The 57,671-nt window shown below is 58.5% G+C and carries 37 protein-coding genes and 13 pseudogenes (1 of these 50 cut by a window edge); 27 read left to right on the forward strand and 23 right to left on the reverse strand.

The genetic code is table 11. The features are described from left to right. Both ACVIIW_RS16275 and ACVIIW_RS16280 read left to right on the forward strand, forming a co-directional pair. Positions 1 to 239, forward strand: the end of a protein-coding gene (locus ACVIIW_RS16275) for an SDR family NAD(P)-dependent oxidoreductase (RefSeq protein WP_456701655.1). 553 nt of this gene lie to the left of the window's left edge; only the last 239 of its 792 coding nucleotides appear in the window; the start codon falls outside the window, past its left edge; it ends in the stop codon at positions 237 to 239. Between the two features lie 911 nt (positions 240 to 1,150). Next, positions 1,151 to 2,011, forward strand: coding sequence for a Crp/Fnr family transcriptional regulator (locus ACVIIW_RS16280; RefSeq protein ID WP_456701656.1), 861 nt, complete (start codon positions 1,151 to 1,153; stop codon positions 2,009 to 2,011). A 557-nt stretch (positions 2,012 to 2,568) separates the two neighbouring features. Here ACVIIW_RS16280 and ACVIIW_RS16285 read toward each other — a convergent pair. The 3 genes and pseudogenes from ACVIIW_RS16285 to ACVIIW_RS16295 form a co-directional block, all read right to left on the reverse strand. Next, positions 2,569 to 2,736 (reverse strand): hypothetical protein, encoded by a 168-nt coding sequence (locus tag ACVIIW_RS16285; protein ID WP_456701657.1) that lies wholly within the window; start codon positions 2,734 to 2,736, stop codon positions 2,569 to 2,571. 67 nt (positions 2,737 to 2,803) lie between these two features. Next, positions 2,804 to 2,942, reverse strand: a pseudogene (locus ACVIIW_RS16290) (transposase domain-containing protein); the annotation flags it as partial. A 75-nt stretch (positions 2,943 to 3,017) separates the two neighbouring features. After that, positions 3,018 to 3,239 (reverse strand): annotated as a pseudogene (locus ACVIIW_RS16295) (transposase domain-containing protein); the annotation flags it as partial. Positions 3,240 to 3,295: 56 nt separating this feature from the next. On the opposite strand from ACVIIW_RS16295, the gene tnpA (ACVIIW_RS16300) reads away from it, so the two are divergent. From tnpA (ACVIIW_RS16300) to ACVIIW_RS16330, 7 genes and pseudogenes are all read left to right on the forward strand, one after another. Continuing rightward, positions 3,296 to 3,706, forward strand: coding sequence for an IS66-like element accessory protein TnpA (tnpA, locus tag ACVIIW_RS16300; protein ID WP_456701658.1), 411 nt, complete (start codon positions 3,296 to 3,298; stop codon positions 3,704 to 3,706). Further along, positions 3,703 to 4,050, forward strand: a complete 348-nt coding sequence (tnpB, locus tag ACVIIW_RS16305; RefSeq protein WP_456701659.1) for an IS66 family insertion sequence element accessory protein TnpB — start codon at positions 3,703 to 3,705, stop codon at positions 4,048 to 4,050. Before tnpA (ACVIIW_RS16300) ends, tnpB (ACVIIW_RS16305) begins: the two co-directional genes overlap by 4 nt. A 73-nt stretch (positions 4,051 to 4,123) precedes the next feature. After that, positions 4,124 to 5,695 carry an IS66 family transposase gene (gene tnpC / locus ACVIIW_RS16310; RefSeq protein WP_456701660.1) on the forward strand — a complete coding sequence of 524 codons (1,572 nt, stop codon included), beginning with the start codon at positions 4,124 to 4,126 and terminating at the stop codon, positions 5,693 to 5,695. A 316-nt stretch (positions 5,696 to 6,011) separates the two neighbouring features. Beyond that, positions 6,012 to 7,199: an IS110 family RNA-guided transposase gene (locus ACVIIW_RS16315; protein WP_456705172.1), complete on the forward strand. Its 1,188-nt coding sequence runs from the start codon at positions 6,012 to 6,014 to the stop codon at positions 7,197 to 7,199. 229 nt (positions 7,200 to 7,428) lie between these two features. After that, a pseudogene (gene istB / locus ACVIIW_RS16320) lies at positions 7,429 to 8,171 on the forward strand (IS21-like element helper ATPase IstB). Between the two features lie 1,222 nt (positions 8,172 to 9,393). Beyond that, positions 9,394 to 10,932 (forward strand): porin, encoded by a 1,539-nt coding sequence (locus ACVIIW_RS16325; protein ID WP_456701661.1) that lies wholly within the window; start codon positions 9,394 to 9,396, stop codon positions 10,930 to 10,932. 354 nt (positions 10,933 to 11,286) lie between these two features. Beyond that, the gene (locus ACVIIW_RS16330; protein ID WP_456701662.1) at positions 11,287 to 11,622 is read left to right on the forward strand and encodes a helix-turn-helix domain-containing protein; all 336 of its coding nucleotides are present in this window, start codon (positions 11,287 to 11,289) and stop codon (positions 11,620 to 11,622) included. A 149-nt stretch (positions 11,623 to 11,771) separates the two neighbouring features. Here ACVIIW_RS16330 and ACVIIW_RS16335 read toward each other — a convergent pair whose 3' ends face one another. Both ACVIIW_RS16335 and ACVIIW_RS16340 read right to left on the reverse strand, forming a co-directional pair. Continuing rightward, positions 11,772 to 12,014: a hypothetical protein gene (locus ACVIIW_RS16335; RefSeq protein ID WP_456701663.1), complete on the reverse strand. Its 243-nt coding sequence runs from the start codon at positions 12,012 to 12,014 to the stop codon at positions 11,772 to 11,774. A gap of 2 nt (positions 12,015 to 12,016) precedes the next feature. Then, positions 12,017 to 12,277: pseudogene (locus ACVIIW_RS16340) on the reverse strand (transposase domain-containing protein); the annotation flags it as partial. Positions 12,278 to 12,528: 251 nt separating this feature from the next. Between ACVIIW_RS16340 and ACVIIW_RS16345 the strand changes: the two are divergent. Further along, positions 12,529 to 13,709, forward strand: a pseudogene (locus ACVIIW_RS16345) (IS110 family RNA-guided transposase). Between the two features lie 4 nt (positions 13,710 to 13,713). On the opposite strand, the pseudogene tnpC (ACVIIW_RS16350) reads toward ACVIIW_RS16345, so the two are convergent. From tnpC (ACVIIW_RS16350) to tnpA (ACVIIW_RS16360), 3 genes and pseudogenes are all read right to left on the reverse strand, one after another. Beyond that, positions 13,714 to 15,132, reverse strand: a pseudogene (gene tnpC, locus ACVIIW_RS16350) (IS66 family transposase); the annotation flags it as partial. 42 nt (positions 15,133 to 15,174) lie between these two features. Then, on the reverse strand, positions 15,175 to 15,495 hold the full coding sequence (gene tnpB, locus ACVIIW_RS16355) for an IS66 family insertion sequence element accessory protein TnpB (protein ID WP_456701664.1): 321 nt from the start codon (positions 15,493 to 15,495) through the stop codon (positions 15,175 to 15,177). A gap of 23 nt (positions 15,496 to 15,518) precedes the next feature. Continuing rightward, entirely contained in the window at positions 15,519 to 15,926 is a 408-nt protein-coding gene (gene tnpA, locus ACVIIW_RS16360) for an IS66-like element accessory protein TnpA (protein ID WP_456701665.1), read from the reverse strand. A 62-nt stretch (positions 15,927 to 15,988) separates the two neighbouring features. On the opposite strand from tnpA (ACVIIW_RS16360), the pseudogene ACVIIW_RS16365 reads away from it, so the two are divergent. From ACVIIW_RS16365 to ACVIIW_RS16385, 5 genes and pseudogenes are all read left to right on the forward strand, one after another. Continuing rightward, positions 15,989 to 16,473: pseudogene (locus ACVIIW_RS16365) on the forward strand (IS630 family transposase); the annotation flags it as partial. Positions 16,474 to 17,220: 747 nt separating this feature from the next. Continuing rightward, on the forward strand, positions 17,221 to 17,364 hold the full coding sequence (locus ACVIIW_RS16370; protein ID WP_456701666.1) for a hypothetical protein: 144 nt from the start codon (positions 17,221 to 17,223) through the stop codon (positions 17,362 to 17,364). 35 nt (positions 17,365 to 17,399) lie between these two features. Next, the gene (locus tag ACVIIW_RS16375) at positions 17,400 to 19,052 is read left to right on the forward strand and encodes a class I adenylate-forming enzyme family protein (protein WP_456701667.1); all 1,653 of its coding nucleotides are present in this window, start codon (positions 17,400 to 17,402) and stop codon (positions 19,050 to 19,052) included. A gap of 174 nt (positions 19,053 to 19,226) precedes the next feature. After that, positions 19,227 to 20,207 (forward strand): annotated as a pseudogene (locus tag ACVIIW_RS16380) (IS110 family transposase); the annotation flags it as partial. Beyond that, positions 20,152 to 20,412 (forward strand): annotated as a pseudogene (locus tag ACVIIW_RS16385) (IS3 family transposase); the annotation flags it as partial. The pseudogenes ACVIIW_RS16380 and ACVIIW_RS16385, both read left to right, overlap by 56 nt. 68 nt (positions 20,413 to 20,480) lie before the next feature. Here the strand turns inward: ACVIIW_RS16385 and ACVIIW_RS16390 are convergent. From ACVIIW_RS16390 to ACVIIW_RS16410, 5 genes and pseudogenes are all read right to left on the reverse strand, one after another. Next, a pseudogene (locus tag ACVIIW_RS16390) lies at positions 20,481 to 20,693 on the reverse strand (transposase); the annotation flags it as partial. A gap of 582 nt (positions 20,694 to 21,275) precedes the next feature. Further along, complete coding sequence (locus ACVIIW_RS16395) at positions 21,276 to 22,817, reverse strand: lyase family protein (protein WP_456701668.1); 1,542 nt, start codon at positions 22,815 to 22,817, stop codon at positions 21,276 to 21,278. Further along, the gene (locus tag ACVIIW_RS16400) at positions 22,750 to 23,985 is read right to left on the reverse strand and encodes an ATP-grasp domain-containing protein (protein ID WP_456701669.1); all 1,236 of its coding nucleotides are present in this window, start codon (positions 23,983 to 23,985) and stop codon (positions 22,750 to 22,752) included. The genes ACVIIW_RS16395 and ACVIIW_RS16400 overlap by 68 nt, the downstream gene beginning before the upstream one ends. After that, on the reverse strand, positions 23,973 to 25,010 hold the full coding sequence (locus ACVIIW_RS16405; protein WP_456701670.1) for a pyridoxal-phosphate dependent enzyme: 1,038 nt from the start codon (positions 25,008 to 25,010) through the stop codon (positions 23,973 to 23,975). Before ACVIIW_RS16405 ends, ACVIIW_RS16400 begins: the two co-directional genes overlap by 13 nt. Positions 25,011 to 25,019: 9 nt before the next feature. Then, entirely contained in the window at positions 25,020 to 26,051 is a 1,032-nt protein-coding gene (locus ACVIIW_RS16410; RefSeq protein ID WP_456701671.1) for a GHMP family kinase ATP-binding protein, read from the reverse strand. A 1,037-nt stretch (positions 26,052 to 27,088) separates the two neighbouring features. Between ACVIIW_RS16410 and ACVIIW_RS16415 the strand changes: the two genes are divergently transcribed. From ACVIIW_RS16415 to ACVIIW_RS16425, 3 genes are all read left to right on the forward strand, one after another. Then, a complete protein-coding gene (locus ACVIIW_RS16415) occupies positions 27,089 to 28,285 on the forward strand; it encodes a KamA family radical SAM protein (RefSeq protein WP_456701672.1) in 1,197 nt (398 codons plus the stop codon). Between the two features lie 283 nt (positions 28,286 to 28,568). Beyond that, the gene (locus ACVIIW_RS16420) at positions 28,569 to 29,849 is read left to right on the forward strand and encodes an aminotransferase class III-fold pyridoxal phosphate-dependent enzyme (protein WP_456701673.1); all 1,281 of its coding nucleotides are present in this window, start codon (positions 28,569 to 28,571) and stop codon (positions 29,847 to 29,849) included. A gap of 605 nt (positions 29,850 to 30,454) precedes the next feature. Beyond that, positions 30,455 to 31,210, forward strand: coding sequence for a hypothetical protein (locus ACVIIW_RS16425; protein ID WP_456701674.1), 756 nt, complete (start codon positions 30,455 to 30,457; stop codon positions 31,208 to 31,210). Between the two features lie 490 nt (positions 31,211 to 31,700). Here ACVIIW_RS16425 and ACVIIW_RS16430 read toward each other — a convergent pair. Next, positions 31,701 to 33,214, reverse strand: a pseudogene (locus ACVIIW_RS16430) (ISNCY family transposase). A 785-nt stretch (positions 33,215 to 33,999) separates the two neighbouring features. Then, positions 34,000 to 34,799 (reverse strand): annotated as a pseudogene (locus ACVIIW_RS16435) (isocitrate lyase/phosphoenolpyruvate mutase family protein); the annotation flags it as partial. A gap of 555 nt (positions 34,800 to 35,354) precedes the next feature. Here ACVIIW_RS16435 and ACVIIW_RS16440 point away from each other — a divergent pair. Both ACVIIW_RS16440 and ACVIIW_RS16445 read left to right on the forward strand, forming a co-directional pair. Next, positions 35,355 to 35,603: a helix-turn-helix domain-containing protein gene (locus ACVIIW_RS16440; protein ID WP_456701675.1), complete on the forward strand. Its 249-nt coding sequence runs from the start codon at positions 35,355 to 35,357 to the stop codon at positions 35,601 to 35,603. 723 nt (positions 35,604 to 36,326) lie between these two features. Further along, positions 36,327 to 36,533, forward strand: a complete 207-nt coding sequence (locus ACVIIW_RS16445) for a cold-shock protein (RefSeq protein WP_456701676.1) — start codon at positions 36,327 to 36,329, stop codon at positions 36,531 to 36,533. A 1,142-nt stretch (positions 36,534 to 37,675) separates the two neighbouring features. Here ACVIIW_RS16445 and rpoN read toward each other — a convergent pair. The 7 genes and pseudogenes from rpoN to ACVIIW_RS16480 form a co-directional block, all read right to left on the reverse strand. After that, a complete protein-coding gene (gene rpoN, locus ACVIIW_RS16450; protein ID WP_456701677.1) occupies positions 37,676 to 39,127 on the reverse strand; it encodes an RNA polymerase factor sigma-54 in 1,452 nt (483 codons plus the stop codon). Positions 39,128 to 39,524: 397 nt separating this feature from the next. After that, positions 39,525 to 39,707, reverse strand: coding sequence for an aldehyde dehydrogenase family protein (locus ACVIIW_RS16455; RefSeq protein ID WP_456705173.1), 183 nt, complete (start codon positions 39,705 to 39,707; stop codon positions 39,525 to 39,527). Positions 39,708 to 39,730: 23 nt separating this feature from the next. After that, positions 39,731 to 40,426 (reverse strand): annotated as a pseudogene (locus ACVIIW_RS16460) (aldehyde dehydrogenase family protein). Beyond that, positions 40,314 to 40,862, reverse strand: a complete 549-nt coding sequence (locus tag ACVIIW_RS16465) for an aldehyde dehydrogenase family protein (RefSeq protein WP_456701678.1) — start codon at positions 40,860 to 40,862, stop codon at positions 40,314 to 40,316. The pseudogene ACVIIW_RS16460 and the gene ACVIIW_RS16465 overlap by 113 nt, the downstream one beginning before the upstream one ends. A 331-nt stretch (positions 40,863 to 41,193) precedes the next feature. Beyond that, positions 41,194 to 42,336: a phosphonopyruvate decarboxylase gene (aepY, locus tag ACVIIW_RS16470; RefSeq protein WP_456701679.1), complete on the reverse strand. Its 1,143-nt coding sequence runs from the start codon at positions 42,334 to 42,336 to the stop codon at positions 41,194 to 41,196. 65 nt (positions 42,337 to 42,401) lie between these two features. Next, complete coding sequence (locus tag ACVIIW_RS16475; RefSeq protein WP_456701680.1) at positions 42,402 to 42,617, reverse strand: hypothetical protein; 216 nt, start codon at positions 42,615 to 42,617, stop codon at positions 42,402 to 42,404. 35 nt (positions 42,618 to 42,652) lie between these two features. Then, entirely contained in the window at positions 42,653 to 43,021 is a 369-nt protein-coding gene (locus tag ACVIIW_RS16480; protein WP_456701681.1) for a methyltransferase, read from the reverse strand. Between the two features lie 1,374 nt (positions 43,022 to 44,395). Here ACVIIW_RS16480 and ACVIIW_RS16485 point away from each other — a divergent pair. Next, the gene (locus ACVIIW_RS16485) at positions 44,396 to 46,780 is read left to right on the forward strand and encodes a CoA transferase (protein WP_456701682.1); all 2,385 of its coding nucleotides are present in this window, start codon (positions 44,396 to 44,398) and stop codon (positions 46,778 to 46,780) included. 341 nt (positions 46,781 to 47,121) lie between these two features. Continuing rightward, entirely contained in the window at positions 47,122 to 48,588 is a 1,467-nt protein-coding gene (locus ACVIIW_RS16490) for an alkaline phosphatase family protein (RefSeq protein ID WP_456705174.1), read from the forward strand. 959 nt (positions 48,589 to 49,547) lie between these two features. Here the strand turns inward: ACVIIW_RS16490 and ACVIIW_RS16495 are convergent. Continuing rightward, positions 49,548 to 50,504 carry an IS481 family transposase gene (locus ACVIIW_RS16495; protein WP_456701683.1) on the reverse strand — a complete coding sequence of 319 codons (957 nt, stop codon included), beginning with the start codon at positions 50,502 to 50,504 and terminating at the stop codon, positions 49,548 to 49,550. 215 nt (positions 50,505 to 50,719) lie between these two features. Here ACVIIW_RS16495 and ACVIIW_RS16500 point away from each other — a divergent pair, with 215 nt between their 5' ends. From ACVIIW_RS16500 to ACVIIW_RS16520, 5 genes are read left to right on the forward strand one after another with little or no spacing between them, the layout of a single operon-like run. Beyond that, a complete protein-coding gene (locus ACVIIW_RS16500) occupies positions 50,720 to 52,135 on the forward strand; it encodes a Wadjet anti-phage system protein JetA family protein (RefSeq protein WP_456701684.1) in 1,416 nt (471 codons plus the stop codon). Further along, entirely contained in the window at positions 52,125 to 52,766 is a 642-nt protein-coding gene (locus ACVIIW_RS16505) for a DUF4194 domain-containing protein (RefSeq protein WP_456701685.1), read from the forward strand. Before ACVIIW_RS16500 ends, ACVIIW_RS16505 begins: the two co-directional genes overlap by 11 nt. Beyond that, positions 52,763 to 54,628: an ATP-binding protein gene (locus tag ACVIIW_RS16510; RefSeq protein ID WP_456701686.1), complete on the forward strand. Its 1,866-nt coding sequence runs from the start codon at positions 52,763 to 52,765 to the stop codon at positions 54,626 to 54,628. The genes ACVIIW_RS16505 and ACVIIW_RS16510 overlap by 4 nt, the downstream gene beginning before the upstream one ends. Further along, positions 54,567 to 56,264 (forward strand): SbcC/MukB-like Walker B domain-containing protein, encoded by a 1,698-nt coding sequence (locus ACVIIW_RS16515; protein ID WP_456701687.1) that lies wholly within the window; start codon positions 54,567 to 54,569, stop codon positions 56,262 to 56,264. The genes ACVIIW_RS16510 and ACVIIW_RS16515 overlap by 62 nt, the downstream gene beginning before the upstream one ends. Next, on the forward strand, positions 56,261 to 57,457 hold the full coding sequence (locus ACVIIW_RS16520) for a Wadjet anti-phage system protein JetD domain-containing protein (RefSeq protein ID WP_456701688.1): 1,197 nt from the start codon (positions 56,261 to 56,263) through the stop codon (positions 57,455 to 57,457). Before ACVIIW_RS16515 ends, ACVIIW_RS16520 begins: the two co-directional genes overlap by 4 nt. The last annotated feature ends 214 nt before the right edge of the window (positions 57,458 to 57,671 follow it).

Here is a 57,671-nt window from a genome sequence, read left to right on the forward strand (position 1 = left end):
ACACAATATGCCCCGGCTTCATGCAGACGCGCTGGCTTTTGGAGGGGCTGGGCGAGCCCGAGTACGAAAAGATGAAAGAGGTGATGGAGCAAACCACGCCCTTGCGCCAAGCTGGCACGCCCGAGCAGATGGCCGAAGCCGCGCTGTTCTTTCTCGTGAGCGCCTCCCACATCACCGGCGAGTTCTTGCTCGTTGATGCTGGCAGCCATCTTGGAACTTTGCCCATGAAAGGACGCTAGTGCATTCCACTTCTTCGGGGTACCGTTTTGCGAAAATGGTTAGACCATTTGCAATGTTGAAACGGTGTGACGAGATCAGGAAGTATCGCCAATTTCCGGCGAAGGTACGCTTCAACATGAAAGCGCCTAAAATCAGAGACAGCGTTCCGTCAGGATCTCATGCGGAGCTTCACGCAAGCTGGCCGCCGTAGGCGGCGCCCTTCCCTCGCGCCTGCATGTCCAATTGCTCGAAGATATTTGAAGCGCCGGTTGACAAGGAGTGTCCTCCCGGAGAGTGGTGCAACTGCTGTCTATTTTCCAGCATCGAGCGATGCTGCTGTCTCTCGGCCACGCGTTGCATTCAGTAAAGGCCCGTTGTCCTCCGAAGCAGGGCGACGATTGCCGGCCGCCAAAGGCTTTCTCCGTCGTTGTAGCTTTTGCTAAGTCGCGACCTGACTCCTGCTCGTCCGCTCTGGCAGAGCTCTTAGCATGCACGCCTATGACGGTTATGTTTGTGCGACGTACCGAGGAGAGGCACTTACAGCGCTTTCAGATGGAGCCACCTGGTTTCTCTCCCCGACTTGACGTGCAGGCATGTGCCCCGAGGACTTCGCGCTGCTCAGTTATAGACGGCAAATTCAGAGCTGGTGCGCAGAGTTGACTGGGCTTTCGATCTTGAAGTCGCGTATCGCTCGAACACGTGCGGGCTGCCGGCCACCGAGTTGGCCGGAGGCAGCAAACCTACAACTCAGATATGCGGAAAGACATCGTGCGCTGAAATACGTCATTTCAGCCAAGCTTATCGCAGAAATTGATCGCCACTCGGCGACTGATTGCACGAATTTCATGCGATCGCCTGCTAGATTTCCAATTGTGGTTTGGCAAAGGGTTGACCAGCAAAAATTTAACCCACTAAATAGATGGATCGCAGTATGAACGATCATCTTCTTTCCGCTGTCGGAGGGCGAGATAGCTCCGAAGCGACACGGGTAAATCAGTCATCGCATATAACACGAATACTTCAACGCCCCGAGGCGGCGCGTTCCGGCACGCGGACTTTTGTAAAAAATGGAATACTTGCGAGGATTTCTCTCCAAGAGCTCGCGGCAATAGGGAAGTACCTTGAGCCAGTCGTTCTAAAAGACCGCATGGTGCTGCAAGAACCTAAGAAGCAGCTTGAACACGTCTATTTCATAGAGTCTGGTCTCGTCTCGCTTAGGATCGTGGCGGCGGAAAGCGTGCTGGAAACAGCGGTGATCGGATATCAGGGTGCGGTGGGCGCTTCGCTATTGGCCGGAGGACATCTTGTCACGCGTCAATCTGTTGTACTTGTTCCTGGGAGTGCCCACAGAATTCTTGTCGAGGATTTGCGACGCGTCCTGTCCAAATGCGCCGAAGTCCGAGCGCATATCGCACGGCATGCCCAAGTGCTAAACTTGCATTGCGCTCAGAGCGGATTGTGCGGTGTTCGGCATGATCGGGAGAAGCGCCTTGCTTGCTGGCTTTGCTTGGCGCGCGACGCGCTCGATTCTGATGTGCTGCCAATTACACATGACTATCTCTCTTCGATGTTGGGATTACGCCGGCCCGGCGTGACGGAAACACTGATCCGCTTCGAACAGCAAGGATTGATACAAAAAACGCGTGGCGTATTGCAAGTTCGGGATCGACGCTGCCTTGAGCAGAAGGCTTGCAGTTGTTACAAGCTCATTGCAAGCGCTTATTTCGCGACCGAAACCGTTGATTCAGTCATCGATGTCGCGCACGGTAGCGTCGACTTTTACTTCAGCTAACTTTAGTGTCGGCTGTTCTACGGACCAGGCGAGGCGCGGCCGGGCGAGGGTGACGGCACTAGAGTAGACGCACACCACGGCTCGGGTAAGCATCATCATCTGGAGTGAGGTTCGGAGAATTGGACAAGCAGGGTCCGTGATGACGGCCGCAGCGAAGGGTTGTACGAGACACGCACGCTGATAGTGGCATCGTCATCGAACGGCGCGGGTCGCACCGAAACGCACCCGGGGAACCCACTCCGAGGTCCTGTACCCCCGCTTTGGACTAGTCCGTCTAGCGACGCGCAGCGTCCCATTGTCGGATCTTTCGGCGGGTAGCCATTGCACTTCGCGCTGAAGAGATTGGAAAAAGCGGCACCACTTCCCCCGGCGGGGGCAGCTATAGTTACTTTAAGAAAGCGTTAATTCGGGCATTGAGCACGTCAGCGTCCGATTTGTCGTTCCCCTCCTCACTTTTGTTAAGAAGTGCGTTGCTACTGCATTCTACTGTACCCCTTTCGGAGCGGCCTCCCTATCGGCCAAGGTAAGCATCAGGCGTCGGCCGCGGGCTGAGCAGATTATTCGGTCGACCAGCGTTTGAGCAACTTCGGATTGTCTTTGTAGACTTGGGTGAGCTCGATGAGGCGTTCGATGCCGAAGTCAGTGATCGCCTGAACGCCGTCTTCGCCGACGCCAAAGACCCAGACGGCTCCCTCCTCGATTCGTAACCTACGTCTCGCACCCAATCTTCGTCTTCGCCGAGGTCTCTCGCGACCTTGTGATGGTGGTGTGTGGCTTTATCTACGTGGGCGGTCATGCCGCTCGAGCGGAGATCGCTGACGCTGGCGTCCAATTCCAGAACTTAGTCCAGCCGATGAGCCGCAAGGGTGGCCATCCGGACAAGGACGTCCGCAAGCCACGCCTGCGGATCGATGCCGCTTATCTTTGCCGTACGCATACGACGAAGACCGCCTGATTGACGCATGCGCGCGGGCGCGGCGGGCTCTATGATGGCGTTGCGTGAAGGTCAGGCGGCCTGCTGACCGGCGGCCTGGCGCAGGAGCTTCCATCCCCAGGGCAGCAGTTCGTGCAGACGCGAAGCGGGAAGATCGGCGATACGGGCGGGGACGTCGGCAAGCCAGGCCTTGGGATCGACGTCGTTGAGGCGACAGGTCGTGATGCCGGCGAAGGTCCAGTTGCGCCTTCCCAAGGCGATGCCTCTCAATGCGCGCTCGGCACAATTGTTAGTATCCGTCCGGTGAAGGCCGCCTTGCCGAATGAGGCGTGTTGTTGAGTACTGTCCTTATGGACAGTGATAGGCGCAGTGCCCAAGTCGAACGGCTTGAGGTGGTGGACACGGGCCGGCGACGGCGCTGGTCCGAGGATGAGAAGCTCAAGATCGTCCTTGAGAGCTTACAGTCGCCGCGTCAGGTCGCGGCAACAGCGCGGCGGTATGGCGTTTCGCGCTCATTGCTGCTGCGATGGCGACGCTCGTTTCGGCCTGAGCCGAAGGATGCCGCCGATCCACCTGGCTTCGTACCTGCGATGGTGGTCGCGGAAGCAGGACCGACGCCCTGTCCAGTCGCGCCGGCCAGCAGCGGCGGGTCGATCGAGATCGAGTTTGCGGCCGGGGCTCGGATGCGGATCACGGGCGCGGTCGACGCGGCGACGCTGAAGGCCGCCGTGGCGGCACTGGCAGATGGACGGCCGCGGTGATCCCGATTGCGTCGAGCGTGCGGGTGTGGATTGCGACCGGCCACACCGATATGCGCCGCGGCATGAACTCGCTGGGCTTGCTGGTGCAGGAAGCCTTCAAGCGAGACCCGCACGGCGGCGACCTCTATGTGTTCCGTGGCAGGAGCGGCAAGCTAATCAAGATCCTTTGGCACGATGGACTGGGCATGTCGCTCTACGCCAAGCGGCTGGAGCGCGGCCGCTTCCTGTGGCCGTCGTCGGCTGATGGCGTGGTGACAATCACCCCAGCCCAGCTTGGCTACCTGCTGGAGGGCATCGACTGGCGGATGCCGCAACAGACCTGGCGACCACAGGCGGCTGGTTGATCGCTGGGATTTGAATCGGTGACAGGATCAGCGGTTCGGACAGAGATCGCGTCTTGTGATTCTCTGGTCGTCGATGAGTGCCGATGATTCTCTTCCCGACGATGTGACCACGCTGCAGGCGATGCTGCGCGCCGAGCGAGCGGCCCGGTTGGCCGCGCAAGCCGAAGCCCAGGCGGGAACATTGCTGATCGAGAAGCTCAAGCTCACGATCAAGAAGCTGCGGCACGAGCAGTTCGGACAGTCCTCCGAGCGAGGCGCATTGCTGGACCAGCTCGAGCTACAACTCGCCGACCTGGAGGAGAACGCGGCTCAAGCTGAGACCGCGGCGCAGATGGCAGCCGAGAAGATTGCGGTGCCATCGTTCGAGCGCCGCAAGCCAGCCCGCCGGCCGCTGCCGGAGCATTTGCCGCGGGAGCGCATTGTCTATCCCGTGCCGACCACCTGCCCATGCTGCGGCGACAGCCGATTGCGCAAGATTGGCGAGGACGTGACCGAGACGCTGGAGCTCGTTCCGCGACAGTGGAAGGTGATCCAGCACGTGCGCGAGAAGCTCGTCTGCCGGGCCTGCGAAGCGATCACCCAGCCGCCGGCTCCTTCGCATCCGATTGCGCGCGGGCGTGCAGGGCCAAAGCTGCTGGCCCATGTCCTGTTCGCCAAGTACGGCCTGCACCTACCGCTTCATCGTCAGAGCGACGTCTACAAGCGTGAAGGCATCGACCTTGACTTATCGACGCTCGCGGACTGGGTAGGTGCCTCCGCGGCAACCCTGATGCCTCTGGTCGATGCGATCCGGAGCCACGTCTTCGCAGCCGAGCGCATCCATGCGGATGACACCACGGTGCCGGTCCTGGCCAAGGGCAAGACCCGGACCGGCCGGCTATGGACCTACGTTCGCGACGACCGTCCGTTTGCCGGCCCAGATCCGCCGGCGGCCGTGTTCTTCTACTCGCCCGATCGTGGCGGTGCACATCCGGAGCAGCATCTGGCGGGCTATGCCGGACTGATGCAGGCTGACGCCTACGCCGGCTTTGGCAGGCTCTACGAGACCAATCGCAAGGGCGGCCCGATTATCGAGGCCGCGTGCTGGGCGCACGGCAGGCGCAAGTTCTTTGACCTCGCGCGGCTTACCAAGGCGCCGATCGCGGCCGAGGCGGTCAAGCGCATTGATGTTCTGTTCGCCATTGAACGCGAGATCAAGGGTCTTGCGCCGCAGGAGCGTTTGCGTGTGCGCCAGGAGCGTAGCCGCCCTCTGATCGTCGAGCTGGAGTCGTGGATGCGCGAGCAGCGCGTCAAGCTCTCCAGGAGCAACGACACGACCAAGGCGATCAATTACTGTCTCAGCCGCTGGGATGCATTTACCCGCTTCCTCGATGATGGCCGCCTGTGCATGTCCAACAACGCCGCCGAACGCGAACTGCGGGCGGTCGCCGTGGGACGAAAGAATTGGACCTTCGCCGGCTCCGATGAGGGCGGCCGGCGTGCGGCTGCCATCTACAGCCTTATCGCCACCGCCAAGCTCAATGATATCGACCCGCAGGCTTGGCTTGCCGACGTGCTGGCGCGCTTACCAGATCACCCTGCCAAGTACATCAATGCACTGCTGCCTTGGAACTGGCAGCCTCAAAGCGTCGCCCACGCCGCTTAAGCACCATCAGCCTTCCATCCAAGAACGGTCCTAGCCGGGGCCTTAGCCGGATGCGTACAATTGTTAAAGGGCATGATGTTTTCAGCGCTCAAACCCGGTGGAGAGGACCGGTCGTCCGGATTAGTCTGTCCAAGCCGGGATAGGGGCGCTGGAGCACGAAACGGTGGCAGGCCGCCATGACCATGAGCTGTGAGCTCGCTTTGTTACTTGGCCGCCCCTACGACTTGCCCGGCTGCGCTGCGAGCGCGGATCCGTAGATGTCGTGCAAGCCACTGGCTCCTGAGACAAAGGAGAAGCAAGCATGCAAATCGTCGGCATGGACATCCACCGATCCTTCGCCGAAGTGGCGATCCTGGAGGACGGAACAATAATCCGACAGCTCCGCGTTGATCTCGTCCACGATCGGCTTGTCGCCTTTGCCAAGACACTCAGCCTCGAGGATGAGGTGGTCATCGAGGTAACGGGCAACAGCGCGGCGGTCGAACGTATTCTGCGCCCGCACGTTAAGCGCGTCGCGGTCGCCAATCCGAGGCTCGTTCGGGCGATCGCCTATGCGCGAGTCAAAACGGACAAGGTCGATGCTGGGACCCTGGCAAAGTTGCATGCTGCTGGCTTCTTGCCGGAGGTCTGGGTGGCTGACGAGGACACCTACAGCCGCCGGCGCCAGATGGCCGAGCGCGCTGGCGTCTTGGCGCAGATCATCCGGATTAAAGGACGCATGAAAGCTATCCTGCATGCCAACCTCATCCCGCCCTACAAAGGCTATCTCTTCGGCAAGCACGGACAGCATTGGCTGGACAGTCTGCCTCTTCCATCGGAGGAGCGTGCGATGCTCCAGCGTCTTATCACGGAACTCGAACGCGTGACGAAGCAACTATCGGAAATCGACAAAGTCGTGGCCCAACAGGCTTTGGACGATCCACGGGCTCTCAAGCTGATGACGATCCCCGGCGTGAGTTCGGTCGCCGCATCGAGTGTACTGGCCTCCATCGGCGACATCGCACGCTTCCAATCACCGGATAAGCTCAGCAGCTACTTCGGTTTGACCCCTCGAGTTCGGCAATCGGGAGAGCATCCGCCAAGGCATGGTCGTATCTCGAAACAGGGCAATCGTGACGCCCGCAAGATGCTGGTTGAAGCGGCCTGGTCGGCCAAGACGGCGCCCGGGCCGCTGCGGGCCTTCTTCAATCGCATGCAAAAGAAGCATGGGGCTGGAGTCGCGGCCGTCGCCACGGCACGTAAGCTCGCAGTGATGATCTGGCACGTCCTGAGGACCGGGAAAGATTATGCTTACGCACGACCGGCGTTCACAGCGATGAAACTCCGGAAGGTGGCACTCAAGGCTGGAGCGCCTCGTGCCTATGGCAAGGCTGGCCCGGGTCGGGACTACTGGATCAAGGAACTGCGTGAGCGGGAAGCTGGCTATGTCGCACGCGTCGAGCAGGCGTACGAGCGGATGGTGGCGGCCTGGAAGGAGAAGCCAAAAAAAGTGGCCTTGAACTGACGATAGGGCTTCTCAACACCATCGGTGGTCAAGCGCTAGGGCCAGGAACGCGTCGATGCCGCCTGCGCCCGGGCCCTCCTGCTCAACGCCCGTTCGTACAAATCGGTCGCCGCCATCCTCAAGAACGGCACCGACAGAACCGCGCCTCCCACCGAGGAGGCGCCCATCCATCCTCTTCCACGCCAACATCCGCGGCCGCAGTTACTACAATTGATCAGGAGAGATCATCGTGCTCATTCACCCCACTGTCGATCGCTTGCGCGCCCTCGGTCTCGCCGCCATGGCCGATACCCTCGTCGAACTGCAGAACAATCCCGAGGCGGCCGAGATGCCGCACGCCGATTGGCTCGGCCTCCTCGTCGATCGCGAGGTCACCGCCCGCGACAACCGCCGCCTCACGCGCCGCTTGAGCAGTGCCAAACTCCGTCAAGCTGCCGCCATCGAGAACGTCGACTATCGCACCGCTCGCGGCCTCGACCGTTCGCTCTTCCAGAACCTCGCCACCAGCCAATGGATCCGTGAGGCCAATCACCTGGTCATCGTCGGCCCAACCGGCACCGGCAAGTCCTGGCTTGCCTGCGCGCTCGGCAACAAGGCCTGCCGCGACGGCTTCTCCGTCCTCTACAAGCGAACATCCCGCCTGTTCGCCGATCTCGCCCAGGCGCGCGGCGAAGGCCATCTGGCGCGCCTGATCGCCGCTCTGGAACGCGTCAATCTCCTCATCCTTGACGACTGGGGACCCGAACCGCTCACCGCCGACCAGCGCCGCGATCTGCTCGAGATCGTCGATGATCGCTACGACAAGGGGTCCTTGTGATCACAAGTCAGGTCCCCGTGTCGCAATGGCATGACGTCATTGCCGATCCCACCCTTGGCGATGCGATATTGGACCGCATCATTCACAATGCGCACCGCCTCGAGCTCAAAGGCGACAGTCTACGGCGTCAGGCTGGCGAAAAGAAAAAACCGTGAGCACCTCGCGCACGATCGCCCCGCCGGCCCACAGGCCCCTCCCGCGCGCGTCGCTACGTCGCTCGTGGGGGCACTCCGCGCCGCGCACGGGGCCCTCCCATGGACCGCCGGAACGATCTTCGAACCAACCCGCCAGCCTTGACGAGGAGGACATTTCCAGCACACATAAATCCGTCAGCCGTGTTCGCCTCCGTCCTGATCACGATCACTGGAATCCGTGATCACCATCGCATGGAACACCTGATCACCATCCCTGGAATGCGCAGCCGGTCGCGATCTAGACGCTGACGCCGCTCGCAATAGGGATCGTCGCCGTCTCAGAAGCTCAAGAACCCGGCGAAGCGCCTCCGTGTCCACGTTCCGGTCAAACACGCATGCGACAGGCGCCGCGGCGCCGCCAAGCTCGATGTCGATAATGCCGGCCCCCGCACGTTGTGCAGGCGGTGAAGATACCGATTCTGGCGCGCTACTCGAGATGGGAGCCGCCGCAGGCCGCAGGCGTGATCTCAACCGGAACAAGTACTTGCGCGGCACTTGCCTGCGCGCGCCAACCGGCGCCAAGTGAACAATTGGCTCGTCGATAGTCCGTTACGTCGTGTGTCACCGACACTAGAGGTGGCCCGCTATAACTCTGGGCAAGACCCGCTGTCTTCCGATGTCCAACGGCGCGCGCCCGTCGAGACGACTTCAAGACAGGAGACCTTCGGCATTGGCATGTCACTCATACGCCGATGTCTTCACTCTCCATCAAACGGCGCAAGGCGGTCCTCGCCTCGCCGGAGCGATACGCTCCTAGGGCAAGAGTCGCTCTTGGCGATCTTGCAACCTTCGCATCCGCATGCGCGTCAATAGACGCGACCATTGGACACCGCGCCTAAGCACGATGCGCAATTTGTTTCGCTCGATAGTCGAAGATACACGAAGCGTACGCTTACTTGTCGTAACGGTACTAATCGTACGCTTGTGCAGCGCTTAGGACACGCTGTCCTGGAGTGCGCATGCGTTCGTTCGTTTCGTACAAAATTTCCACGCCGTTTGCTAACGCAATCTGTCAACTTAATAACGCGAGCGGCGGAATGGTCCGCGCCGCGACGTCGCTGGTTCAAGTAGTCACCAGTGATGTTCGAGGAACGCCCTGTAGGTCGAGAATGATTGGGGGCGGAGGCGGCTAATCTCCTAAGCGAGACTAGCTCGTCTGGAGTTAAACAACTGGAGGTTTTTTATGAAGATGGCGAAGAGCCTCTTTCTAGGTTCGGCGGCAGGTCTGATCGCTCTAGGCGGAGCGCAGGCTGCCGACCTTCCCATCAAGGCCAAGGCGATCGAATACGTGAAGATCTGTTCTCTGTATGGTGCTGGGTTCTACTACATTCCAGGCAGTGACACTTGTATCAAGCTCGGTGGCTACGTACGTGCCACAACGGTCCTGGGCTCAAACGGCATCTGGGGAGCCGCGACCAGCGGCGTCGCTGGGGCGCACAATCGTCTGAGCAACTACTACACAAGTCAATCCCGAGCTGACCTCGGCATCGATACTCGTACCGCGACGGAGTATGGTCTCCTTCGTACGTACGCTGAGCTCGCATTCACCTGGACGGCCGGTGGCTATAGCGGTGCTGGCACAACAGCTAACAATGGCTCAACGGCCTATAACGGAAGCAACCCGGCAGGAAGTGGTAGCGGTTCGATCTCCGGTGGTTCGCTCTCTGTGTACTACGCGTTCATCCAATTCGCAGGCTTCACCTTTGGTCGAGCGCAGTCGCAATTTTCTTCACCTTGGACGAACTATCCTGCAAACGGCTTCGACGGCTTGCCTGGCGGCGGCGGGTGGGAGGCTGTCAATCAGTTTGCCTATACGGCGGACTTTGGCCAAGGCATCACAGCCAGCTTCTCGGCTGAGGATCAGGTCGTTCGAAATACTACAAATATCTGGAACGTGAGCGGAGCGACGGCCACCGGCCTTGCGGCTGGTTCCTATGGTGCCGGCGACATCGGTGGTTCGCGGTCTCCCGATCTCGTCGCCATGCTGCGCGTGGACCAGGCATGGGGTCTTTTCCAAGCGTCAGTGGCCGCTCATGATAATCACACTGGCTATTACGGTGCCGATGAGACAACGGGCCATCCAAGCGACAAGTGGGGCTGGGCTGGCCAGCTTGCATTGTCGATAAAGAATATCCCGACCGGTGCGGGTGACACGATCAACATCCAAGGAGTGTATACAAACGGCGCAACCGGTTACAATTTCCAACCGTATGGTCCGTATACCTTCGCGATGTACAGCGGTACGGGGCTAACTGGTGCTTACCAGAGCGTCGGCATTGCTGGCCTCTCGGACTCGGTCTTCGTTACAGGCGCGAGCCAGCAGCTGACCACGAGCTACGGCTTTAACGGCGGCTATACCCACAACTGGAATCCGTATTGGAACTCGTCAATTTTCGGCGGGTGGGGTGCTGTACGGTACAACAACACGGCGAAGGGCTACATCTGTGGCGCGTTCGTCGCGACTCTTGCACTGTCGAGTGGCGTGGCTGGCTGTAACCCGGACTTCAACTATGCCGTGGTTGGTGTGGCCACGCGGTGGACGCCCGTCAAAAACCTGACCTTTTCGACCGAGGTTGTTTACGCGATGCTCGATCAGAAGTACGCGAGCGGAAGCACGGTAACCTTGCCGTTGCAGTCGGGGGTGGCCAAGCCGAGCGGGGTGTACGAACTGAAGGACCAGCAAAGCCTTCAGATGATGTTGCGCGTTCATCGTAACTGGTGAGCTTTCTATCCAACTAGCGGAAGGAGAAGAGGGAACAGCTCTAACTATCTAGTTTTACCTCCAAGAAGGCCTCCGGCATGCCCGCCGGGGGTCTTTTTAGTCCAGAGTCATCGGCGAAAGGTGAGCGGTAACATTCCGGGTGAGGCAATATGGGAACAATTTGGGACTCTCGCTCATTTTTGGTGAAGTTGTTGAAGCGGCGCCCATTACACTCGCCTCGAGCAGATCGATTTCTGCACGTCCATACATCTGACGCTTTAGTAGAGCAAAATCTGACCGACTTGAATCGGGAGGGATTCCCATGGGGGTCAAATTCTGATTCACCCTGTGTGCTGGACAAGGAGGCCGGCACACATGGCCAAACCTTTGTCGGAGGATTTGCGGATCCGGACAGTTCGGGCGGTTGAGGGCGGGATGTCGCGCCGCGCGGCGGCAGACCGGTTCGGCATCTCGGTTGCGAGTGCGGTGCGGTTTGTCCGAGAATGGCGCGAGAACGGGGCGACAAAAGCCAAACGACAGGGCGGCGACCAGCGCTCGCAGCGCATCGAAGAGTACCATAATGCGATCATGAGTGCGATCGAAGCCAAGCCCGATATGACTCTGGTTGAGATTCCGAGATGCTCAAATCGGAGTTTGGAGCCTCGTTTGCGCCGAGTTCGATTTGGCGCTTCCTTGACCGTCACGGCATAACCTTCAAAAGAACAGGATAGGCCCGATGTTGCGGCGGCGCGCCAGGCCTGGCGCGAACTCGCGCCGCAGCTCGATCCTGACAAGCTGGTCTTCATCGACGAGACCGGCGCCTCGACCGTATCCATCCGAGCTAGGCCGCGGACAGAAGCTCACCGATTCAAGCGCTTGAGGAGTTCAGGGTCTTCCTTGTGCATCATGATGAGCTCGGTCAGGTTCTCGATGCCGAAGTCGGTGAACGCCATTACCTGGTCGTCACCTATGCCGTAAACCCAGATGACGCCATCCTCTGTGTCCATTCCGTTGGCCACGTCCCAGAGCCACTCCTCGTCTTCTCCAAGGTCCTTGGCGACGCGACTGATGGTGAAGACGGCATAAACCTTGTTGACGTGCATGGCTACGCCGCCTCGGTGGAGGGTGTCAGAGCGGGAGGCGTCCAGTTCCAGGGCAACAACTCATGCAGGCGGTTCTGCGGGATATCGGCGATGCGCGCGAAGACGTCGGCAAGCCAGGCTTTCGGGTCGATGTTGTTGAGACGCGCCGTCATGATAAGCGTGGCCATCACGGCAGCTCGCTCCGCGCCACGATCAGAACCGGCGAACAACCATGCCTTTCTTCCCAGAGCAAAACCGCGCAACGCTCGCTCCGCAGCATTGTTAAAGGGCATGATGTTTTCAACGCTCAAACCCGGTGGAGAGGACCGGTCGTCCGGATTAGTCTGTCCAAGCCGGGATAGGGGCGCTGGAGCACGAAACGGTGGCAGGCCGCCATGACCATGAGCTGTGAGCTCGCTTTGTTACTTGGCCGCCCCTACGACTTGCCCGGCTGCGCTGCGAGCGCGGATCCGTAGATGTCGTGCAAGCCACTGGCTCCTGAGACAAAGGAGAAGCAAGCATGCAAATCGTCGGCATGGACATCCACCGATCCTTCGCCGAAGTGGCGATCCTGGAGGACGGAACAATAATCCGACAGCTCCGCGTTGATCTCGTCCACGATCGGCTTGTCGCCTTTGCCAAGACACTCAGCCTCGAGGATGAGGTGGTCATCGAGGTAACGGGCAACAGCGCGGCGGTCGAACGTATTCTGCGCCCGCACGTTAAGCGCGTCGCGGTCGCCAATCCGAGGCTCGTTCGGGCGATCGCCTATGCGCGAGTCAAAACGGACAAGGTCGATGCTGGGACCCTGGCAAAGTTGCATGCTGCTGGCTTCTTGCCGGAGGTCTGGGTGGCTGACGAGGACACCTACAGCCGCCGGCGCAGATGGCCGAGCGCGCTGGCGTCTTGGCGCAGATCATCCGGATTAAAGGACGAATGAAGGCTATCCTGCATGCCAACCTCATCCCGCCCTACAAAGGCTATCTCTTCGGCAAGCACGGACAGCATTGGCTGGACAGTCTGCCTCTTCCATCGGAGAAGCGTGCGATGCTCCAGCGTCTTATCACGGAACTCGAACGCGTGACGAAGCAACTATCGGAAATCGACAAAGTCGTGGCCCAACAGGCTTTGGACGATCCACGGGCTCTCAAGCTGATGACGATCCCCGGCGTGAGTTCGGTCGTCGCATCGAGTGTACTGGCCTCCATCGGCGACATCGCACGCTTCCAATCACCGGATAAGCTCAGCAGCTACTTCGGTTTGACCCCTCGAGTTCGGCAATCGGGAGAGCATCCGCCAAGGCATGGTCGTATCTCGAAACAGGGCAATCGTGACGCCCGCAAGATGCTGGTTGAAGCGGCCTGGTCGGCCAAGACGGCGCCCGGGCCGCTGCGGGCCTTCTTCAATCGCATGCAAAAGAAGCATGGGGCTGGAGTCGCGGCCGTCGCCACGGCACGTAAGCTCGCAGTGATGATCTGGCACGTCCTGAGGACCGGGAAAGATTATGCTTACGCACGACCGGCGTTCACAGCGATGAAACTCCGGAAGGTGGCACTCAAGGCTGGAGCGCCTCGTGCCTATGGCAAGGCTGGCCCGGGTCGGGACTACTGGATCAAGGAACTGCGTGAGCGGGAAGCTGGCTATGTCGCACGCGTCGAGCAGGCGTACGAGCGGATGGTGGCGGCCTGGAAGGAGAAGCCAAAAAAGTGGCCTTGAACTGACGATAGGGCTTCTCAACACCATCGGTGGTCATGCAGATCCTTCCGTCGTGGACAAGGCGGGCAAAGCCTTCCCAACGATTGAGCAGATAGTTGATCGGCTTAATCACGTTGGACGAACGCGAGAGCCGGGCAGATTCCGCCCGCAGCCAAGACTCAAGGTCGGTCAACAGTGGCACGCTTCTTTCCCGGCGGATCTGCAGCCGCTCCTCAGCGCTCAGCCTATAGATGTCGCGCTCGATCTCGAACAGCTGGTCAATCCGACGAACCGCTTCCAGCGCAACGGGCGAGATCGCCGTCGCCGATCGTCCGCGGCGCGCGTTCTGGGCGATATCGGCCAGTTCGAAGAACGCCCTCCGACCGTGTGCCCAGCAGAAGGCGGGCGTGGCCGGCGACGCCTTGCGTCCGGGATCGAACAGAGCGTTGAACCCGCTGTAGGCGTCGGCCTGCAGGATCCCAGCGAAGTTTCGAAGGTGCCGCGCGGGATGCTCGCCGCGCCGATCGCGTGAGGCGTAAAACAACGCCGCCGGCGGATCTCGCCCGCCAAATGGCCGATCGTCGCGGACATAGGTCCAAATCCGGCCGGTATCTGCTTTCCCTTTCGCCAGGATTGGGATCTTGGTGTCATCACCATGGAGCCTGTCGGCGGAGAGCACATAGGCTTCGATCAGTTCAAAGATCGGCCTGACCGCAAAGGCTCCGGCGCCCACCTGGTCCGCCAGCGTCGAGACCGACAGGTCGATCCCCTCGCATTTGAAGCGCTGGCTCTGTCGGTTCAGCGGCTGATGCAGACCAAATTTGTCGAACAGGATCGTCGCCAGGAGCTGGAGTCCGATATAGCCCCGCGGCGTGGCATGGAACGGCGCCGGCGGCTGCGTGATCGCCTCGCAGTCCCGGCAACTAAACTTCTCCCGCACCGTATCGATCACCTTGAACCGGCGTGGGATCTCCTCCAGCGTCGAGGTCACTCTTTCGCCGAGCTTCGATAGCCGGGCCGATCCGCAGCAGGGACATTGCGTCGGGGCCGGCAGGACCACGCGTTCTCGCTCGATGTCATCGGGAAAGGGCTGGCGCAGAGGCCGCTTGGGCTCAAACGAACGCACCGTCTGCGTCTTCCCCGCCGCCTTCTCGGCGGCAAGTTCATCCTCAGTTGCGGCCGCCTCGAGCTCCTCAAGCTCAAGCTCCAGCTGATCGAGCAATCGTGCCGCCCGTTCCGAGCGCGTGCCATAAAGCGTCCGCCGCAGCTTCTCGATCTCGAGCTTGAGGTGGGCGATCAGAGCTTCGGTACTCGATTGCTTCGCCTGGGCATTGGCCGCTTCAGCAAGCTTGGCCTCCGCCGCAAGCCTGGCTGCGCGCTCAGCCAGGATCATTGCATGCGCGGCGGCAAGATTAGGCGGCAGCTCGTCGGCGCTGGAGTCCATAACCAGATGGAATCACATTCGCTGCCAAACTCAAACAAACTCTCAGCCCACGCTCGTCGGACGCCAGGACTCTTGGGGATTGCGCCAGTCGATGCCGGACAATAGATAGCTCATCTGCGCCTGCGATATCGACACCATGCCATCGGCCAGCGACGGCCAGACAAAACGACCTCTCTCGAGTTTCTTCGTAAACAGGCATGCTCCCTGGCCGTCATGCCAGATCACCTTCAACAAATCGCCTCGGCGCCCGCGGAAGCAGAACAAATGACCGCTGAGGGGATCGCGGCGCAACACCTCTTGCACCTGCAACGACAATGAGGCGAAGCCTTTGCGCATGTCGGTGTGGCCCGTCGCCAACCACACCCGAACTCCTGTAGGAACCGGAATCATCGCGGATCCAGAGCCTCGATGATCCGGCGAAGCGCCTCAACGTCGACACCCGTATCGACAATGACGCGCCGTCCGCCAGCCAGCTCGATCTCAATCCGACGCTCTGTTGAATGTGCTGTCGCGCTCTCCGACGAGGCCGCCACCGACGCCACGGGCCCACCCTCGGCCACAACTGCCCTGACAAAGCCAGCCTCGGATTTGGTCCGGTTCTTCGCGAAGGCTCTTCGCCAAGTCACCAATAGAGAACGCGACAAGCCGTATCGCCGCGCTGTCGCCGCTACCAGGCGAGGCTCGGATAGGCTCTCCAAAACAATCCGCGCCTTCTCCTCCTCAGACCAACGCCGCCGCCGGCCTGTATCGACCACTTCAAGTCGATTCAGCGTACTGATCGTATGGCTGTCCATACGTACAGTTCTCAACCATCAGGCCAGCCCGCCGCAAGGCGTCTCTCGTCGGAGGCTTACCCTCGACCAAAATGGCCCGGCTTTACGGCCGCTCAAAACGCGGCCAACGTTGCCGCGCCGCGGTCCCGCATGGTCATTGGCTGACCACGACCTTTACCGCCGCCTTACGCTGCACCGCCCTGACTGCGCCTATGACGCTCGACGGACCAATGAACGCCGTCGCTTTCCTCGCCTATGTCGAACAGGTGTTGGCACCTACCCTCAATCCCGACGACGTCGTCGTGATGGACAACCTGCCGGCACATAAAGGTGCTGCCGTCCGGGCTGCAATCGAGATCCGCGGTGCCAGCCTTCTGCTGCTGCCGCCCTATTCGCCCGATTTCAATCCGATAGAGAACGCCTTTGCCAAATTCAAATCGAGCCTGCGCAAAGCCGCAGCCAGGACCGTCGATACCCTCGAAGCCGCAATCGCCGATGCCTACAGAGAGCATTTACCCCTACCGAATGCGCCAACTACTTCACGGCCGCAGGATACAGTTCAACTTGATCGGAATCTGCTCTAGCTTGAGCTTTGTGATTTGCCTTCTATCTACCGTTGGACCATGTTTGATGATCACGGCTTGAATGGCACCGCGATCTGCGATGATGCCTAGGCAAACGAAGTTAGAGGACTGTTGACCGCGCTGGCAATCCACGGATCAAGGTAGGCAGCCTTTGTTGGTTTCGTGGAAACAATCGACCAAGCCGCAGGCCTCGAGCAACGGTGGGACATCGTGGGGCATCTTGGCTGTGACCGATGCCGAATCCTCGGTACTAGGCGGGCTCTTTGTTCGGCACAAGCAAGTCGATCTGAGGAGAGTCTCGGGTCATGTAGGGGAATGCTTAGCTGCTCCGACAGCACAGGGTCACCCTGCGTGAGGACTCCTGCGGAGAACCGGAGAGATGTTTGGAGCAAACCTGTTAGTGAAGATGCGATCTCCTACTATCACCCTCACACGTTTAGAGGCGCGCCACGGCGGATGGAGTCGAGGCGAACACAAAGCGCACGAGCATGCATCTCCACATCACTTTCAGAACTTGAGAGCCTACCTATCTTAATAGCCAATACTAGTTGCCACCGGAACTGGTAGTGTCGCCATCCTGGTCGACAAGGTAAGTGGCTTATCGAAGTTGGTTCATAAAAGACGCGACGAGCAGTGTTACCCTTTGTTCTTGGATCGGATCCAGCATTTGCAGTGTAAAGAGAGGCGCAATCGAGCGTTCTCGCGGCAGCGAAGAGGTGAGGAGTGTGGATTTGCTGGCTGAACTTAAGGTGCCGGTAACCAGTAGTCATCTGGCTCAGGCGTATGCTGAAGCGGTGACCAGCCTCGGATATCCGCGCGAAGGCAGCGACTATAGAAGTCTGATCAAAATTTCCAGCAAGCTGCCAAACGGATGATCTGGTTCGTATACCTCCCTATGAAGTACAGGCACATGACTTCCCCAAGAGTAAGCCCACCCGAGCTGCAAAAGCGCGTCACGGATGTGATGCGCAGGATCGAGAAGCTGGAAGCTGCATACGAGACGACCACTATTGGTCAGCTAATTTCAAGGAGGGCAAGAACACATGGCTCAATCATCGCTCTTGACGTTTTTCACCTCAACCAACGCGCGACCTACGGTGAGATGGACGAAATATCTAACCAATATGCACATTCGTTGCGTGCATTTGGTGTACGCAAGGGCGAGCGCATCGGAGTGATGCTGCCCAATCGCATCGAGTTCCCGATCCTCTGGTTCGCAATTGCGAAGCTCGGGGCGGTGATGGTCCCGATCAACATGCGCTATACGCCAAGAGAGATTGAATATGTTCTGAGCGATGCACGGGCGAAGTTTGTCGTGGTCGATGAATCTGCATGGTCAAACTGCGCGGCGATGAAGGCGTGGCCGAAAGATCTCGCGATCGAACAAGCAATCGTAGTAGGGCAGCCTATCAGTGGAGGCCCAACTACCCTCGAAAAATTGCTCAAAGGTGCGCCAAAAAGCTTGTTGCAGGCGGATATCCGGCCCGATGACCTGTTAAACATTCAGTATACCTCCGGGACCACGGGGTTTCCGAAGGGCTGTATGTTGACCCACGATTACTGGGGGGTGTTCTCATACCAAGCCGCAAATTGGGACGAGCAGTCGTATGACCGATTTCTCTCTGCCCAGCCATTCTTTTATGTGGATGGACCATGGCATCTTCTACAGTCCTATCGACATGGTGGCACTCACTACCTGGCTCCGCAGATCAGCTCGTCTCGCTTCATCGGGTGGCTCAAGCACCACCGCATCGAGTGGTGCCAATTTCCTGAGTTGATTGCACGTCACGCCGAGGCCATCAACGAAGAAGGGGTGACGTGCCTAAAGCAGATACTGAATTGGGGCTGGGGACCTGCCACGGTACGACAGTTTCGGAAGCGGTTCGGAGTGCGCACACAGGAAGCCTATGGAATGACTGAAATCGGCTTCGGTACGCGAATGGCGAATGACTTTGACGAACTGGCCGAATCGGGGTCTATCGGTATTTCTGCGCCGTTCCGGTCACTGAAACTGATTAGTGAGGATGGTAGCCCAACGCCGTTAGGGGAGGTCGGTGAGCTGTGGGTGAGCGGGCGCGGACTTTTTGACGGATACTGGGAAAAGCCGGACGCAAATGCTGCTTCATTTGAAGGCGAATGGTTCAAGACGGGCGATCTGATGCGCTGCGACGAACTCGGGTTCCATTGGCTGGTGGGCCGCACGAAAGATATGATCCGTCGTTCGAGTGAGAATATCGCTGCGCGAGAGGTGGAGGCTGTCATCCGGGAGATTCCTGAGATTGCCGACGTTGCAGCAGTGCCAGTTCGCGATGTGAAACGTGGTGAGGAGGTGAAGATTTACGTCGAGCTACAGAAGGGTATTGCGCCCAACGATCTGCTTGTCGACCGCATTCTCAAGCATGCTCGTACCCATCTTGCCGTGTTCAAGGTGCCGCGGTACATTGGGTTCGTATCAACGCTGCCTAGGACCACCTCCAGCAACAAGGTTCTCAAACGCCATTTGATCGCGGAGACCGATCCTTTTAAGGGAGCTTACGACGCTAACGAAAAGCGATGGCTGTAAGGGCAACTTCTCTCCGCAACGTGCTACTTACTTGTTTACGACGCGTTGGCGGCTTAAGGGACTAAAGTACTCTATCGGCGATAATCCGCGGGAAATGGGCAGCGGCGCGCTTTGAAGCGAGACTTGAAAGCTGCCACGTTCCCGAATTAGACTTATTCGAGTAGTGTCAATGCTATGAGTGTCGCTGTGGAGCGTCCATACGCGGTCGCTATCGATATCGGATCAAAGATACTGATGCACTTGGCCGCCGTGAACTTGGCCTGCACCGACACGCCAGTGCGTGCATTCGGCACATTCAGGCAAGACCTGCATGAAATTGCGGACTGGTTCAAGGCATGCGGCGTGACCATTGTCGGATAGAATCCACCGCGGTCTATCTACGAGATCCTGGAGCAGCGCGGGTCTGAGGTCATTCTGGTCAACGCGCGGTACGCCAAGAATGTACCTCGGCGCAAAACGGATGTCAGCAACGCCGCATGGCTACGTCAGCTTCATTTCTATGGCCTGTTACGGCTTCCGACCTGATGTCGAGATCGCGGCCTTGAGAGCCTATCTAGGCTAGCGCGAGCGGCTCGTGTATGCAGAAGGCCCTGATGGAGATGAACCGGCAGCTCCATCATGTTGTGTCGGATATCACCGGCGCGACCGGCATGCGGATTATCCGAGCCGTCGTTGCAGGCGAACGCAATCCCGACGTCTTGGCAGCCTATCGGACGTGCGATTCCATCCATCGATCGAGACGATCCGCGCAGCAATCGTACGCAATGACATCACGAACACGTCTTCGCGTTGACGCGTCACTGGAGATCTACGACTTTTATCTGGCAAAGATGCTCGACTGTGATCGCAAGCTCGAAGTCCTGATCAGTGCATTGAACAGCAAGGGGCAAGATCTGTGGGAAAGTTAGCCAAGCCGTGCGTAAGACCACGCGGGTCAACCCGCCCAGGTGAGGACCGCACTGTAATGCGTGCTCGGCCTCGATTTGACTGAGATCCTTGGGCCGGTCGCTCACTCTCATTGAAGCTCATCGGCGAGTGCGTACGGATCTAAGGGCATGCCCAAGCACTAAAAACTTCACTTCCTGGCTAGCACCCCGCAAGAAGATCTCCGGCGAGAAGGTGCTGTCCTCGCCGACAAGGAGATCCCCAAGCCGCGAACCTGTTGGACCGGCAGTTCGCTGCCGAGCGGCCAAACTAGAAGTGGATAGCCGACTTTATCAATCTCTGGACCGCCGAGGGCTGGCTATATGTCGCAGCGGTGTTTGATTTGTTCTCACGCCGTAGTGGCTGACCGATGAGCGCCTCCATGACGACACAGCTCGTCACAGACGCACTTCTGTTGACAGTCTGGCGGCGGGGATCATGACCGGTGGCGTGGTGTAGCTTGCGCCGGGTCACCGCGTTCGCCGGCCAGGGCCGGGCAGACCAGCTGGCGATAGCCGGAAGGCTGACGGTTGGATCATCGCTCATTGGTGCGATGGTTTCCAGCGTCATGTAACGGGCACGCTGGGCGGCCCATTCATCGTTCTGCTCAAGCAGGATCGCTCCGATGAGGCGGACGATGGCGTCTTCATTGGGGAAGATGCCGACCACCTCGGTGCGCCGTTTGATCTCGCCGTTGAGGCGCTCGATCGGGTTGGTAACCAGTATGAGATTTCTCGGTCCCTACGTTCCGCTGCGGTTTTCTACATCGTGGCGTATGGTGCGACCATCGGGCCAGGGGCGGGCTGATGCCCGATGAGCCGAGAGCTCGAGTTAGTAGCTGGCCGCCTCTGCGACTCGCCCAGTTGCGCCGCCGAGAGCGCGAATCCGTAGTTGTCATTTTGCCCGCAGCTCCGAACGCAGCATCTTCCCTGCTAAGCCCCGCGGCAATCGCCCGTCAAAATTTATTCTGTTCATTGCGTCCTGCAACAGACGGCCGTGCTGACGATGGCAATGGGGCTCGTTCTGACCGCGCCGATCGGTGCCTTGCAACGTTCATCGCAACTGCCAACCTCCGAATGTTTCGACGACCGTTTGAATCCGCCCAGTACACGAGCGAGCAGTTCCAGCGTTTGATGGCCGATCACGGCATCATCTGGTGCAGCATGAACCATTGCGGCAACGTAAGGCACAATGCACCGCCTCGTCTCTGCTCTTGTAACTTTTGCTCTCCGTTCGTTCGGCCTTGAGCGACGAGAAGAAGCTCTCCATGGTTGGTGTATCGATCGACTTCCTTCTCCATCATCCGGTCGGCGTGTTGGTCCGTCCGAGATTAGCTATGGCGGAGCGGAGTTCTCCTCGAGCACGGCTCCAACCAGCATCGAGATCGCGCAAAACTGCGGATCGTTGGTCGACGGCCATATCGAGCGCATCAAGCGCCTCTTTAACCGCCTCCGGAGCGGGCCCTCCGCCGTTCCGAGCCTCTCGCATGATGGCAGCCGGAGCTGGCCAGAGTTCGGGATTGAGCACCCCACCATCTTGTATAATCCCAAACAGATTTGGTGAGCCTCGTTCAATAAGTTTGGTAACTACCTGGCCGATCTGATTGTGAGCGGAGCGGAAATCCAGATCGCCACCGAGCGTGAGGCGCGTCGCCGTCTCCATGGCATTCACGAACGACGCTTGGAGCATTGCGGATGCTGTGTCTTCCGCGATAATCAAGCCCGAGAGACACAGGCGGATGAGGCGCGCCGCCCCAATGGAATGGTCGAGCCCAGGCCAGACATTGCGCGTAGCTTCCGTTCCGACCGCCACACAGTTCGTGAACGGCGTGCTATGCATCGCGGTGATTGCGGCCACGAAACTTCCAAGGATCGCGCCTGCTTTTCCTTGGGCTTGCTCGAGAAGGAAAGGGTTGCGCTTATGAGGCATCGCGGAGCTAGATCCGACTAGTTCGTCAGGTAGAGTGGCCAATCCATGATTGCCGACCCACAGCAGCAACGTCTCGGCGATGCGGCCTAGAGATGATCCTAGAATCGCACAAGCAGCCAGGACACGAAGAACCAGGTCCCGAGAGGCCACGCTGTCAATCGAGTTAAGCGGCGGGCTCGAGAAGCCAAGCAGCCTGGCCGTCAACTCCGGGAGGATGGGCAAGGTTGTGCCGCCGCCGGCGCCCGCCCCGAGGCATGAAAGGTTGAGAATTGGATGCACGGCCAGAAGCGCATCTAGATCGCGCGCGAGCGCGCTGGCGAAGGCAGTCAGATGGTGCGCCAAACTGGATGGCAATGCTGGTTGACGGTGGGTGTGCAGCGGGAAGACGGTCTCAAGGTGTTTGCGAGCCAGACTGGACAGCAGTCGCAATAGCCTTAGTAGTTCGTCTGACAGTGCCTGATACGGCGTTCTCAGCTTTAGTTTCAACAGGGTCGCGTTGATATCGTTTCGGCTCCGGCCAAGATGTAGATTGCTGGCTTCGTTGCCAATTACTGAACGGAGATGATCCTCATAAGCGAGATAGGAGCCACGGGGGGCGGCGCGACTTGCAATGCTCTGAAAGGATTCATCTTGGAGTTTGTCAAGCTCGCTCAGCACGTTTACGGCGAGAACGCGGTCAATCAATCCTACTCGCTCAAGCATGATGGCCTGGGCGCGATCGATATCGGCGTAGAAGGGTAGCTCGTCCTTCGCCGCGCGCTGTAGATCACTGTCGAAAACGATGGCGCTGGCTTCAGGATGAAGAGTCGATTTGATCCGGCCTGTGCTCTGCAAGAATATCTCCTCATGCGCCAACGATGAAAGCGGCGGCGGCTTCGGCGCGCCGTGCAACAGCAGCAGGGTCGTCGCCAACTGCAATGACGTGACCGACCCGGTCGCGGAAATCGTTTTGACGCCTGAACTGGATTGGCAGAGTTTGGTACAGTACGAACTCCGTCACTCCGAAGCGGTCGACGAGCTGCTCGCAATTCGGAGGTAGGTCGAAGAAGCCGTCACGCTCCGGAACAATGAATCGTATCGAGCCGTGTGCGTCTCCGGCCAAGGCGGGCGAGGACAATCCGAGCAGGCTACGGAGGACCGCGAGGACCGGGTCAAAACCCGTTGTGTAACGAAAAAGGGTGGGGATCGAACCGCCAGCAAGACGTGGATTGACCTCAATTATCGTGACACGATCCTCGCCGAGCCGGAGTTCGACATGAGCTGGTCCTTTCACGTGCCCGAGAACTTGGATGGCGTGCAGCGCCTCATTTTCGATTTTCATGCGCAAGCTGGATGAGATCGGCGCTGGTATATCATGTCCGATTTCAACGAAATGCGGCAAAGGTCCAAGGTGTTTCCGCGTTACGCCGATGATCTTGCTATCGAGAACCTCGACTGAATACTCCTCGCCGGCGACATACGACATAAGAAGAGCACCAGGCTCGATAGGTCGGCCACGCACGTCATTCGTCGTTTGCAGTAGGTTGCGCAAAGCATCACTTGCAACTGTTTCGGTGTCGACGAGGGTGACCCCGATACTGCCGCTCCCGCTGATCGGCTTGGCTACCGCAGGTAACCCGATTGTTTTGATCGCGTTGCCGATATCGCACTCCGCTCGCACTGTCGCGCTATCGGGCACGCCGATACCTGCCATCCGCAGGGCGGCGGCCTGGCGATCCTTATCTTGACAAAGCGCGATTGCGTTCGGATCCGGACCACTAAGCCCTAGCCGCCTGGCTTCCAGCGCTGCTGCATAAAGGTAGAAATCGCTGGAAGACGTGAGCAGCGCAATCGGCATGTTCGTTGCCACGCTTTCGATTACAGCTCTAACATCGGCCTCTGAGGACGTGTCGCAAGTGCGTAGCTCGAGGCCCGACATGCGACTCAGAAAGGAATACCGTTCGGGTGACGCTGTAACAAAGATCGGAACAAGCCCAAGCTCTTGTGCCCGCCGAATAAAGTCGCCGCCCGAGCCAGTGGTGTTGGACTCGATGAAGATCGCAGCTGAGTTGGTCATATGTGTATACTTCAATTGTAGCAAGGGTGATCACCCATTACCTCGGTCAACGAGCGACGATCCCAATTGAAACGGCACCACCCGCTATCGGCATGAAGCGGATGATGGACAAGGACAGGCTCGGTCGCGGCGAGTGCGGTCTGATAGCCGTTGGCGTACATCCACGCGGGATCGTAAACGTTGTGCTCGTAGCGATTGCTGTCGTCGGGGAAGACGGCGAGAACCTTGCTTTTGGTGAAGCGCTCGGCGTACCACTTAGCCACTAGATAGGCCGCCCCGCTCGTCGGCCCACGCCTTAGCGTTGTCTCGCGGTGGAGTCGGTGCGCAGCTTGATATGCTTCGTTAGCGCCGAGCCAATGGATTTCATCAAAGGCTTCGTGGAACAAGTTGCCTGGTAGAATACTGTTGCCGAGCCCCCGCAAATCACGCTGGCCCGGCGGCTGCCCGAACAAGACGCTACCGAAGGTGTCGATTCCGATGAGTTTCATTTCGGGAAAGAATGCTCGACAATAGTGGGCAAGGCCACAGGATGACCCCCCTGAGCCTACCGTTGCGACTAGAATGTCGATCTTCCCAAAGTGCCTTATGGCTTGCTTGGCTGGGCGCGCATACGAAAGATAGTTGCCGACGTTGTCGTACTGTCGAGACCAGGTGGCTCCGGTTTGATCCATAAAGTCGAGGAGCGCCTTTTTTCGGAGCTGCTGGACGTTCGCGTCGGACGCTGTCGCCTCGACGAGGTGAACTTCAGCGCCTAACTCCTCGATCGTGCGTTTAAGGGGGGGCTCGATGGCGCGGTCGCCGAAGATGTGTAACTTGAGCGAGAACTGCATGCAAACGATGGCGAGACCGAGAGCCATTGTTCCGCTCGAGGTTTCGACAATCGTGGTGTTAGGGCCGATTGAGCCATCGCGAAGGCCTGATTCAATGATGTTGAAGGCAGGAAATACCTTCATGACCCTGAAATCGATCGCTGCCAGGTTTTCAGGCCGCAGAGAAACTATTTTCAGAGGCGCATGGGCGTCGATGGTGTCGGAAAGCGTCTGCGCCATCGTCGATCCTCAATAAGGAGTCGAGAAACCGCGGAGGATATCGAAGCCAAGGCAACTGACCGCGGATTTAGCCTCATCCAGTCGGTTGCGAAGGTCGGCTAAGTGCGGGTCGAAGATCAGGCCGGCGACCGTGCCGCTATGGGCAACAACAATACCGGCCGATCCCGTGTCGTCCTTGATGCGGAGGAGTTCGTCGAACTTCGGCTTCTTGAGCGGGTTCTGCAGGGCGGTCTCGCTCTGTATCGCGGAGAAAGTCGCGACCCGGCCGGCGAGTGCGACGCTCTGCTCAGCTATTGCACGCTCCAGAACGGCCAATGCGCAGCCGAAGGCGGCGATCTGATCACGTGAGTAGCGCGCTCGCGGCAGGCAGTCCGTTCCAATGCCTCCCTTGGCCGCGCCGGTGTCGAACCCCAAAACGTACATTTGTGGGAGAGGCCCATTGAATAGCTGGACACCTTTGCCCATTCGTTGAGCGAAAAGAATGGTGCTGCTTGTGGAGTCAAACATCAGCGAATCGCACGCATGCTCAGCCGCCACCGCAAGTTCCGCCTGAAGATGGGGCGCCAGAAGCACGCGTGATCCACGATAGGCTGCGACGCACTTAGCGATCGCACGGATGGAGGCCACTACACCGCTCGTCGACGAGCCCATGCCGGCGCCTTCTGGAACAAAAGTCCTGACTTCAAGAGTGGCTGCCATATTCCTCAATCCAAAGGCATCGAGGGCAAGTCGAGCGGCGAGCTCACATTTGTAGAAATGACTTGGTGTGACTTGGATGCCGGTGCGGCCGGCATGCGGCACAAACTTTCCGATGCGGCTCGGCTCCAACGTCGCACGGGCTTCCGACCCATCGGCGTGGGGCATGTGAACTGAAACGAGCGCGCGCACCGTGCGGCGGTCCGCCCCTTTCTCAACAGCGAAAGCTCCCTGGAGCAGCTCGCCGAAGTGAGGGTGGCAGGTGGCCACCCCGCATAGCTTCGCGGGTGAGTGGGAGCTAGCAATCTTGCCCTCATCTGGAGTTCTCGTCAGCATCTCCATCATATCATTCCTCTACCGCGGCCGCGCGGCTGAAGAGCAAGGGACTTGCGTTGAAGATGCCATAGAACCCGATGAAAACGGCGTTCATCCCGGGATGGCTGTTTACGAAGAGTGTCATGGGAACCAACCTGGAGCTTCATCTGCATCACTGCCGGCTCATTACTAGAGACCTCAATTCATCATGCTCCGTAGTTTGTGGTCGTGACAGCGTCGGGCCATTTGATGACGGCATGCGTCGCGTCTTCGCATGCCTGACTCTGTTACTGGATTAGCAGCCGCACATTTAGCGAGGCGTACAGATGCGCGCACCTACCAAGAGAGGGAGTTCGCGCGTCAAAATCGCGTTCAGCGGCCATGGGAGCTGCTCGACGTTCGATAGGCGACGCCAGTGTTGGCCGGACATGTTCGTATCTGCAGCCATACAGTAGTGGCGAGAAAGCTAAACTACGCAGATCTTCAAAGAGCGGAGTTCGTGAGCCAGCGCGGATCTTTTCATATTGCTTCAGACGCGTTGGAAGTAGTGCTCTCATTCCAATGCGTGTAGACCGAATGCCCGTTTCGAATCCTCCTTTGGCCTGAGTTCAGGAATCTCAGATCACTTTTCTGACTTGGTCGCCGCGGAGAAGTGCACGTCTAAGCTGCGTCTAGTTCTATCGGAGCAAGCTATCCGTTCTCGGTCGCCGGTCTCATGGGACGAGTACACCTACAGTCTGAGTCCGTCGTAGCAGGAAGACCTCATTCTTGTGGTCTCCGAAACATTGCGGCGGTTGTGTCTGGTTCGGTCGGACCGTCCAAACTTGTCAAGCGGCGAATGGTTGAAGCAGATGAGCCTTCTTGGCATTGGAGCTTTTGTCCAATCGAGGACATCCTGTTTGAAGCCCGACAAACGGGACGACCATTGTTTACTCGACAGCCGGGAGATCGGTTCGGCTCTGATGTGTTGCGCTGATGGAGCGCCAGATCTTGTTGGCACGCGGATTGCTGGAAGTTGACGAATCGCGTCACTGCGGAACGATCGCCCCCGTTCCGAAGGAGTTAAGATGAAACCATCTCCGTTGACTCAAATAGCTGACGCGGGCAGTGCGCCAGTCGAATTGACGGCCACTGGAGTTTTCTCACCTCGGTTGCCATCGGGCCAATCAGAAGAATCCCCCGGCACCGTGGTCATGAGATTTATAGAAGGCGATCGCAAGATTGAGGAGACAGAGCTGCAAGCGCGTAGCATTACGCGTCAGCATCATGTCACCAAATTCTACCGCGAGCAGATGGCGAACAGCGGTTACTACGAGCAGCTAAGACGGATTGTTGAGCCCTCGGTTAAGGAGCTCGACAGTCCGGGCGTTTTGGACACGAGTGGTGAGCACGACAATACCGTGGTGTGTGGACTTCAGCACAAGTACGCACAGACCGGCTTGCTGCTGGTGACTAACCGTTGTGCCTCATATTGTCGTTTTTGCTTCCGCAAGCGACTAGTCGGCCGAGAATCAGATGAGATCGTCCCGGATGTCGCGGAAGTTGGTCAGTACATTAGCTGCCATCCTGAGATGACAAACGTGCTGCTGTCGGGAGGCGACCCCTTTGTTCTTAGTACGGCGAAGCTCGACGAGATTCTTGCTCATCTCCTCTCGATTCCGCATCTAGCTTCTATTCGAATCGGCACCAAACTGTTCGCCTTTGAACCAAAGCGCTTCGAGGATCCCGCTCTACCTGCTCTCTTCCAACGAATACGTGATGCGGGCAAGACCGCAGTGCTTGTCACGCACTTCGATCACATTGGTGAGATCTCGGTAGATGCTGAGCGAAATATCCGGTCCTTGCGTGCACAAGGAGTTCAGTTCCTCAATCAATCTGTATTGCTTGCAGACGTAAATGACAACTCGGAGCTTCTGGCAGCGACTTTCTCTAAGTTCCACAAAATGGGCGTCCGCCCTTACTATCTCTTTCAAGCAAGGCCGGTAAAGGGTGCGTCCCATTTTCAGGTGCCGCTTCGTCGCGGAATAGAGATTGCCAACGGCGTCAATCAACGTTTGGCGGGCATCGAAAAGACCTTCAAATATATCATGTCGCATTACACCGGGAAGATCGAGATTCTTGGTCTGGGCGATGATGGACGCATCTATATGCGATATCATCAAAACAAGATTCCGGAAAAAATCGGAAGGATCTTTTCCAGGCAATACGTCGAGTCCGCTTGCTGGTTAGATGATTTGCCGGAGGATGATCGATTGAAGAACTAGGCCGCCGCGGGGCGACGTGATGAACTTCCTTGGGCGGAAAGGTGCAGAAGACGACCAAGCCAAGGGCGGCGGCTCCTAGACTGCGGCCTCATCTGCTCCGCGGCAACAATGTACCCAGTCGTCCAAGAACGGTCGCAGCGGGGCTACGATAAAGAGGGCTCCGGTACTAATTCGGGAACACATGTTGTCGTGCCGAGCAGGTTCCCGGGCTGATCGTGTGGAGGATCGCAGTGCACGAAGGCTGGGTAGGAGCCTGACAAAACGCACACATGAGGGCGCTAAATTGAACCGCCATCTTGATATGAAGACATCTGCGGTCAGTTTAAGTCGAGCACGCGGTTCCATTGCTTTGACGGCGGATGGCCGGAGGATCATCGACTTTTACTCAGGAGCCGGGTCGCTAAACTACGGCCACAACAATCATCAGATCAGGCAGGCCGTTCTCGAGTATCTAACGTCAGATGCGGTGGTCAGCGGGTTTGACATGGCGACTTCTGCTGAACTTAAGTTTGTAGATACGTTCGGATCTGCCGTGCTTCGCGAACGGCGTTTGCTGCCATATCATTTCAAATTCACTGGACCAAGTGACGCCATCGCTATCGACGCAGCTCTGGAGCTCGCGCGCCAAGTCACGGGACGTCAGAATATCGTCTTGTTCACCAGTGGAGAGAGCGGCGTGAGTCCTGGATCCATCGCTCTGCCCGGTTGCGGGCTTCGACGTACTGGCTTTGACGTATCTCCACGCGGACTAGGTCTTGTCCCGTTCGACGGCTATGTAGGGCCCGTCGTTGGCACAACCGACCATTTGCGAACGTTGTTGCGTGACCAGTACAGCGGCATTAATAGTCCAGCTGCCATTCTGGTTGAAGCTGTACAGCGAAATATAGGCATGAACGTAGCTGGCAAAGAGTGGTTAAGGGCGGTCCAGGCAATTGCGAAAGAGACTGACGCCGTTTTGATACTAGACGAAACGGAAATGGGCTGTGGCCGGACAGGCCAATTTTTTAGTTTCGAGTTCGCAGGCTTATCGCCGGACATCATTGTGATGTCGAGGTCTCTGAGCGGCTGTGGTTTGCCGTTGTCAATGCTGCTGATTAAAGATGAGGTCGACCATACTTGGCCTGTGCAGCACGCCGGTACGGAAAAGACTGACATTGCGTTTGCGGCTGCGGCCGCTGCCATCGACATCTATTGGCGCGATTGCCTCCTCTCGGAGGAGGTTCAGCGCTTGGGAGAGCTTGCGCGAAGCCGGCTCAACGCCATTGCGTGCCACCACGGGACCAGCTTTTCTGTTCGGGGGAGGGGGCTGGCGTTGGGATTTGATTGCCAGTCATCGGAAATTGCAGAAGCGACCAGACGCAAGGCCTTCGCGAGAGGTCTATTTATTGAACGATGCGCCTCGGCTGGTCAGGTCATACAATTCTTGCCGGCACTCACGATTGACACCGAGACTCTCAATAGCGGCCTTGAAATATTCGAAGAGGCCTTGGCAGAGGCCCTGGATCAAAGAGGGACTTCGAGATGTAAATCCCGGCGGGGTAGAGACAAAGATGATGTGACTTGACCTGGCACTAAACTGCGTGTCGGCATTTTGTCCGGCCAGTAGGGGTAAGCAATGGACGACCAGATCACGAAGCCAATGCCTTTGCGGTGAGATGGGCACCACCGGAAGTAGAGTGGTGGTGCTGAAAAGGGGTCTGCAAGCAGGCGAAAGGTTGCGCACATGTGGCATAAGGGCAGAACTCTTTCGAGTGAAGAGCAGTTTGGCCGAAAAATACATGAGACCCCAGCCGCTACTGGAGGCAAACTCAATGGGAAGTCAAAGTATCGAAACGTCGTGAGCCGTTGTAGAGGCGCAGGACGATTAAAATAATTGTGCTGCGTGCGGCGGCTCGGGAAACGTTTGGTGAACGACTCCTGCGTTCCTCGAGAACTGCAAGCTGAAGTGAAATAAGTTCGCGTTCGGCTTGTGGTTTGCCAAACAAGAGTTGCGAGTTTTGATTTCGATCAGGTCAATGTGAATGACATCAGTCTCGTTTCATCTCGCGCGCACATGCGTACGAGCGGCATCCCACCACTTAGCCTGTAGAGCGCCCACAGGAAAAGGTAGTACGGCATTCAGTTTCCAGAGCGTAGCTTGTTTGATTGTTATAACGTGCGAGGTAACTCATGACGGTCGACGAACCTGCGGCAGCAGTGTGCGCACGCATTCCGGTGCATGTCTCACGGTCCATTCCAATATACGACACCATGGCCGCCCAGAAAGATATCAACCTGTTCATGGGGTTCGATTTTCATGAATATGTCTCAGTTACCCAAGCAATTCCGACGAAAGGGCGAACATTTCCAAACTTTCGGCCTGATCGATCGACTATTCGCCCCGGCGAGGGATATTGGGTGGTTGGCCTCGACAAGAACAGCGAGGTCGTACTTACAAATGCTACACGGCTGTATGACCTTTCTCACAGTAACTTTGCGGAGCATCTTCGGTCGCTGAAAGCATTTTACAGTGACCCGATCGTCCAGGCCCATATTAATGACTATTGTGCTTGCATGGCCCCTACCGCAGAGGAAATGACTGGAAGAATAGCCTATAATGGAGATCTTTGGGTGCGCGGGGATTTCAGGGAGCAGGGTGTCGCGAGGATGATAGCCCGAGTTACACACCGGTTATCGTATGCTATTTGGGCCCCCGATTTCTTATGCGCGCTTGTGGCTCGCTGGCGAGTGGATAAAGGACTTCCGCACTACCCTCATCATGAATCCGGCGGGTCGATCTTGCGGCTTGCTGAAGAGGATATTGCTGAGGATAATTCGCTAGTGTGGGTAACAGGCGACGAGCTAAAAAGTGAAGTTTACCAGTGCTCTAAGGATCTTTTTGCCGCGCCATCAAATGGTTCGTGGTTCGAGACAGCGGGCGGTTGATTCCGTGGTGTCCGCTACCGTAATTGGATGCCGATCGTGAATTTGGCGAGGTGGCGCACCAATCAGGTTCAGAGTCGACTGCGAGACCTTTGTTCAGCGGAGCAGTCGCTTGCAGGAGAGCTCGACCGTAAGAGCGCAAGCGAGCAAATCGAAGTCATCTACCTCCTTCAAAGTGTAGATATCGGCATTCCGTGGCCAAAGCAGCCGCCGGCCTAAAAACTGGGCCTGAGATGTGTGTTTCACACTCCGTGCCGGGACGAACCGGTCACGTTCCGCTGATACAACAACCGGCGTTGGTTACGGCCCCGTCAAGCTTGCGAGTGCGGCGCGGCAATCTGGGTAGGAAGTCGTATTGCCTCATGTACTGATGCTTCCGGGTGCGATCGGTTGCCTCATTTAATTTGCTCCTGGCTTGAGTTGAGGAGGAGGCCGGGTGCGGAGATGGCCGGGGTTTCGGAGCGCCCGGCCTCCTCCGCTGGTACCTCGCACGTCATTGGGGTGTTGTGACCTCGTACCCCGGCGGCATTTTCTCGCTACGAGCGAACAGCAGCGCATTCGCTTGCTCGCTGCGCCAGGATTGCAGCCGACGTTGAAGGGTTCGAAGAAGCTTGTTCGGATAGGCTCCAGGATATTCCATCTGCAAGCGCGAGAGCAGTTCGCTACCAGTCCGCCAAGGCTCAGCTTCAAACCATTTTCGCAAATCTGGCGTTGCTCGGATGAGCGGGGCGGGACGACGTCGGCCTCTTTTCGCCTTCACGAGTGGCCGATCCGTCGGTCGCATGGCTCCGTCCTTCCAGGCCGTGCGCAAGCTTGCCAGGAAGCGATCGATCGGTTGCGATGCCACAGCAGGATGGCCGATTGGTTGGGTATCAGCGAGGGCCGCGAGGCGCTCCTGCACGTCGCGGATGTCGCGCAACAACGCGACTGGATCGAGAGCGGCATAGATTTCTTGGAGGTGATGGCGGACAGCGTCAGGCGTGCGGGCGTCCGCCGCCAGGCGCTGGTGTGGTGTAGCCGGCGCGCTGTATGTCTTCGGTACACGGGCACCTTCGCGCTGCTTGGCTATCAATTTGAACGAGGGTTGGAAGAAGTTCACGAACAGCCGCGCCGATCGATAGAGTTCAGCCAGCAGCTTGGCCGCTTCCAGGCCCTCGAACCGACGATAGCCGACTATCCTGCGCACGACGGCGCCGTTCTTCTGCTCGACGAACGCCTGGTCATTTTTTCGGTAGGGCCGGCAACGCGTGAAGACGATGTTGGCCGCCTCGAGTAGGCTTTCAGCGTCTCGTTTATAAACACCGTATCATTGTCAGTATCGAAGCCGAGCAGCGCAAAAGGCGATTGTTTGCGCAATTCCGTCAGCACCGTGCTCAACAGCGTCCGTTCGCGCACGATCAGAGGAGCGCACTCCGTCCAGCCGGTAGCAATGTCGGTGAGCACGAGGGCCTGGATGAAGCTGCCGCGCGCAGATGGACCGCTATGCGCGACAAGGTCGGCCTCGACGAATCCGGGCGCCGGATCATTCCAATCTGCCGACGTCCTTATTGGAACACTGCGACGCAACGAGTGCGTCGCGTGCCGCCGACGCTTGCGACCTAATCCTTCTCGGACCCGCACCAATGCGCGGTCGATCGTCGCAGCGCTCATTGCCAAAAGTTTGTCGCGGATCTCGGGGGCAAGGTCGAGGTGGCCATGCCGTTCCATCGCCTCAATCAACGCAGGCATTAACGCCTTCAGCCGCTTCCCGCAGATCCGGTCTGACGCCTCCCAAAGGAGCACGAGCGCGTTGTGTTCTACCTCATTATACATTCGACGTCGCGCCCTTCGGCTTGGGCGCGCGTCTTCCTGACCTCGAAGTAGTCGCATCGCATGCTTGCGATGGAATCCGGTGATGTCGACGAACTCGTCCAATATCCGCGTCTTCTTCGCGCGATCCGAACGCCGATAGCGCGCGCCTGCTGCCGCCGTCAGTTCCTTCCGCGTTGCCATGCTTAGCCACCCCATCTTCGCCCCCGCTCGCTCCCGATCCAAGGGAGCAATTTACGTGAGGCAACGGCTCAGCATCCGGTAACAATTAGGGCGAGGCAATGCGCTCTTCCATCCAGATGGTCGCGCTATATGCGAGGCTTAAGCGTTTTTACGCGCCGATAAAAAACGCAGCCGCGAAAGTGATAAAACACGTGGTGCGGCAAACTTCCGTGACCATCATGAACCTCAGCCCCGGCCTGTTGGATCACGTGTCTGGGCTTTCGCGAAGATGCGCTCGGCGGTACGAAGATGTTCCGCAGATAGTTTTGGTGCAGCCTGAGATTACCGCACCTTGCGGCAGCAAGCTGTGGGCCCTGTGTTTCGCGAGTTAGGAGAGAAGCATGTCAGTGCCGGCCTGGGTAGCTCCGGCCCTGATCATACCACGTAGCGCCGGAATGGCTTTCGTTCGCCGAATAGAAGCGGACAGCCGTAACAGGTTCATCGTCGGCAGGGCCATTAGCAATGAGATTTCCCCTGGTTGGTTCAAACCAAATTGTGAAAATGGAGACAAGATCCGACAGCAGGACCGCTGATCCATGCGTCAGCTCATGGAAGGGGAGCGACAGCAGCCGTATCGGGCGCTTCACGGAGACTCCTCTAACAAGGCGCCGCCCTCAAGAAGGTCTCCGGAAAGGAGTGCGTCACGCGCCCACCAGAGCGAATAGGCGCTCCTGGTACGGTCTTAACAGGGGCCGGGCGCACGGGAACATTTTGAGGAAGAAGACCCATGGCCAACCTGCCCTCGTGGGTTTTTCGGACTGCAAATATCGCCTTTCGGCCTTTGCGAGTTCGTCATACCTCAGGAGTTCGAAAATCTCGCTGAGCGGTGCAATGTGAGGTTCAATTCTGGCAACGCTCTCCTCAGCTGCGATACTATCGCAGACGCGTCGCATTGCAGCTGCCGCAGCCCGCATGGAGTGATTGGCCTAAACGACCGTGGAGATGCGCGCATCGCGATAGGCGGAGACTGGCGTTCGGTAGTATGTCGTCGGAACGATCACGACAGGAAGCCGGTTCTCCCACTTGTTGGCGAACGAAAGCACCTCGTCCGCGACACTCTTTCGCGAGTGAATCAGGATAGCATCCGCTCCCGCGTCGGCATAAGCGTGGGAACGTACGATGGCTTCGTTCAGTCCGTGCTCGGCGATCAGCGCTTCAATCCTGGCGACGAGAATAAGAGTTTCGCCGACTGCATCCTTTACAGCCCGCAGACGACCAGAGAACTCATCGACATCGGCGAGTGGATGCCGCTCTCCAATGAGGGAGTTGAGCTTCGGCAAGCAGCTGTCCTCAAGCGAGAGCCCCGCCGCGCCAGCCTGACGCAGTTTGCGTGCGAGAAGGCGCGCATTATTGAAATTGCCGAAGCTCCATCCCCGTCCACGAGCACCGGTATCTCGGTCGTATCCACGATGCGTTCGACGCTCTCGACGAGCTGGCTTCATGAAGCTTCGTTGGCATCGCGAAAGCCCAACGAGCTGGCGATCGACAAACCAGACGCCCAGAGCCCCTTGAAGCCCAAGCGCTTGGCGATTTTAGCCGAAAGGCCATCATGCGCCTCCATCAGAAACGAGAGCTTACCAGTGGAACAGATCTCTGCCCGACGCCCTTCGACAGCCGGTCGCCGCGTGTATTCATCATCTGCGGTTGGCTGGATGGCTTGTGGTTGACATTGCATGCACAAATCCTGGAAGCCGAGCTTCGATCGGCGCAAAGTCGTTGATCATATCCTTTTGGATTGACAGCGATCAATGACTAGCTTTGGTAGTTTATTTTGACGTAAAGAGCTTTCATGATGCAAAGAATTGACGTGATACGTAAAGTCGTCGTTATGAGTTCATGGGCGTTGATCCCGCTCTCTGGCGCAACGCCTTAGTGACGGGTGATATCCGGTTCACAGAGTTTGATATCGATCGGTGCGATTGTCGCAATGCAGTTTGTAGCGTTTATGACATATGGTGAGAGCTTCTCGATATGGCCGGCTTGAGACCGCCGCCGCGCGAGAGCGGAGCCGCTATCTCCGAAGAACTTGCTCTGATTCGGCGATAGTTTGCCTGCGCGGATGAATGGTACGGCATTTGCTGATGCATTCCTGTTCTCTTAAGCCCAGGAAAAAGTCATGGCCGATGTCCAAGAGAAACTGGTTGTACTATCGGAACGCGAAAAACAATGTTTGCGGTGGGTCGAGAAAGGGAAGTCATCCTGGGCGATCGGGGTCATCCTGAACGTCAGCGATAACACCGTTAACTTTCATATCAAGAATGCGATGCGAAAGCTCGAGACGAGCACCCGGACCCAGTGTGTCGTCAAAGCGCGGCGTCTGGGTCTTTGTAGACCACGGTTCGCGGTGGGGCTAATGAGCCCGTAGATTGATGGGGCGAAAAGCGAGGCAAATTGCGCCCCGCGAACTAAACTGGGGATCGAAGAGGCGCTGATACCATAAACATGGCGTGCCTCCATGTCCTAGCCTTTAATGGTGAAGCGCAACGCGGACGAGCGAGCCGACGTAGTGCCGCCGGCCCGTCATGCTCTTGAAAGATCGAGACGGTGAGCCCGACCCGAATCGTCTATCTCCCTGTGCGAGCCCCTTGGCCATATGCCTGTCACAGGTTGAAGTCCGGTGGCTAGCCAGACGGCTTGGACGGCGTCGGCGGGACTTTGGGGTGGCAGTGGAAGTCGGAAGACGCATTTCCAAAACGTGCTTCTGGTAGACGTTGCTCGAACTCTAGGGGTGTACAAGCCTCACCAATCGGGTGATGCTCACGGAGCTTTGCCGGTTTGGTGAACGATCTTCGGGGCACCAATCACCAGCTGGTCTTTTGGGTGATTAGAGCGGCGTGTGCTGCACGCACAATCCTCCTGTGAACCGTTAGCCGAAGCAACCGAAGCGGAGGCTAAAGCGTCATCAGGATCCTGCGGCCTGGAATTCGCGCCAGATACGTTTCTAACGTTCGCGTATTGAGCATAGCTAGGCAATTCGACAAAAAAAGCGCAAGCCCTTCGCATCGAGCTCGCGGCCTTAGTTGTCATCACTCTTGATGATCGGAAGACTCTTCGCTAGATCACCAGCGTTCAGTAAGGAGGTGCCGCCGTGGCAATGGGTATTGTGAAGTGGTTCAATCCGAGCAAGGGTTATGGGTTCATCAGACCCGAGGATGGAAGTCCCGATGTGTTCGTGCACCTCAGTGCCGTTGAAAAAGCTGGTTTCACCACCCTCGAAGAGGGAGCCCGCGTAAGTTATGAGCTCAAGACGGGGCGTACGGGCAAGATGTCGGCCGAAGATCTCCGCGTTGGCTGAATTGACCCAGCCGATGCGTCCAAAATGAGAGTACGGCTTGTCTCGAGCTGATGAGGGTATTTGTCTGGGGGGATGTCTCGCTGACGTGCCCCCTTTTACGCAAGATAGATTCGGCTTACCCGCGGAGCATGAAATTGTGATGGAGGTGAAGCGCTGGTCACCCAGGAGCCATCAGCTTGTCGTGCGACAAAAAGGGTCTCTCTCCGCCGCCCAGCAGGCCATCCTGGCGCCGGTGCGGGGATCTTTTCACCACGAGATCTGAGTAAGATGAACGCGTCAGTATAGCTCCGCGCGGTGCTCTGGCTGTGGGTCCGGCGCGTTTTCTCGGGCTGAATTGCGTGCTGAAGAGTCTGCGTCAGTCTGTGTGTTGGTAAGCACCACCTGAGACGAGACGTCGCGTGAGTTTCGCAAGCATTCGCGAATTGCTGATCAAGGGGCTCTTGAGACTTCTAGCGAGTCACGATCATCTCACGGGGGCCTGGACATTCATCAAAGCCGCCTTGCTAAGTAGGAACGATTGTTCCGCATCACCATGCTCCGTAAACAAGGACGGCATCGCTACAATGGCAAACTTGCGAGAAGCTGATGGGCTTCGCCGCTGGCCGCAAAAAAGCGGCGCTCCAGTTGCTGCATTCGGCCTTTCCGTCACGGGCTACGATCATACTAACGAGGTGTTCAGACCTACACCGGCAGCTTTGCCAATCTTCTGGCGGGGGGGCGGGACGCGTAAGAGCACAAAGCAATGCGTTCTGCTTTGCTTGTTATCGAGCTGCGGCGCAAAGTTCCTGAGGCGAAGAAGCCGTGTCTGATCCCGATCGGCGGTGTTACCTCGAGCAACGTCACTCAGATCGAATCCGAAGCCGCGCGTCGATAGGACGGCCGGCCGAGATCATGATGTAACCCTTGTTAATTCACGACTCCAGGGAATCCTCTACCCCTCGGCCCTGCGCCACCAACGACTTGAGTCGGTGATGTGATCGAGTCGAGCGGCAACGTGTTGTTCTCAGTCGTCGCTTCTCGCTCCTCGCCAAGCAGTCCGAGGTGAGTAATAACGCCCGACGAAGTCCAAGGCTTCTTTTCGTTAGATCCAGTTACGACAAAACGTCGCTTTCGGGCTTCCCGGATAACGGCTTGTGAGTTCTTCACGGACTGCGAGCTCCGTCCGATGCTCGGTTACTGATTGTTACCCACTGCTTTTCGCGGCGGCGTTGCACTGAGGAGGGAATTCGCATGGCCTCCCGGTACTTCGCGACCGTGCGGCGGGCAATATCAATTCCAGACGCGCGCAAGCGTTCCATGATGGTATCATCTGACAGGGGCGCAGACGGTTCTTCCGAATCGATTAGCTGCTTGATGTGGTGACGCACGGCCTCGGCCGAATGCGCCTCGCCGCCGTCGGCCGAGGCGATCGATGCCGTGAAGAAATATTTTAACGCGAATGTGCCGCGAGTTGTCGCGATGTATTTGTTCGCGGTGACGCGCGACACCGTGGATTCATGCATCTGGATGGCCTCCGCGATGTCCTTCAGATTTAGCGGCCTTAAGTGCGCCACACCATGGGTGAAGAAGCCGTCCTGCTGGCGCACGATCTCGGTCGCGACTTTCAGGATGGTGCGGGCGCGCTGGTCGAGCGCGCGCACCAGCCAGGTGGCGTTCTGCAGCGCCTCGGTGAAATACGACTTGTCGCCTTCCTTGCCGATTTTCTTCGACAGCTCGGAATAATATGTCTGGTTCACCAGGACACGGGGCAAAGTGTCGCTGTTGAGCTCCACATGCCACCCGTCATCAGGTCCCGGTCGGACATAGACATCAGGCATTATGGTCTGAAGCCGCGCCGAGCCGAACTTCAGACCCGGCTTGGGATTGAGGCGCCTGATCTCGCCGATCATGTCGGCAATGTCTTCGTCATCGACGCCACAAAGTGTGCGCAGGCTCTCCATGTTGCGCTCGGCGAGGAGATCGAGATGCTCGACGAGGGCCTGCATCGCGGGATCGTAGCGGTCGAGCTCGCGGAGCTGGATCGCCAGGCACTCGCTGAGAGACCGCGCACAGACGCCGGGCGGATCGAATTTCTGCAGCACGGCAAGAACGCCCTCGACGTCCTCTTGCGTTGCGCCAAGCCGCTCGGCTGCCCGGCCGAGATCGGACGGCAGGTAGCCGGCCTCGTCCACGAGGTCAATCAAATACTGCCCAATCATCCGCTGCGTGGGCGAAGTGAGGGCGACCGAGAGCTGCTCGGCGAGAGAGCCCAACAATGTTGTCTCGGCAGCAACAAAAGCTTCAAGATTGTAGTCTTCGTCACCGTAGGAGCCGCCGCCCCATTCGGTATAAGTGGTCGGCGCGGCATCCTGAGCGTCGCGTGGGCCCGCCTCGGCCGTCTGTTCGGCGCTGACCTCACCCACCCCACTTGGGGATTCGACGCCAGCTCCCTCGCCACTGGTGCGCTCGAGCAGAGGGTTGCGCTCGAGCTCCTCCTCCACGAAGGCCGTGAGATCGAGGTTGGACAATTGCAGCAGTTTGATGGCCTGCATCAACTGCGGCGACATGACCAATGATTGCGAATGCCGGTACTCTATTCTCTGCGCAAGCGCCATGGAGCAAGAACCAATACTGAACTTAGCCGAGGTTCCTTCATCTAGTCAGGAGCTGATCGACGCGCTTTGATGTCGCGCAAAAGCAGAGGCGAGGTTGGACTTCTGTGCAAGCGGGTTGGAGGACGGCAGCTATGCCGTAGGACTCTAGAGTAATTGAAAGCCGCTGCGAATGCTTGCGTCGTTCCAGCAAAACGCGATTTTCGCTTCTACGAGCACTGCCGGCGCGTCTGATTCTGAATGTCTTTTTAGCACTGGGTCCACCGGTGCTTTACCTGGCCTGACTTCCGCTTAATCGTGCTCTAAATGGCTATGAGGAACCAGAAGTCACCGCTCTGTGAGGGTCCTCAGCTCGCCCGCGAGTGCCAATGGGCAAACAGGGTGTTGCCTTTCCCACGAATCAAATTTGAGAATGCCTTAGCCCATTGGAAGGCAAGACCGGCCAAGGGAGCGAGTACGTCTTCAGCTGCGTGAAGCCGCGCATCGCCTCGGGAACACCCTCCTTATAGCCGAGCCCAGATTGCTTGATCCCGCCGAAGGGCGTCATTTCCGTCCGATAACCGGAGACTTCCCATACGTTCACGCTTCCTACGTCGAGACCATTGATCAATCTCGTGACATGCCCCGGTTAGAGCAAACACCCGCGGAAAGTCCAAACTTGGTCGCGTTCGCAATTGATATAATTTGATCGATATCGTTTGGGCAACGGATGATTGGCAGCACGGGCCCGAATGTCTCTTCAACAACAAGTTCGGAGGTTTCCCGAACATGATTCAGGAGCGTAGGTGGATGAAATGCGCCGTGAGGCCGACTGCCCAGTAGCCGGACCGCACCATCATCAATCGCGCCGGCGAGACGTCGAGCGATAAGTCGAGCGGCCTCTTGGCTGATCACGGTCCCGACGTCCACAAATAGATCGCTGGGGTCGCCGGTCATAAGCTGCCGCATGTAATGGAGCGCGCGATCTGCAAAATCCATAGCGATAGTTCCGGTCACCAGCGCCCGCTTGACGGCTGTGCATCGTTGACCCTAATTCTTGATTGCACCTTGGACTGCTAAATACGCTGCGCGTTCGGGATCAGCATCCTCAAGAACGATGATTGGGTCGTTCCCTCCGAGCTCAAGTATGAGCTTCCGGCCCGCTCGGCGACGTGGCGATGTATCGCTCCGCGCAAACGGACCGTAAATGTCACCAGCTCCGCATCTGGGTCGGTGAACATAGCACCTTCCAACGACTTGGGGTTCCCGTGAGGATTGAAAGCATTTCCTCTGGCAGTCCCTGCTCAAACAGTATCCTGCCAAGTGCCAGGGCGGTCAGTGGAGCTCGCTCGGATGGCTTTAGGACGACGCGATTGTTTGTCGCTATGGCGGGAGCAAGTTTATGGCTGACAAGATTGAGACGATGATTGAATGGGTTGATTGCGGAGATCACGCCGACAAGAGGCCTGCGGCGCATGGCAAAGATGCGTCGTTCGTGAGGAGTTGTGATGTCACATGGATAGATCTCGCGTTCGCTCTGGATCATGGCATGGGCGGCAAATGACCAGACGTCGCAGGCGCGTTTGGTCTCATGCAGGTCGTCTTTCAGGCAGAGACCGGTCTCCGACGTAATTAGCCGAGCAAACTGATCCTGATCTCGTCTGACCGCGCTTTCGGTTCCAAGGAGAATATCCGTCCGTTCGCGTCGGGTCAGCTTAGGACGAGTTCGCGCCGCCCACCTGAAACGCTTTCCGTACATGTTCCGGTCGTGCCTGTGGCACTTTGCCTACAAGCATTCCCGTGAAAGGATTCCTGGCTTCGATCGTCAGGTCCGAATGGGAAGGCGAACCTGCTATGATCATCGGCTGATAGTCTTCATCGAATTCAGGCGTGCGATAGCTTAACCAGGATGTGACTCTGAGATTATCGGAATGTGACGCGTCTTTGTGGGGAATAAATGCCCTGGCGGCGAGCGGCGTCGCCGGAGCGATTGTTTGAGGGCAGGTCGCTTTTGAAGGGGTTGCCGTGTAAGCCAGGCGCGGGATGGCCAGATTCGAACATGGAGGCTTCCGGTGCATCAACACTTTCTTTTACCATGCTGGTGCTGGCTCGCTGCCCCGGTTGTGAAGCGCTCGCTGGAATGTGGTTTTGTTCTGAAGAGGCGAATATCGGGAGGTAACGCGCGGGAGCCGCGACGGATGCTGCCGATTGACCTTACAAACTATGAAGTGAGGGCCGGTCGTCCTTAGGCATTGCTGCGTGACACCTATGAGATTATCTGATCCCTTACAAAGGGTGGAGGTGCGATACCCGCAAGCGGAGGCGACGGCCTCGAGTGAAGATGTTCGTGAAGTCGAGAGCTGGCCGCCAGTTGAAACATAGCCTTCGTTGTCCAGCACCACGTGGATCAGATTGTGTGGGCTTGCATAGCCAATGGTGGACAGAGCCCCCATGTGCATCAGTACGCTGCCATCTCCATCCAGTGCCAGGACCGTTCTGGCAGGCGAAGTAAGCGCGAGTCCTGCCGCTATCGCGCCACAATGTCCCATCGAGCCCTGGACATATAAATTCAGCGCACGATCCCGGACCCGGAACAGCTCACGAGAGATAAATCCGGACGTAGAAACAATGAGGGTATCTGAGTCGATCTGCTTGCAAATCGACTCGACGACTTGCCCGACACTGAGGCTACAGTCGATCGTGTCAGGCGAACGTTTTGCTGTGCTGCAGCTGGATAGCTGGCCACTTCGAAATAGCAGCGCAAACGGCGCGCCTTTGCGAAATAATGCGCCGCTACGCGCGAGGGCGCGATCCACGCCTACATCAGTCCCATCGAAGTCGCACCACTCGATAGAGAGCAAGTCTAGGAGGGCTGTTGTTTTGGCCCCCATAATCGTGTGTTGTGGCTCATCCACGGGCTCATCGGGGTGACCGCGGACGGATAATAGGAGCAGGACCGGTATTTCGCTGACCATCAATAATGACGTCAGCGGATTAATGATATTTCCGAAACCGGAGTTCTGAAGCGCCACGACTGCTCGTCGACCTGTCAGCACCGCGCCGGCCGCCAAGGCAATCGCACTGCCTTCATTGGCTGCAGGAATTGCCAAGAGTCCAGGCTCACGAGCCGCTTCCTCAAACAGGTCCGCAAAGTTTGAGCAGGGGACGCCGGAGAAGAGACTGTACCCAGCCGTCCGGAGCTTGGATAATAGAACGGTCGTCTCAATCGGCATATCGCACTCAGCAATTAAGGAAGAGCAGCGGCAGGATCAATGCCGCTTTAAAGCCCACTTGAATCTCAGGCGGCCTTTCGGGCGACAACCAAGCTGCGGTTGCAGATGGATTTGTGGTACTCAAAATGCTGGAAGCCCGTGTCCTCAAGCATCGTGCGCATGTCTTCGAAGCTGTAACAGCAGCCCTCATATCCTGTCCTGAGCAGCACCGAATATTCTGCTTCAGCAGCCGGAGACGGATAGCCTCCACGGTCGTCGGGGTGGCAGCTGAAAATCGCCACGCGCCTGCTGGCACGAGGAGCCTCGTGAGACTTGTTCAAGAGAAGGCGGACCTTGTCTGATCCCAATTGTGAAGAACGTGCGAATAAAGATGAAGGGGCGCGTCCCTTGGCAGCGGGTAAACGAACATATCTCGAGCTTTGACTTGAGCGCGATCTGGGTAAAGAGTCCGATCCGTGAAACATGTCCGCCCAAGCTGATCAACGGGCGGCCGTCCCAAAGCCGTTGCTGTGAGTGGGGGACAGCGCATCAGCAAATAAGAAGAATACACGCCCGATCCGCCGCCCACATCGAGGACGGAAGTGTCATCCGTGCAATCAAGAAGAGTTGCGAGGTGTGGAGCAAAAATCCGCCCTCGCTCCTCCATCCCGCGTGTATTCAGATTGGCGAAATCGTCGGTCTGCATCAGGGCGTCTCAGCTCTTTGTCACCCCGCGCTCAACGTGCCAGGTGTCGGCGCCTCCATCTCGCAACATTTCGTAAAGCTCCCGAACAGAAGGCTTGTACTTCATCGTTGCAATATACGATGCGACGCTATCCGGGGATTTGTCGCTTAGATAGCGAACGGACGCCGGGGTTGCGTGTACCCGGCCGGCTTCGCTTGTGATGAGACCCCATGATTGAAAGAGGCGAAGCATGGTCCGCGTCGGACGCTCCCGAAGGGAGAAATGGACCCGAAGCTCATCCTCTCACCGCGTGACCATCGAGATAAGTGAAAAGATAAAGCCACGACACAGCCGCAATATAGAGATTCGCCGCGTAGGAGCTGTCGCGCCACTTGATTATCTGCGCAATGTCGGGGGCGAAAACAGGGCCATCGGGCCGGCCTCGAAAAGATGACAGGGCGCTAGATGATAGTACAGGAGGTTGCATGGTCGAATGTCCCTCTCAGAATAAATTGCATTCAGGGCAGACGATGTCGCGCGTCAGGCCGGCAAACCTCACGCCTTGAGGAAGTGGGGCAGCACTGAAAGAGGCTGAAGAGGCGGGGAGGTGGAGCGGGCCGATCGGCAGCCCGAGTCCCGGAGATATCTTCAGTCACGTCTGAGGCGGCGTGCTGGGCGAATGCGCGTCCTAGTCATTATACGCTTCCATGAGGTAGAGAGCTCCTGTTGCATCCGACAGCTGACGGCACGCAAGCGCTCGCCGCGATCTGCAGTAACACACGTCTTTCCACTGGATCAATTGCGAGCGTTGGTAGTTGACTAGGCAGAACAGAGCGACGCGTTGCCTCCATCGCAGAGTCTAGCCGCATTCGCCTAGTTGAATCTTGTTCGGCAGGTAGCCGAGCGGGCAAGCGGACGCTTTGTCTCATTCCGCACATTTTCTGGTCGGTGCTTCAATGCGCTTAATGCGTCGAACGAGACGCAAAGTCTATCTGGTCCTTGTCTCGCGTTATGAATTTCTCGCCGGACGCGATTGGTACGATTGTTGCTGCGCTGAGCTCAGTTCCTCTACGAGAGCGAAAGAGCGCATACGACCTTGTCTTCATCTAGCTGTTCCTACATCGTGCTCAAAATCGCCAGTTCACCCCGCCGTGGACAGGCAAGCGCCGGCCACTTAATGGCATTTTGCCTCTTCGAGCCAGATGTTGCGTGTCCTAGTCATTGTCGCTCAGGTCCACGGGATTTCCGCCTTGCTCAGGCTCGATTCCGAGTACCGGCTACAGAACGGACCCTTGATCGCTATACCGTGGCCGATGGAGTACCCACGGCCTGCTAGGCAGCGGCTCGCTCGCTCGTCGAGATGCGAATTCGGCACGTGATATTTGGCGCACCGATATGGATAGCAAAAGGAAACAATCCCGGAGGGTATTATCACATCTGAGGGTCGTCGACATCGGCAGCTCGGACGCCAGCAGCTATTGCGCTCGATTGTTCGCAGGCTTCGGTGCAGACGTTCAGAAAATTGAGCCGCCGGGGGGAGATCGAATGCGCTGTACTGCACCACCCGCTCCCAAGGGCCACAGGGCGTGGTTCGCATTTCTCAATTTCAACAAATCAAGCACTGTTATCGATCCTGCCGGGGCTGGTGCGATTGCCCGACTAACTGCACTCATCGAGGATGGCGATGTCTTGATCGATGGTCGGGATGTTGATTCCGCGAATTGCCCGCCCATTGATGTCGCTGCGGTCCGTGACCGCCACTGCGTCCTGATGCACATTGAGGCGAGCTGGTTCGGGCGTGAAGGGCCCTGTGCAGACTTCGCGGCGACGGATTCGACTGTCCGTGCGCTTGCTGGCCTCATCAAGCTGGTTGGGCCGGTAGAGGGACCGCCTTCGCACGCTCCCGATTGCCAGACCGGTATTCTTGCCGGCCCTTGGGGATTTATTGCGGCAGCTTCTTCGGTGATTGCTCGAATGCGGGACGAGCAGGGCCGCAGGTGGTCACTCAGTATCTTCGAATCGAGCCTCGCTGTCAGCGAAAGCCACATCTTTGAGGCATCGGCGCGCGGCGAAGTCGTACGCCGTATTGGCATCAATCGATTCTGGCCGATCTTTCCAGCGGGTATCTACGAAACAAAAGAAGGATGGCTAGGCGTTACGACCTTCACACCCGCTCAGTGGACAGCGTTTTGCGATATGCTCGACCTTTCCGAACTTGGAGATAATCCGGATCGCCTCCTCGGCAGCGATCGTCTGCAGAACGTCGAACAGGTTGAACAAGAGTTTGTACCGAGATTGAACGCGCGTACAGCGGAGCAGTGGTTCTCCGAGGGGCGTAAACGTAAGAGTCCTGTCGTGCCAGTCCCCGAAATGTCTGATCTTATCCAAGACACTGAGAGGAAAGAGCGCGGCGCGATCTTGCCTGTTCTCCTTGGCAACGAGGAAGGACTAACCGCCGGCTCGATGCAACGCTTCACGCAAACTCCGCCACGGCGAGGTGGCAGGGTTCCGCTTCCCGGCGAGCAGCAACCTACTGCCAACGTCCAAAGGCATCTGCCTCTACCTTCAGGGGCCTGCGCTGATGCCGGACGGCCGCCGTTGGATGGGGTCCGCGTGATTGACTTATCGATGGGCTGGTCAGGACCCTTGTGCACGCGCATCCTGGCGGATCTTGGTGCGGACGTCATCAAAATCGAGGCGATCCAATATCGGGATTGGTGGCGTGGCGTAGACAGACGCCCAGCTTTCATCGAAGACAAAATGTACGAGCGGGCGCCATGCTTCTGCATCGTGAACCGGAACAAGCGCTGCATGACACTCGACCTCACGCGGCCACGAGGTCTTGCTCTTGTTAAGCGGCTTTTGGCGGAAACGGATATTGTCGTCGATAATTATTCAGTGGATGTCCTGCCGAAGCTCGGACTAGGCCTGGATGTGCTGCTAGCGCTCAACGCTCGACTGGTTAAGCTGTCGATGTCCGCTTTTGGCGTGAATAGCAATCAACGCGATTGTCGGGCTTACGGCTCGACTCTCGAACAAGGGTCAGGCCTGCCGGGTCTCGTCGGAGAGTGCGATATGCCGCCCGTGATGCGCCATGTTGCTTTGGGAGATGCTATCCGGGGCTTGAACGGCTACGCCGCGGTTCTGATTGCGTTGATTTATGCTCGTGATTCCGGACAAGGCCAGCATATTGACCTTTCGCAGACCGAATGCATGCGGTCATTTGCTGCGCCATGGCTCACTATCCACTCGATCGACCGTAAGCCGCCGAAAAGGTACCGCAACCGACATCCGCAGTTCGTGCCTCATGGCTGCTTTCGGTCCGCGGGCGAGGATAACTGGCTCATAGTAGCCGCCACCGACAACGACATGTGGCAGAGACTTGCAATTCTTATTGGTCGACTGGACTGGGCGATGGACGCATCGCTTAATTCTGCGGAAGCACGCCGTAGCATTGAGGACGACATCGAGAACGCTATCGAGGCCTGGACGCGTACCCGTGACGCAGATCAGACGATGTTCGAATTGCAGACGGTAAGGGTTGCGTCCGGCGTAACTCGGCATCCAATCGATCTGCTCCAGGATCCCCGCCTAACGTCGCGTGGATTTCTGCAAAAAGTCGAGCGCCCCTTCATAGGCGCGCATCTACAGCCATCAATGCCGATTTGCGAAGGGGACAAACCCTACGATTCGTGCGGCGGCGCCTACGTTGGGGCGACACAACAACGAGATCGTGAGCGAGCTTCTCTAAGCTCTCCGATAGCGATGTTGCTGAGTTAGCGAGAGAAGGCGTCATCGAGACGGAAATACTCTGCAAGGGGCGTTAAAGGCAAAGGATCGGTCTTCAGGATTACCGGCCAGGTACTGGGTCGGAATGCGGCTGTTGTATGTGATGATCCCGCCGCAATCTCGCGCCCTAAGCGAAAGGCGTGACGGGATCACGAGAGGGTTCACATGGACAGCGCAAAGAGTATCGATGGCATGTTCTAACCCAGCCCATGCCGATCTCTCATCGACCTCCGTCGCGGCGCTTCAAGAGAGCAGCCGTAGGGGATCCTAGAAACACATAACTGAGTGAGCGTGCCATTATGTTAGATCGATCAGGTCCAAACCGCGTGGTCATGGTGCTGTTTGGCGGGCTCCGACCCGATCTTATTAGTCCATCGCGGACGCCGAACTTGGATAGACTAAGGCTCCGCGGTACCATGCTAGCGCGGCAGCGCACCGTCTATCCCAGCGAGACCCGGGTTTCACTGACGAGCCTGATCACAGGCGCGACCCCGGATCGTCATGGCATTATCGGTAACAGGTTTCTTGATCGCGTGGCAGCAGCGCCGCGCTTGATCGATACGGGCGACGACCGCCTGATTGAGGACCTCGATGCCTCGAGCGGCGGGCATTTGGTCGGCGCGCCGTCGCTAGGCGAAATTCTCGCGGCGAACGGCAAGACGTTTGCGGTTCTCGCCTCGAATCCAGCTGGAGCAACTCGCATCCTAAACCACAAGGCGCGACCGCTGAGCCAAGTAACGCTCTCGGGTCATTTCGCTCGCCACGCCACGCCAGCGGCAATGCTCGAAAGGGTGGAGGCGCGGCTTGGGCCGACACCGGCGCCGACGCCTCACGGTACCCCGGATCTTGCCGCTCAAGCCTTTCTAACGTCGGCATTGCTTGATGAGGTCTGGCCCCAAATTCAGCCCGATGTCACAATTCTCTCCTTCGGCGAGCCTCACACCTCGTCGCATTATTGTGGAATCGGCGCGACGCGGACTCTGGAGGTGATCGGCTTTCTCGACCGCCAGTTTGGCCGCGTGCTTGAATGGTGGGAATCTGAAGGGGCGCCGAAAGGCGTGCATCTTATCGTAGCATCCGATCATGGCCATGTAACAGTGCACGCGCAGGCTGATCTCTTGGAGACGTTGAACGCGACTGGGATGCGTTGTGCCCAAGTACCAGGACCGGGGATCGAGGCGGTCGTCATGTCAGGTCAGGTTGGCGCCATATACCTGTCGGAGCCATCCGACCGAGCCATCCGCCGCGCGGTTGCGGCAGTGATGGAACGGCCTTGGTGCGGTCCGGTTTTTACGGCCGCTAAGAGCGGGGACGATGGGATCGCCCCAGGTAGCCTCGCCCGTCATCTGGTCTTCGCCGATCATCCCCGGTCGGCTGACATTTCGTTTTGTTTTCGGGGGGATGATGCTCTCGATTCCTTTGGCCTTCCCGGCCGCTGCTGGGGCCCGGATTCGCCGGTTGGGCTCGGTGTGCACGGCGGGCTGCACGCCAGGGAAATGTCGTCGCTCGGCATCCTAGCGGGCCCATTGATCAGAAGCGGCGTGGAATCGCACGTGCCTTCCGGTATCTGCGACTATGCGCCGACCGTGCTCAGCCTGCTTGGCATTTCGCGGCCGTCCATGATGACAGGTCGCGTGCTCGCGGAGGCCCTTATTTTCGGTGCATACGATCCTCCAGCCATCGAGACGCTTCATAAAGCGGGAGCCGGTGGATACCGGCAGGAGCTGCGTCGCGTGCAGGTCGGCTCGACAATCTACGTCGATTCGGCGGATGCTTTAGCTTCGCCCGGTGTTTGGTAAGGCGCTCGTCAGGGCGGCGCCGTCCGCCTTTTCGATGAAGGATGAGACACTCGGTCGCCTTTTTGTCACGACCGTGCTCGCGACAACCTGTTCACCAAGGCTATCATCGAAGCGATCAATAGGGGGCCTCGAAGTTCAGATACTCGTTGAGCCGGTGAACCGATTTATGGCGCGAGCCCGCCATCCCTCATAGACCAAATCCGTAACAGCCGGACTAAAATCAAAGGTGAGATTTCTTTCGAGCGGCTCGTTGCTGCGGACCACCCGGGCCGGCTCGCGACTAGCGCCCCCACTGCGACCTGTTCTTCAACGGGACTTTCGGGGCCTATTGTGGTAAGCTCTTTTCCAGTGCGGACAGAAGCACGCCAACTGCGCTAGCGCCCATCGCATCAGCGTCGGTCAGACGCAGCAACATAACGATGTGCGGCCATTCTGGCCGTGGGCGACGGCCCTATGACTTCGGTCCGCTTCGCACGTACAAGATTGTCATTTGGGCCTAAAACGCGTGTTGAAAGAGGTTTTGGGACATAAAAGAGTGTATCGGATGGAGCCCATCAACCCACTCTGGTTGCGTTTGGTCAGCTAGCCCTGCGACGCTGCCCCCTAAAGCGGGTGCGCCGGCCTTGGACTTTTTCAGCCAGACACCGTCAGCATCCCGTATGGTTAACCAACTGCTTCGCACGGCGCGGAAAGGCCAGGGTGGGGAAGAAAAAGGCATCGAAGCGGGCATGCGCACGCCGATCGGAAAGCGTGTCACGGTCCTAATAATGATCGATCCCCAGATCGCCGCCGGCATGCGGCGGCCCTCGAAGAGAAGCGGGCCGCCTGGTCGGTTATGGAGGATGCCGCTCGGGAGTACCTCAAGTGACGCAAGGAAAGCGGGGAAGCAATAGCGTCATCGGCGTCTCGCAGCGACCTTTCTGCCGACGGCAGCCCCCTCGGCGTGAGGGCGCCCCGGCCTAGCTGTGGAGCCTCAAGAGGTTGACCTCAGTCAGACCGAGGCGGCTGATCGGGGTTTGTGACTTTATACCACCATGAGGCCGGTGCCAGTTGTATCGATGCAGCCAGATCGGCAGCTCTTGGGCGCGGCGATTGGAGGTTGGATAGGCTTTGGCATAAGCCCATTCCCGTAGTGCGGTTTGGATGAAGCGCTCTGCCTTGCCATTCGTTCTCGGCGTGTAGGGTTTGGTGCGGATGTGCTTGATGCCCAGGTCGCGGCACGCCTCGCCGAAGGCGTGAGATCGGTAGCAACCGCCATTGTCGGTCATGACGCGCGTGACGGTGACCCCAAGGCCTCCATAATAAGCCACAGCCGCCTTGAGAAAAGACACCGCGCTGTCCACCGTCTCGTCCGGTTTGATCTCCGAGAAAGCGACGCGGGAATGGTCGTCAATGCAGACGTGGACGAACTCCCAGCCGACGCCTCGGCTCCTGTTTGGACCACTTGAATCGCCGGTGATGCGATGACCAACCCGCTCGAAACGCCCGAGCTTTTTGATGTCGATGTGAATGATCTCGCCTGGAGACTCACGCTCATAACGGCGCTCCGGCTCGGCCGGTTCAAGATCGCGGATCCGGTTCAAGCCCAAACGACGAAGCACTCGGCTGACCGTGGCTGGCGACACCTTGACCTCGATTGCGATTTGCTGGCCGGTGTGGCGCTGCCGGCGCAAGGCCTCGATAGCCGTGCATGTGGCCGCAGGAGTTTGGCTCGGCGATGAGTGCGGCCTTGAGGGGCGGTCACGCAACCCCTCCACACCGTCCTCACGGAACCGCTGGACCCATTTGGCAACGGTCTTGGGCGTCGTGTTGAACTGGAAGGCCGCGTCAGCCTGGCTCAGCCCACCCTCGACTACGCTTCGCACCATCGCCTCTCGACCTTTGGGCGTCAAAGGCGCATTCTTGTGGACGTTCATCTGGTCTCTCCTTGGAACACTGAAGCTTCGCAACCTCAGCTTCCTCGGTTCAGACCAGATGGACAACCTCTTGAGAGACCACACCTAGCTCACCACGACGCTCGATACATAACGCTGAGCGGGGGGGGGGCGACGTTAGAACGCCCTGAAACTTCTCAGTTTTTTCTTGCGGTTGAGTCAATATGACGGTTCAATCGGTAGGCTGAGGACCCGCTATGAAGCTGTTTGGCTATCTCCCAGAGACCCTCTTCCGCCCTCTCTCGGGCCCGAAAAAGCACGTCTACGCTCGTCTCCTCATGCGGCTCTACGAGCGCGTGTACTCTGCCCGCATCCTCGAGACCCCGCTGCGAGAAGAGGTCGTCAAGCAGATCGAGATCGGACTTTCGGAGTTCAGCATCGACACAATGGGTGATCTTTCCGAGGGGGATCCGGACGAAGACCAGACGACGAGCCAGGCCCACTATCTCGCCTACTACCGTTTACGCGATTCCGGTTGGCTCACCGAAGACACCGAAAAGTGGCGGACCTACGTCGACATGAATCCGGACGCCTTCATGGTCCTGGGGGCGATTACCGATTTCGGCAACAGTCGCATACGCGTTGCCGGCGCCGTGGTCGACGTCAAGAACAACCTGGAGGCCGCATTTCGTGAGCCGGAGACGATGGCCCAAGGCCTGGCCAACGCACACGACACGGCTCTGCGTTTCGCGCGCAGCATGCGCCGCATCCTCGCCGGCATGCGTGAGATTGAGGACCGCATTCTCGGCAATCCGAACGCGGCCGCCATCCTTCGCACGTTCTTCCAGGATTTCGTCGACGGGCTGCTGATCGCCGACTACAAGCAGCTCAAGACGTCCAACAACCCCTACCGTCATCGTCGCATGATCGCATCTCTCGCGGGCGACATGCTCGCGGACGCCGAGCGCCTCGGCAAGATCGCACGCGCCTACATCGAGCAAGGTGTTATGGCCGCAGGCGCCACTATTGCCACGGCCGAGGCACGCGTCATCGCGGAGCTCGAGAAGATCAAGAGCGTGTTCGAGGATGTCGGGCCGTTCATGGATAAGATCGAGGACTTCCGGGATCGGCTCGAACGCCGCATCCGCACCGCCGTACACTACATGGATGTCATCGGAGAGGGATCCGCGGAGCGCATCGTCCGGTTAATCGAGCAGCTCTCGAAGATAGGCAACGACGAGGTCGAGATCCGGCTGAGGTCGCCGGATGTCGGTCTGCCGGTCACGTCGCTCGCGTTGTACACCCCCCCGCCACCTAAAGCTCCGCCCGAGCGGACGCGGTTCAAGGTTCCGAAGCAGGACCCCTATCTTCGCGCCTATGTACAAGCCACAACCGAGTTTGATCGGATGGTGCGGGTGACCGATCAGAGGCTGCTCGAGTTCGCTCGTCGGAAGATGCAAGATCGCGACGTCGTCTCGTCTGCGGAGGTCGAGATCGAAAGCATTGCCGATCTGTTCGCCTACCGGGCGTTCCCGAACCTGGCTGCCGTCGGTCGCTCCGTGCGACTAGGCGAATTTACGGTCACGCTGGAAGAGGGGCGCACCTCCAACGACTGGATCGACGTGACCGCCTTCCGCATCGCGAGAACGAGGACCTCGGCCGATGCTGCGTGATCTTTCCAAAATCATCGACGACGCGGACTCCGAAGGCCATGACGGCGACCATCTCCAGAAAGAGTTGCGTCAGGCCGCCCAGGTGCTTTGGCGTGCGCAGTTCATCTATGAGAACGATTGGGGCATAAAGACCTCGTACGAAGTGCTGCGCCACTACGCGAGCTATTTCGAGAACCTGTTTGACGCGCTCGGATATCGGGTCGTCGGCAGGCCGAACGACGGATACCTCGGCCTGGTCGCGAACGAACTGCCTCCGCGCCAGAGCATGAAGCTCGACGAGAGCCTGCTGCTGCTGGTGCTGCGACTCCACTATGAGGAAGCGTTCACCCGGTACGAAGCGAAGGAATTCGGCGAGGTGGAGGTCGAGAGCGAGCACATCCTGCAGATCTACGAAGATCGGACCCATCGGGAGCGGCCCAACTTCGGGCGGGTGAAGGAAATCCTCGCCGGCTTCCGGCAGAGGGGACTCGTCAGGATCGAGGATCGGGACGACAGGAACTTCACCTTGTTCCTGCGGCCTGCATTGCCGATCGTTGTCTCCAGGGACACACTTGGCTCGCTGGAGGAGTTCGTGTCGCGTTCCACCGCGGCGGCGGAAAAGCCCGACGTCACGAGCGAGGGGCAGGCGTGATCGAACTCCGTCGCATCATTCTGGTCGACTGGTACCTGTTCCGCGCTCAGCAGGTCGATATGCGCGGCATGACCGCCATCATCGGACCGAACGGCGCGGGAAAATCGGCGATCATCGACGCCGTGCAGACCGTTCTGTCCGGCGCGAGTATGGCCAGCATCCGATTCAATCCGAGTGCCCAGAGCAACGTCAGGAGCAAGCGGACGCTGCGCGACTACTGTCTCGGCGTTGTCTCGCTCGACGAAAAGGGCGAGAGGTCGGAGCCGACGCGACAGCATGCCTACACTTACGTCATCCTTGTCTTTCAGGACGTGACCGGCGGACCGGCCGTGAGCTTGGGCGTAGCCTTCGCGGCATCGGCATCGAGGAGCGACGAAACCTGCGAAGCGCGTTTCATCATAAAGGGGGCCGTGACCAAGGATGACGTCCTCGCCGCGCTCGACGACGACGAGGTCGAGACGCTACAGTGGCACGCCGTGCGCACCGCGATGCGTGCCCGGAAAATCGACGTCGACGATGCATTTTCGAGCGCAACCGACTTCGTGGCGGAATCGCTCAGGGCCTTGTCACCGGCGGGCTTCCCGCTCGACCCGCGGCGTTTCCAGAGGGCGTTCAGGAACGCCCTGCTGCTGAAGCCGGTGGACAATCCGACGGAGTTCGTCCGGAATTACGTTCTCGATGTCCAGCCAATCGAGGTCGACAGACTGCGCCGGGGGATCGAGCATTGGCGCTCGCTGACCCACCGTATCGAGGAGTTGAAGGCCCAAAGCGCGAGCCTCGCTGTAGTTCTCCGCATCGTCAGTCGGGCTATCGAAAACGAACGGGTCATCGCAACCACCAGCTGGCAGATTGCCCGCCTGGAATGGGAGAAATTCCGCCGCGAGGCCAGGCGGCAGGAAGAGGCACTCGCGCAGCTGCGGACCGCCGCGCGCAACGCGGAAGTCGAAGCGACCACCGCCGCGGCCCGGCACGGCACGCTCGAAGCCGAGCACAAGAGCATTGAGCTTTCGATTAGGACCAGCGACGCCGAGCAGCTTGCCCAGATGTACGAGTCAGACAAGACCGCGGCTCTGAGCAAGCGCGCCAACGCCATGGCACCACTGAAGGATCTCGAGAGCCTCATCGCTTCGATCAAGAAGGCCGTCGAGCTCAATCTGTTGGTTCGTCGCGACGACCTGCTGCATGCGCTGCTGAGCGCAGTTGTCATCGCCCGGAGTAGGGCACCCCTTTCCGAGTGGGACAAGACGCTCCCGGACGATTGGAAGGACAGCACCTCACATCTTGATGCGGCCCTTGCCGCAGTCGACCAGGAGCGTCTGGCGGCGGTCCGCAAGACGTTCTCGGACGTCCATTTCAACGCCCGCGTGGCGACAAGAGATCTGCAGGATCGTATCGATCAGATCGACAGTAATCTAAAGCGCATGGACCAGGGACTGAGCCCGATCGAGCGAGGCACCCGGGATCTGATTGACCAGCTTCGTTCGCACGGGATCGAAGCCGAACCTTTGTGCGATGTAGTGGAAATCCGCGAAGACAAGTGGCGGATGGCCCGCCGAAGCCGTCTTGGGACGGTCGCGGGAGGCGCTCATCGTCGAACCCAGTCGAGCCGTCCGGGCCCTCGAGATCTACCGGGAGGGCGGAGAATTTTCATTCCAGCACGCCGAGGTCATCAACACGACCAAGACCGAAAGCACCAGACCGTCAGAAAAAGGGTCGCTGGCACAGATCATCAGCACGGAAAACCGGCATGCGCGGGCCTTCCTGAACTATCGCCTTGGCCGGCTCATGATGGTGGAGACCATGGACAAGATGGCCGCCGCCGAGAACGCCATCACGCCGGACCGCATGATGCAGGGCGGTAGGACGGTCCGGCGACTTCCTAAACCCGAGCACCTTAAGCTCGGACGGTCTACGCAGGCCCAGATGCGTCAACAGCTTCAAGCCGAGCGGCAGGAGCTCGCGCTGCAGCTTGCCGAGCGGGCGCGCGAGGTTGGCCGCCTAGAAGAAGAGGCACGGCTTTTCGAGGACATGTTCGCCCGCTTCCAGAAGATGCTCGAAGCTGGCCTGACATGCTTCGACTGCGGCGCAGACCTGGCCGCTTTCGACCGCAAGATCGCGGAGATCGAGAAGAACATCGAGGACGCGAAGCGTAATCGCGATCCCAAGCTCGTCGCCGACCTGAAGCGCCTCGCGACGGGAGTCGAGACGGCGGGCCGTAGAAAGTCAGAGACACAGAAGGCCTTTGATTATGCAAAGAGTGCTCGCGATAAGGCCGAAGGTGCCTACGATGACTACATGCAAAAGAACCGCGACTCCGCCCGTGTAGCTCGACGCGACCGCGCGCGTCAGTTGCGGCAGGACTTTCCGCAATCGACAACTATGCGTGGCTATCGACAGGAAGTTGCCGCGCTGGCGACGGAGACCATTGCGAACCATATCGTGGGGATGATCGCGGACAGGGAGACACGTTCTACGACACGGCGCTCCAGCCTCATGCGCGAAATGACCAATGCGGTGAACAAGCATGGTCAAGAATTCCATGTCGTGCCGTCCTTCACCGCTGAGGAGGCGACACCGGCGGCCGTCGAGCAATGGGCCGCGGCTGAAAAGAAGCGCCTCGACGCCCATGAACTGGTTCAATATGAGGAGCAGTGCCGCAACGCCGCGATCGAGATGACCTCGGCATTCCGCGATGATCTCCTACATCGCCTCGACGACGCCTTCACCGGCATCAAGTCGACTTTGAGTGAGCTCAATCGGCACCTCAAGGACCGTCAGTTTCACGGACGGGACTACTACTCCTTCAAGGCGCTTGAGGCCCCGACCCACGTCGAGATGATCGAGCTCGTCGAAGAATCTAGGAAGCCGGAGTTCAACCTGCCTCTCTTCGGGGATCGAAGCGGCGACGCAGCCTCTCCCCTGATCCGGGCGGTGCGCCAGATTGAGGAAATATTGGCCAATCCGGAGGAACGGACGGAGGACATCGAGGACCCGCGCAAGTATTTTAACTTCGAGCTCTACATCCAGGATGCCGAGGGCAAGATCCGCTCCTCGTTGACCAGCCGCGCCGGCACGGGGTCCGGCGGCGAGGGGCAACTGCCGTTCTACATCGCCATCGGCGCTTCTCTAGCCGCCACGTACCAGAACCGTCGCACCGGAGAAAGCGGGCTGTCGCTCGCGATTTTCGACGAGGCCTTTAACCGGCTGGACACGAAGGCCATCGGTCAGTGCTCTCAGTTCATGCGGGATCTCGGGCTCCAGGTCATGCTAGCCACCCCGGACGAAAAGCGCCATGTGTTTATGGAGGTGGTCGACACGGTCGTGAACGTGAACCGACTCGGCAACCTGGTGGTGATCGACACCGAATTCCTGACGGAGAAAATGCGCGACGCTATCGTTGCGATCGATCCCTACCGGAAGGGCTTCGACGTGTTCAAGTCGGAGCTGATCGCGACCGAGCAGACTCAGGCTGCCCCGCAAGACCAGGCTGCGGAATGACCAACGTTAGGACAGCCGACGTCGGCATCGAATTCCTCGAACGCCTGCTCGAGAGAAGCGAACGGAACCCCGATCGGTCTCGCCCGGCTTCCGCGGCTCTGGAATACGACAGGCTGCCGACGGCACAGCAAGTCATCCGTTTCCACGACCAAATGGCATCAGCGACAAGGTTCGGCGCTGTCGAGGTGCAATGGGGCAGAAGAGACCGGAGTCACCTGATCGAGCGAGTCCGCGTCCGCGACCCTGAGCTGCTCGCCAGGCATCTCGGTCGTCCGACAGCGCCGGCTACAGCGCAGCGCCTCAGGGACGAGTTGCTCCCGATCGCCGCGAACGGCGAGCCGTGGGTCGTCGGCTTGTTGGAAGAGATGACAGCTAAGTGGGCCCGCAGCGAGGCAGCGTACCGCCTCACGGCCAGCCAGCCCGACGCCGCCAAGGAGTTCTTCACGCTGTTGGCGTCCATCTCGCGGCAGGAGGCCAGAGGACTGGACGCGCGAACCTTCTCCCAAAAGGCGACGAAAGACACAAAGGCCTTCGATCGGCACGCTTCGCGGATTGCCGGCGTTCTCGCCGTCCGGATCGGGCAGCCGGGCGCAGCGCCGGATGTGGTTTGGGCGAAGATCGGGCTGGAGCGCTTCGGTCACCCTGTCTACCTGAAAGGACCTCTTGCCGTGGAAGGGGCTTGTGGCCGCCTGATCGATGGCCGGGCAAAGCCTTTCGTATCCATTCATCCGGAAATGCTTCCGCAATTGTCGATCCTGGAAAGACCGACGGCGGTGCTGACGATCGAGAACTACGCAAGCTTCAATCGTCAGGTTCGTGAGATCGAGGATGGCGGTCTAGTCGTTTACATCGGCGGCTTTCCCGCGGCAGGGGTCATCGAACTTCTGACCAACGTCCTGAATGCCCTTCCGGCCGATGTGCCGTTTCTTCATTGGGGGGACGTGGACGCCGGAGGCGTGCGCATTTTTAGGTATCTGGAGGAAAGTCTCCCCCGGGGACCACTGCCGCATCTAATGACGAGGGAATTGGCCGAGCAATGCGGCCACTCGACCACTGTCGATCCGAGCCTGGCGTCCATCGCGTCATCAGACAGTAAGATCCGTGGTCTCGCTGAGTGGCTGTGTTCCGGACCTGACGTGCATCACCTGGAGCAGGAGGCTCTCGATCCACTCTCTCCTCTTGCAGCCGGATAGCAGCCGTTTTTGCGGCGGCCGCGCCCCGGGGTCCGGGCGACTTCTTTTCAGGCCCTCACCGGCGCTCTGCACGATGAAAGAGACCGAGCAGCCCTCGACGATCGCAGGCTCGATGTTCATCCGAAGGGGCTGTCCCGGAGCGCCATGTAGAGCCAGGGCATCGGGCAGGAGAGGTCCAAACTTTTAGCTCCGACGGAGCACCGACCAGCGCCTG

This window comes from Bradyrhizobium sp. USDA 4449 (assembly GCF_054056275.1).

Coding starts and splice junctions, on each gene's coding strand:
- ACVIIW_RS16405 (WP_456701670.1), bottom strand. CDS start 25,010: ATGGCGCAGACGCTTTCCGACACCATCGACGCCCATGCGCCTCTGAAA.
- ACVIIW_RS16520 (WP_456701688.1), top strand. CDS start 56,261: ATGACCAACGTTAGGACAGCCGACGTCGGCATCGAATTCCTCGAACGC.
- ACVIIW_RS16500 (WP_456701684.1), top strand. CDS start 50,720: ATGAAGCTGTTTGGCTATCTCCCAGAGACCCTCTTCCGCCCTCTCTCG.
- ACVIIW_RS16415 (WP_456701672.1), top strand. CDS start 27,089: ATGAAACCATCTCCGTTGACTCAAATAGCTGACGCGGGCAGTGCGCCA.
- ACVIIW_RS16335 (WP_456701663.1), bottom strand. CDS start 12,014: ATGCACGTCAACAAGGTTTATGCCGTCTTCACCATCAGTCGCGTCGCC.
- ACVIIW_RS16490 (WP_456705174.1), top strand. CDS start 47,122: ATGGTGCTGTTTGGCGGGCTCCGACCCGATCTTATTAGTCCATCGCGG.
- rpoN (WP_456701677.1), bottom strand. CDS start 39,127: ATGGCGCTTGCGCAGAGAATAGAGTACCGGCATTCGCAATCATTGGTC.
- ACVIIW_RS16440 (WP_456701675.1), top strand. CDS start 35,355: ATGGCCGATGTCCAAGAGAAACTGGTTGTACTATCGGAACGCGAAAAA.
- ACVIIW_RS16515 (WP_456701687.1), top strand. CDS start 54,567: ATGGACAAGATGGCCGCCGCCGAGAACGCCATCACGCCGGACCGCATG.
- tnpA (WP_456701658.1), top strand. CDS start 3,296: ATGGACAGTGATAGGCGCAGTGCCCAAGTCGAACGGCTTGAGGTGGTG.
- ACVIIW_RS16280 (WP_456701656.1), top strand. CDS start 1,151: ATGAACGATCATCTTCTTTCCGCTGTCGGAGGGCGAGATAGCTCCGAA.
- ACVIIW_RS16330 (WP_456701662.1), top strand. CDS start 11,287: ATGGCCAAACCTTTGTCGGAGGATTTGCGGATCCGGACAGTTCGGGCG.
- tnpA (WP_456701665.1), bottom strand. CDS start 15,926: ATGGACAGCCATACGATCAGTACGCTGAATCGACTTGAAGTGGTCGAT.
- ACVIIW_RS16375 (WP_456701667.1), top strand. CDS start 17,400: ATGACTTCCCCAAGAGTAAGCCCACCCGAGCTGCAAAAGCGCGTCACG.
- tnpC (WP_456701660.1), top strand. CDS start 4,124: ATGAGTGCCGATGATTCTCTTCCCGACGATGTGACCACGCTGCAGGCG.
- ACVIIW_RS16425 (WP_456701674.1), top strand. CDS start 30,455: ATGACGGTCGACGAACCTGCGGCAGCAGTGTGCGCACGCATTCCGGTG.
- ACVIIW_RS16465 (WP_456701678.1), bottom strand. CDS start 40,862: ATGTACGGAAAGCGTTTCAGGTGGGCGGCGCGAACTCGTCCTAAGCTG.
- ACVIIW_RS16315 (WP_456705172.1), top strand. CDS start 6,012: ATGGACATCCACCGATCCTTCGCCGAAGTGGCGATCCTGGAGGACGGA.
- ACVIIW_RS16505 (WP_456701685.1), top strand. CDS start 52,125: ATGCTGCGTGATCTTTCCAAAATCATCGACGACGCGGACTCCGAAGGC.
- ACVIIW_RS16485 (WP_456701682.1), top strand. CDS start 44,396: ATGGATAGCAAAAGGAAACAATCCCGGAGGGTATTATCACATCTGAGG.
- ACVIIW_RS16495 (WP_456701683.1), bottom strand. CDS start 50,504: ATGAACGTCCACAAGAATGCGCCTTTGACGCCCAAAGGTCGAGAGGCG.
- ACVIIW_RS16480 (WP_456701681.1), bottom strand. CDS start 43,021: ATGCAGACCGACGATTTCGCCAATCTGAATACACGCGGGATGGAGGAG.
- ACVIIW_RS16410 (WP_456701671.1), bottom strand. CDS start 26,051: ATGATGGAGATGCTGACGAGAACTCCAGATGAGGGCAAGATTGCTAGC.
- aepY (WP_456701679.1), bottom strand. CDS start 42,336: ATGCCGATTGAGACGACCGTTCTATTATCCAAGCTCCGGACGGCTGGG.
- ACVIIW_RS16325 (WP_456701661.1), top strand. CDS start 9,394: ATGAAGATGGCGAAGAGCCTCTTTCTAGGTTCGGCGGCAGGTCTGATC.